53 protein-coding genes (1 of these 53 cut by a window edge) are annotated in these 57,671 nt (G+C 39.0%); 21 read left to right on the forward strand and 32 right to left on the reverse strand.

Features of this window, described 5'->3' with window-relative positions; all coding sequences use genetic code 11:
* Positions 1–215: 215 nt before the first annotated feature.
* Positions 216–1,301: an AraC family transcriptional regulator gene (locus tag FTV32_RS01110; protein WP_218947281.1), complete on the reverse strand. Its 1,086-nt coding sequence runs from the start codon at positions 1,299–1,301 to the stop codon at positions 216–218.
* A gap of 237 nt (positions 1,302–1,538) precedes the next feature.
* On the opposite strand from FTV32_RS01110, the gene FTV32_RS01115 reads away from it, so the two are divergent.
* Positions 1,539–2,933, forward strand: coding sequence for a cytochrome P450 (locus FTV32_RS01115; RefSeq protein WP_180027872.1), 1,395 nt, complete (start codon positions 1,539–1,541; stop codon positions 2,931–2,933).
* Positions 2,934–3,102: 169 nt separating this feature from the next.
* The gene (locus FTV32_RS01120; protein WP_092766163.1) at positions 3,103–3,537 is read left to right on the forward strand and encodes a PH domain-containing protein; all 435 of its coding nucleotides are present in this window, start codon (positions 3,103–3,105) and stop codon (positions 3,535–3,537) included.
* A 53-nt stretch (positions 3,538–3,590) separates the two neighbouring features.
* Here the strand turns inward: FTV32_RS01120 and purD are convergent, their stop codons facing one another.
* The 7 genes from purD to FTV32_RS01155 form a co-directional block, all read right to left on the reverse strand.
* Positions 3,591–4,874 carry a phosphoribosylamine--glycine ligase gene (purD, locus tag FTV32_RS01125; RefSeq protein ID WP_180027628.1) on the reverse strand — a complete coding sequence of 428 codons (1,284 nt, stop codon included), beginning with the start codon at positions 4,872–4,874 and terminating at the stop codon, positions 3,591–3,593.
* A 136-nt stretch (positions 4,875–5,010) separates the two neighbouring features.
* Positions 5,011–6,585, reverse strand: a complete 1,575-nt coding sequence (gene purH / locus FTV32_RS01130; RefSeq protein WP_180027629.1) for a bifunctional phosphoribosylaminoimidazolecarboxamide formyltransferase/IMP cyclohydrolase — start codon at positions 6,583–6,585, stop codon at positions 5,011–5,013.
* Positions 6,586–6,673: 88 nt separating this feature from the next.
* Positions 6,674–6,943, reverse strand: a complete 270-nt coding sequence (gene fis, locus FTV32_RS01135) for a DNA-binding transcriptional regulator Fis (RefSeq protein WP_001086304.1) — start codon at positions 6,941–6,943, stop codon at positions 6,674–6,676.
* 375 nt (positions 6,944–7,318) lie between these two features.
* Positions 7,319–8,173 (reverse strand): DUF3426 domain-containing protein, encoded by an 855-nt coding sequence (locus FTV32_RS01140; protein ID WP_180027630.1) that lies wholly within the window; start codon positions 8,171–8,173, stop codon positions 7,319–7,321.
* A 19-nt stretch (positions 8,174–8,192) separates the two neighbouring features.
* Positions 8,193–9,092: a 50S ribosomal protein L11 methyltransferase gene (prmA, locus tag FTV32_RS01145; RefSeq protein WP_180027873.1), complete on the reverse strand. Its 900-nt coding sequence runs from the start codon at positions 9,090–9,092 to the stop codon at positions 8,193–8,195.
* A 135-nt stretch (positions 9,093–9,227) separates the two neighbouring features.
* The gene (locus tag FTV32_RS01150; RefSeq protein ID WP_180027631.1) at positions 9,228–10,127 is read right to left on the reverse strand and encodes a bile acid:sodium symporter family protein; all 900 of its coding nucleotides are present in this window, start codon (positions 10,125–10,127) and stop codon (positions 9,228–9,230) included.
* A 132-nt stretch (positions 10,128–10,259) separates the two neighbouring features.
* Positions 10,260–10,616, reverse strand: a complete 357-nt coding sequence (locus FTV32_RS01155) for a hypothetical protein (protein ID WP_035267631.1) — start codon at positions 10,614–10,616, stop codon at positions 10,260–10,262.
* A gap of 258 nt (positions 10,617–10,874) precedes the next feature.
* Here FTV32_RS01155 and mnmG point away from each other — a divergent pair, with 258 nt between their 5' ends.
* Positions 10,875–12,755, forward strand: a complete 1,881-nt coding sequence (gene mnmG, locus FTV32_RS01160) for a tRNA uridine-5-carboxymethylaminomethyl(34) synthesis enzyme MnmG (protein ID WP_180027632.1) — start codon at positions 10,875–10,877, stop codon at positions 12,753–12,755.
* Between the two features lie 392 nt (positions 12,756–13,147).
* Here the strand turns inward: mnmG and FTV32_RS01165 are convergent, their stop codons facing one another.
* Positions 13,148–14,146 (reverse strand): YafY family protein, encoded by a 999-nt coding sequence (locus FTV32_RS01165; RefSeq protein ID WP_179998271.1) that lies wholly within the window; start codon positions 14,144–14,146, stop codon positions 13,148–13,150.
* 226 nt (positions 14,147–14,372) lie between these two features.
* Here FTV32_RS01165 and FTV32_RS01170 point away from each other — a divergent pair, with 226 nt between their 5' ends.
* From FTV32_RS01170 to FTV32_RS01190, 5 genes are all read left to right on the forward strand, one after another.
* Positions 14,373–15,923 carry a circularly permuted type 2 ATP-grasp protein gene (locus FTV32_RS01170; RefSeq protein WP_092766169.1) on the forward strand — a complete coding sequence of 517 codons (1,551 nt, stop codon included), beginning with the start codon at positions 14,373–14,375 and terminating at the stop codon, positions 15,921–15,923.
* A gap of 21 nt (positions 15,924–15,944) precedes the next feature.
* Positions 15,945–16,547, forward strand: a complete 603-nt coding sequence (locus FTV32_RS01175; RefSeq protein WP_092766170.1) for an alpha-E domain-containing protein — start codon at positions 15,945–15,947, stop codon at positions 16,545–16,547.
* Positions 16,544–17,323, forward strand: a complete 780-nt coding sequence (locus tag FTV32_RS01180; protein ID WP_180027633.1) for a transglutaminase family protein — start codon at positions 16,544–16,546, stop codon at positions 17,321–17,323. The genes FTV32_RS01175 and FTV32_RS01180 overlap by 4 nt, the downstream gene beginning before the upstream one ends.
* 25 nt (positions 17,324–17,348) lie before the next feature.
* Complete coding sequence (locus FTV32_RS01185) at positions 17,349–18,083, forward strand: peptidase (RefSeq protein WP_180027634.1); 735 nt, start codon at positions 17,349–17,351, stop codon at positions 18,081–18,083.
* 78 nt (positions 18,084–18,161) lie between these two features.
* The gene (locus FTV32_RS01190) at positions 18,162–18,605 is read left to right on the forward strand and encodes a BLUF domain-containing protein (protein ID WP_180027635.1); all 444 of its coding nucleotides are present in this window, start codon (positions 18,162–18,164) and stop codon (positions 18,603–18,605) included.
* Between the two features lie 24 nt (positions 18,606–18,629).
* Here FTV32_RS01190 and alr read toward each other — a convergent pair whose 3' ends face one another.
* From alr to ppsA, 12 genes are all read right to left on the reverse strand, one after another.
* Entirely contained in the window at positions 18,630–19,700 is a 1,071-nt protein-coding gene (gene alr, locus FTV32_RS01195) for an alanine racemase (RefSeq protein ID WP_180027636.1), read from the reverse strand.
* A 111-nt stretch (positions 19,701–19,811) separates the two neighbouring features.
* Positions 19,812–21,257, reverse strand: a complete 1,446-nt coding sequence (gene dnaB / locus FTV32_RS01200) for a replicative DNA helicase (RefSeq protein WP_035267619.1) — start codon at positions 21,255–21,257, stop codon at positions 19,812–19,814.
* A 203-nt stretch (positions 21,258–21,460) separates the two neighbouring features.
* Positions 21,461–21,907 (reverse strand): 50S ribosomal protein L9, encoded by a 447-nt coding sequence (gene rplI, locus FTV32_RS01205; protein ID WP_035267617.1) that lies wholly within the window; start codon positions 21,905–21,907, stop codon positions 21,461–21,463.
* Positions 21,908–21,916: 9 nt separating this feature from the next.
* On the reverse strand, positions 21,917–22,144 hold the full coding sequence (gene rpsR / locus FTV32_RS01210) for a 30S ribosomal protein S18 (RefSeq protein WP_004719336.1): 228 nt from the start codon (positions 22,142–22,144) through the stop codon (positions 21,917–21,919).
* Positions 22,145–22,155: 11 nt separating this feature from the next.
* Positions 22,156–22,542 carry a 30S ribosomal protein S6 gene (rpsF, locus tag FTV32_RS01215; RefSeq protein ID WP_035267614.1) on the reverse strand — a complete coding sequence of 129 codons (387 nt, stop codon included), beginning with the start codon at positions 22,540–22,542 and terminating at the stop codon, positions 22,156–22,158.
* A 304-nt stretch (positions 22,543–22,846) separates the two neighbouring features.
* Positions 22,847–23,725: a heme o synthase gene (cyoE, locus tag FTV32_RS01220; RefSeq protein ID WP_180027637.1), complete on the reverse strand. Its 879-nt coding sequence runs from the start codon at positions 23,723–23,725 to the stop codon at positions 22,847–22,849.
* A 10-nt stretch (positions 23,726–23,735) separates the two neighbouring features.
* Complete coding sequence (cyoD, locus tag FTV32_RS01225; RefSeq protein ID WP_171076771.1) at positions 23,736–24,068, reverse strand: cytochrome o ubiquinol oxidase subunit IV; 333 nt, start codon at positions 24,066–24,068, stop codon at positions 23,736–23,738.
* Positions 24,065–24,682 (reverse strand): cytochrome o ubiquinol oxidase subunit III, encoded by a 618-nt coding sequence (gene cyoC / locus FTV32_RS01230; RefSeq protein WP_180027638.1) that lies wholly within the window; start codon positions 24,680–24,682, stop codon positions 24,065–24,067. Before cyoC ends, cyoD begins: the two co-directional genes overlap by 4 nt.
* A 4-nt stretch (positions 24,683–24,686) precedes the next feature.
* A complete protein-coding gene (gene cyoB, locus FTV32_RS01235) occupies positions 24,687–26,675 on the reverse strand; it encodes a cytochrome o ubiquinol oxidase subunit I (RefSeq protein ID WP_180027639.1) in 1,989 nt (662 codons plus the stop codon).
* Positions 26,676–26,678: 3 nt separating this feature from the next.
* Positions 26,679–27,743 (reverse strand): ubiquinol oxidase subunit II, encoded by a 1,065-nt coding sequence (gene cyoA, locus FTV32_RS01240; protein ID WP_035267063.1) that lies wholly within the window; start codon positions 27,741–27,743, stop codon positions 26,679–26,681.
* Positions 27,744–28,032: 289 nt separating this feature from the next.
* Positions 28,033–28,794, reverse strand: a complete 762-nt coding sequence (locus tag FTV32_RS01245) for an RDD family protein (protein ID WP_092766178.1) — start codon at positions 28,792–28,794, stop codon at positions 28,033–28,035.
* 80 nt (positions 28,795–28,874) lie between these two features.
* Positions 28,875–31,253: a phosphoenolpyruvate synthase gene (gene ppsA / locus FTV32_RS01250; RefSeq protein WP_035267067.1), complete on the reverse strand. Its 2,379-nt coding sequence runs from the start codon at positions 31,251–31,253 to the stop codon at positions 28,875–28,877.
* A gap of 155 nt (positions 31,254–31,408) precedes the next feature.
* On the opposite strand from ppsA, the gene FTV32_RS01255 reads away from it, so the two are divergent.
* A complete protein-coding gene (locus FTV32_RS01255) occupies positions 31,409–32,245 on the forward strand; it encodes a pyruvate, water dikinase regulatory protein (protein WP_035267069.1) in 837 nt (278 codons plus the stop codon).
* A 163-nt stretch (positions 32,246–32,408) separates the two neighbouring features.
* Here the strand turns inward: FTV32_RS01255 and FTV32_RS01260 are convergent, their stop codons facing one another.
* The 5 genes from FTV32_RS01260 to FTV32_RS01280 form a co-directional block, all read right to left on the reverse strand.
* Positions 32,409–32,969, reverse strand: a complete 561-nt coding sequence (locus tag FTV32_RS01260; protein WP_180027640.1) for a flavoprotein — start codon at positions 32,967–32,969, stop codon at positions 32,409–32,411.
* A gap of 20 nt (positions 32,970–32,989) precedes the next feature.
* The gene (locus tag FTV32_RS01265) at positions 32,990–33,919 is read right to left on the reverse strand and encodes a ferritin-like domain-containing protein (RefSeq protein ID WP_180027641.1); all 930 of its coding nucleotides are present in this window, start codon (positions 33,917–33,919) and stop codon (positions 32,990–32,992) included.
* A 289-nt stretch (positions 33,920–34,208) separates the two neighbouring features.
* Positions 34,209–35,213, reverse strand: coding sequence for an LLM class flavin-dependent oxidoreductase (locus FTV32_RS01270; RefSeq protein WP_180027642.1), 1,005 nt, complete (start codon positions 35,211–35,213; stop codon positions 34,209–34,211).
* A 131-nt stretch (positions 35,214–35,344) separates the two neighbouring features.
* On the reverse strand, positions 35,345–35,851 hold the full coding sequence (locus tag FTV32_RS01275; RefSeq protein ID WP_092766182.1) for a hypothetical protein: 507 nt from the start codon (positions 35,849–35,851) through the stop codon (positions 35,345–35,347).
* Positions 35,852–36,052: 201 nt separating this feature from the next.
* Positions 36,053–36,481: a glycine zipper 2TM domain-containing protein gene (locus FTV32_RS01280; protein ID WP_092766183.1), complete on the reverse strand. Its 429-nt coding sequence runs from the start codon at positions 36,479–36,481 to the stop codon at positions 36,053–36,055.
* Positions 36,482–36,882: 401 nt separating this feature from the next.
* Here FTV32_RS01280 and prfA point away from each other — a divergent pair, with 401 nt between their 5' ends.
* Complete coding sequence (prfA, locus tag FTV32_RS01285) at positions 36,883–37,971, forward strand: peptide chain release factor 1 (protein ID WP_035267080.1); 1,089 nt, start codon at positions 36,883–36,885, stop codon at positions 37,969–37,971.
* Complete coding sequence (gene prmC / locus FTV32_RS01290) at positions 37,971–38,789, forward strand: peptide chain release factor N(5)-glutamine methyltransferase (RefSeq protein WP_180027643.1); 819 nt, start codon at positions 37,971–37,973, stop codon at positions 38,787–38,789. The genes prfA and prmC overlap by 1 nt, the downstream gene beginning before the upstream one ends.
* A gap of 37 nt (positions 38,790–38,826) precedes the next feature.
* Here prmC and FTV32_RS01295 read toward each other — a convergent pair whose 3' ends face one another.
* The 3 genes from FTV32_RS01295 to FTV32_RS01305 all read right to left on the reverse strand — a co-directional run bounded on the left by FTV32_RS01295 (position 38,827) and on the right by FTV32_RS01305 (position 41,263).
* The gene (locus FTV32_RS01295; protein WP_180027644.1) at positions 38,827–39,645 is read right to left on the reverse strand and encodes an ABC transporter permease; all 819 of its coding nucleotides are present in this window, start codon (positions 39,643–39,645) and stop codon (positions 38,827–38,829) included.
* Positions 39,645–40,616 (reverse strand): aliphatic sulfonate ABC transporter substrate-binding protein, encoded by a 972-nt coding sequence (locus FTV32_RS01300; protein WP_180027645.1) that lies wholly within the window; start codon positions 40,614–40,616, stop codon positions 39,645–39,647. The genes FTV32_RS01295 and FTV32_RS01300 overlap by 1 nt, the downstream gene beginning before the upstream one ends.
* A 293-nt stretch (positions 40,617–40,909) precedes the next feature.
* Positions 40,910–41,263, reverse strand: a complete 354-nt coding sequence (locus FTV32_RS01305; RefSeq protein ID WP_180027646.1) for a hypothetical protein — start codon at positions 41,261–41,263, stop codon at positions 40,910–40,912.
* A gap of 282 nt (positions 41,264–41,545) precedes the next feature.
* On the opposite strand from FTV32_RS01305, the gene FTV32_RS01310 reads away from it, so the two are divergent.
* On the forward strand, positions 41,546–42,310 hold the full coding sequence (locus FTV32_RS01310) for a 3-hydroxyacyl-CoA dehydrogenase (protein WP_180027647.1): 765 nt from the start codon (positions 41,546–41,548) through the stop codon (positions 42,308–42,310).
* Positions 42,311–42,368: 58 nt separating this feature from the next.
* On the opposite strand, the gene FTV32_RS01315 is transcribed toward FTV32_RS01310, so the two are convergent.
* Positions 42,369–43,295 (reverse strand): N-acetylmuramoyl-L-alanine amidase, encoded by a 927-nt coding sequence (locus FTV32_RS01315; RefSeq protein WP_180027648.1) that lies wholly within the window; start codon positions 43,293–43,295, stop codon positions 42,369–42,371.
* 240 nt (positions 43,296–43,535) lie between these two features.
* Here FTV32_RS01315 and FTV32_RS01320 point away from each other — a divergent pair, with 240 nt between their 5' ends.
* From FTV32_RS01320 to FTV32_RS01340, 5 genes are all read left to right on the forward strand, one after another.
* Positions 43,536–44,315: a HesA/MoeB/ThiF family protein gene (locus FTV32_RS01320; protein WP_180027649.1), complete on the forward strand. Its 780-nt coding sequence runs from the start codon at positions 43,536–43,538 to the stop codon at positions 44,313–44,315.
* 39 nt (positions 44,316–44,354) lie between these two features.
* On the forward strand, positions 44,355–45,653 hold the full coding sequence (locus tag FTV32_RS01325) for an AarF/ABC1/UbiB kinase family protein (RefSeq protein WP_035267090.1): 1,299 nt from the start codon (positions 44,355–44,357) through the stop codon (positions 45,651–45,653).
* A gap of 119 nt (positions 45,654–45,772) precedes the next feature.
* Positions 45,773–46,153 carry a dihydroneopterin aldolase gene (folB, locus tag FTV32_RS01330; protein ID WP_180027650.1) on the forward strand — a complete coding sequence of 127 codons (381 nt, stop codon included), beginning with the start codon at positions 45,773–45,775 and terminating at the stop codon, positions 46,151–46,153.
* Positions 46,110–46,565 (forward strand): 2-amino-4-hydroxy-6-hydroxymethyldihydropteridine diphosphokinase, encoded by a 456-nt coding sequence (locus tag FTV32_RS01335; RefSeq protein WP_373683270.1) that lies wholly within the window; start codon positions 46,110–46,112, stop codon positions 46,563–46,565. The genes folB and FTV32_RS01335 overlap by 44 nt, the downstream gene beginning before the upstream one ends.
* Positions 46,566–46,711: 146 nt before the next feature.
* Complete coding sequence (locus tag FTV32_RS01340; RefSeq protein WP_180027651.1) at positions 46,712–47,260, forward strand: DUF2799 domain-containing protein; 549 nt, start codon at positions 46,712–46,714, stop codon at positions 47,258–47,260.
* Positions 47,261–47,288: 28 nt separating this feature from the next.
* On the opposite strand, the gene coq7 is transcribed toward FTV32_RS01340, so the two are convergent.
* Together coq7 and FTV32_RS01350 are read right to left on the reverse strand one after the other, a co-directional pair.
* The gene (coq7, locus tag FTV32_RS01345; protein WP_035267094.1) at positions 47,289–47,924 is read right to left on the reverse strand and encodes a 2-polyprenyl-3-methyl-6-methoxy-1,4-benzoquinone monooxygenase; all 636 of its coding nucleotides are present in this window, start codon (positions 47,922–47,924) and stop codon (positions 47,289–47,291) included.
* A 4-nt stretch (positions 47,925–47,928) separates the two neighbouring features.
* Positions 47,929–49,248: an MFS transporter gene (locus FTV32_RS01350; RefSeq protein ID WP_179998246.1), complete on the reverse strand. Its 1,320-nt coding sequence runs from the start codon at positions 49,246–49,248 to the stop codon at positions 47,929–47,931.
* Between the two features lie 176 nt (positions 49,249–49,424).
* On the opposite strand from FTV32_RS01350, the gene FTV32_RS01355 reads away from it, so the two are divergent.
* The 4 genes from FTV32_RS01355 to FTV32_RS01370 form a co-directional block, all read left to right on the forward strand.
* Positions 49,425–52,184 (forward strand): BamA/TamA family outer membrane protein, encoded by a 2,760-nt coding sequence (locus FTV32_RS01355; RefSeq protein WP_180027652.1) that lies wholly within the window; start codon positions 49,425–49,427, stop codon positions 52,182–52,184.
* Positions 52,185–52,227: 43 nt separating this feature from the next.
* Entirely contained in the window at positions 52,228–56,751 is a 4,524-nt protein-coding gene (locus FTV32_RS01360; RefSeq protein WP_180027653.1) for a translocation/assembly module TamB domain-containing protein, read from the forward strand.
* A 118-nt stretch (positions 56,752–56,869) separates the two neighbouring features.
* Positions 56,870–57,304 (forward strand): I78 family peptidase inhibitor, encoded by a 435-nt coding sequence (locus FTV32_RS01365; RefSeq protein WP_180027654.1) that lies wholly within the window; start codon positions 56,870–56,872, stop codon positions 57,302–57,304.
* Positions 57,305–57,377: 73 nt separating this feature from the next.
* On the forward strand, positions 57,378–57,671 hold the 5' portion of the coding sequence (locus FTV32_RS01370) for a hypothetical protein (RefSeq protein WP_180027655.1). Its footprint extends 84 nt past the window's final position; 294 of the gene's 378 nt are visible here — the first part of the coding sequence; its start codon is at positions 57,378–57,380; the stop codon falls past the right edge of the window.

Here is a 57,671-nt window from a genome sequence, read left to right on the forward strand (position 1 = left end):
ATAACAAAAAAGTTGGTTGATGATAACAATTTTTTTTTATTCAATATAGTGATGTTAATGAACTAGCTTAGCATAAAGCGTCATATACAATTTATGAGAATGTATAAATAAACTTTAAATATCATACTTATAATTTGAGTGTTTAAAATTAGAAAGACCCGTTATCAGCCGAACACCTTATAATGATTTAATATATCAATATGAAAAATATGGATTTAATTTAATTTAGAAATTTGCTTGGTAAGATCATTATTGTATTTCTGCCGATATTGGCTAGGGGGCATACCAAACCAACGCTTGAATGCTCGTCTGAAATTTGAGGCATCGTGATAATTAAGAAGCATACTAATTGTTTCAATCGTGAGTTGCGTATGCTCAAGAAAATAAGCACTTTGCTGTGCAAGAACTTGATCTTTGACTTCTTTAAAGGTTAAACCTTCTTTTTCTAAATGACGAGCTAAGGTTCGTTTGCTCATGAATAATGAAGAGGCAATCTCAGATTCATTTTTGGGATCTGATAAATGCTCAATCAGTATTTTTTTGACACGAAACTGATAAGTATTTTGGGGTGTAAGAAGTTCCTTAAGTACATTTTCACATTGTTTTTTTGCAATGAGATAGTTCTCCTGACTTGCTGAAGCATTCGGGATTTTACACACAGATAAAGGTATCTGAATGCCATCAAAAGATTGTGAAAATGCGAAATCACATTGAAAAATTTTTGTATAAGCAGCGTGGTAAGCAGGTTTAGGATAGCTAAAAAGCAACTTCGCCTCAGTTAATGGCTTACCTAAAATAAATTCAGCACACTCTTTAAATACCACCATGCAAGACTCGATCATGCTTTGATATACAGGGGTGGAGCAATCGATATTAAATTGAATTTTACAATTCATCTGCTGATCACGCTTTTCGAGAATGACTTCTGCAAATCCAATCCGAGTAGGTAGATAATGTTGAATCGCTTCAAGTGCAGCATAGAGGTTTGGGCAACTGTGCATCAAAAAGCCCATTGCGCCATGAGTCGTTGGTTTAAGGCGATGTCCAAGTTCTAAACCGAAGTCGGGAACATCTGCCATGTTCAATGCATTGTCAAATATACGAATAAAATCAGATGCTGAAATCCGTGAATCTTCCTGTTGAATAAATTCAGCAGTCAGAGATGTGCCATTCAATAAAGTTGGGAATACACGCAGCCCACCTCCCAATTGTTGCGCAATAATTCTGACATATGCGCAGGGAATCAATGCCCGAATTGCATTATCGTCCTGATTGCTATGTTCTATTCCTTTAGACATCATACTCAAGTCCAGATAGCGTGATATTGATCTTTCTTAAATCTAGCCTCATTAGAGCTGCTAATTTGAATTAAAAGAATGTCAAAAAATGACTTATTAATGTCAAAAAATGACCTGATTGTGTATTTTTTAAATTCTATGCTCAAACACAGATCATCAGCTTAATGGAATAAAGGCTGAATATAAATTTAAAGATGAGATCACATAGGACACATTGTCATGAATAATTTAGTCAAAAAAATGAATGCTGTTCGAGTAGATTTGGTGAATTTTAGCGCTCGCTATATTCCCTTAGAAAATCACATCAAAGCTGCCCATGTATACCATAAATTAAAAAGTAGCCTATTTAAGAATCCTGATTTTGATCACATTCAAGAAATTCAACTTCCAGATCCAAATGTTTGCCCCTTACAAGAGCTTGATGTCAGTAGCCCTTTTTTATACAAGCAAGGTGTATGGAAGGATACTTTTAAGCGATTACGGAAAGATGCGCCGATACATTATCAATCAAACAGTTTATTTGGTCCTTTTTGGTCGATGACACAGTACGAAGATGTCATGTACGTTGATAAAAATCATCAGCTCTTCTCTTCAGAACCGATCATTATGTTGGGTGAGCAACCGCAAGGTTTAGAACTTGAAATGTTTATTGCGATGGATCCACCGAAGCATGATATTCAGCGTAAAGCTGTGCAGGGGGTTTTTGTACCTAAAAACTTAAAAGACATGGAAAGCTTGATTCGGAAACGTACCCAAGACGTACTTGATCACTTGCCTTTAAATGAAGCTTTTGACTTTGTAGATCGAGTATCAATTGAGCTGACTTCAAGAATGTTGGCGACATTGCTAGATTTCCCTTACGAAGAACGACGTAAATTGGTGTATTGGTCTGAAATTGCATCTTCATCGCCAGGTACGACAGGCGGTACGATGACCATTGAAAATACTTTTGATGGTTTAAAAGAGATGGTGAGAGATTTGTCACAACTTTGGCATGATAAGGCTGCACGTATAGAAGCAGGTGAGGCTTCAAGCTTTGACTTGATGAGTATGCTTATTCGGAGTGATGAGACAAAGGATCTGATTCAGCGGCCATTAGAGTTTCTGGGGAATTTGGCATTATTAATCGTAGGCGGGAATGATACGACTCGTAACTCGATGTCGGGCGGGGTTTATGCAATGCATTTGTTCCCTCAGGAATTAGACAAGCTGAAGAATAATCCTGATCTGTTGCCTAATATGGTTAGTGAGATTATTCGTTGGCAGACACCATTGGCGTATATGCGCCGTGTAGCGACTCAAGATCTAATTTATAAAGGTCAGTATATCCGCAAAGGTGACAAAGTTGTTATGTGGTATGCGTCTGCTAACCGTGATGAAACTGTGTTTGAAAATGCGGATGAATTTCGTATTGATCGTGAAAATGTGAAAAAACATCTATCATTTGGTTATGGAATTCATCGCTGTATGGGTAGTCGTTTGGCTGAGATGCAATTGACTATTCTTTGGGAGGAGATTCTCAAACGTTATGACAGAATTGAAGTGCTTGAAACACCTGAGATTGTTCAGTCTAATTTTGTTCGTGGATATTCTAAGATGATGGTAAAGCTGCATCCTAAAGTAAATCAGGAATAAGGAAAAGCTCTTTCTAAGGGTTTAAGGACTACTTTAGATTATGATTTAACTATTTATTAATTATTGTGTATTTGTTGAAATGAATTGGAATGTTAGATATTGTTGCAAGCAATATAAATATTTTCAATAAATCCTAATATTAAGCACAATTTATAATTATGAGGTAGTGATGGGTAGTTACATTGAGTCTAATCTAGCTAGAGACGAAAAAATATTAGAAAGGGCACATGTGTCTTGGATGTCTCAAATTGGCTATATTATTATAGGGGTATTATTGTTACCTATGGCTGGAATTGGTCTAATTTTTATTTTAGTAGCTATTATTAACGTATGGACCACAGAGCTAGCTATAACGAATAGAAGGATTATTGCTAAAACTGGGTTAATTCGCCGTAATACAATTGAACTTAAAATCAATCGTGTAGAGAGTCTTGGTGTAGATCAAGGTATCCTAGGTCGCATATTTAATTTTGGTTCAATTATTGTTAGAGGAACTGGTGGTTCTAATGCCCCAATTCCATATATTGCTAAACCATTAGATTTTAGAAAATCAGTCAATCATTATCTTGATGAATTAGATGATAAAACATCAATTGAACTTTAAGAAATTAATTAAAAACCCCGCACAAAGCGGGGTTTTTTAATACTTAAACTGTATTAAGCATTTTCACGAGCAATCGCGCGGTAACCAATATCTTTACGGTATTGAACGCCGTCAAACGTTACTTTTTGGCAAAGCTCTAAAGCTTTTGCTTGTGCTTCACCAATGGTATTACCAAGTGCAGTCACGCAAAGGACACGACCACCAGCAGTTACGATGTCACCATTCTCATTGGCTTTCGTACCTGCATGGAACACTTTCGCATCTGCCATTTCCGTATCTAAACCAGAAATCACATCGCCATTGCTAGAGGTTTCAGGGTAGCCCTTGGATGCAAGTACGATACCGACAGTTTTACGCTCATCCCATTCAGCTTCTGCAGGAAGTTTACCTTCAATACCTGCTTCAACTAAATCAACTAAAGATGATTTTAAACGCATCATGATCGGTTGAGTTTCAGGGTCACCAAAACGACAGTTAAACTCGATTACTTTAGGCTGACCTTGTTCATCAATCATCAAACCTGCGTATAAGAAACCTGTATAAACGTGCCCGTCTTTTTTCATACCTTCAACGGTAGGACGCATCACTTCATTCATGGTTTTTTCAAAAACTTCAGCCGTCACAACAGGAGCAGGAGAGTAAGCACCCATACCGCCCGTGTTAGGACCTTGGTCACCTTCAAAGATACGTTTATGATCTTGTGACGTAGCCATAGGTAAAATGTTGTCGCCATCAATCATACAAATGAAAGATGCTTCTTCACCTGCCAAGAACTCTTCGATGACAACGCGTGAACCTGCATCACCAAATTTGTTGCCTGCAAGCATGTCATCAATTGCATCGAATGCTTCTTGATTGGTCATCGCAACGATCACGCCTTTACCAGCAGCAAGACCATCAGCTTTGATCACGATCGGCGCACCATTTTTCTCAACAAATGCCTTAGCAGCATCGACTTCTGTGAACACGTCATAGAAAGCCGTTGGGATGTTGTGACGTTTCAGGAAGTGCTTCGCAAATGCTTTAGAGCCTTCTAATTGCGCTGCAAATTGGGTAGGACCCCAAATTTTCACACCTGCAGCGCGACAAGCATCGACTACACCATTTACAAGCGGTGCTTCAGGACCGACAACAATCAGGTCCACGGCATTATTTTTTGCAAAGTCGATAATGGCAGGGTTATCTAAAATGTTAAGTGCTACATTTTCACATTTTGGTTCAGTTGCTGTGCCCGCATTACCCGGTGCAACGAAAACTTTAGCTACTTTTTCATCTTGAGCGATTTTCCATGCTAACGCATGTTCACGACCGCCATTACCCAAAACTAAAATATTCATCGGTTCATACTCCATGAATCGAAAATGACATAAAGTCCTCAACTAAATGAATAGAAGAGGACTTTAGGCAAGATTAAAAATCTCTTATCAGTGTTATAGGTGACTTATGAGAAGTCATCATGACACGAACCATTAATTAATGACGGAAATGACGCATGCCAGTGAACACCATTGCAATACCTGCTTCGTCAGCAGCAGCAATCGTTTCTTCATCTCGCATTGAACCACCCGGTTGGATGATACATTTGATACCTGCTTTAGCAGCGTTATCAATACCATCACGGAATGGGAAGAATGCGTCAGATGCCATTACTGCACCTTCAACGACTAAGCCTGCATGTTCAGCTTTGATCGCAGCAATACGAGCAGAGTTTACACGGCTCATTTGACCTGCGCCCACACCAATCGTTTGACGGTTTTTAGCATAAACAATCGCGTTTGATTTAACGTATTTCGCAACTTTCCAAGCAAAGATCATGTCATCAATTTCTTGTTCAGTTGGGGCACGTTTCGTCACAACTTTAAGATCATCTTTAGTAATCATACCTAAGTCTTGATCTTGAACAAGTAAACCACCGTTTACACGTTTGTAGTCCATTTGTGGAGCACGTTCGTCAATTGCTGGTAATTCGCCACATACAAGTACACGTACGTTTTTCTTCGCACCAGTAACTTCTAATACGCCTTCAGCAACGCTTGGTGCAATGATCACTTCAACAAATTGACGATCAACAATAGCTTGTGCAGTTGCAACGTCTAATTCACGGTTGAATGCAATGATGCCACCGAATGCAGATTCTGGGTCAGTTGCATAAGCTAAATCATATGCAGCTTTAATGCCTTCTAAAGAGACTGCAACGCCACATGGGTTTGCGTGTTTTACGATTACACATGCAGGTTTAGCGAATGATTTAACACACTCTAAAGCTGCGTCAGTGTCCGCGATGTTGTTATAAGAGAGTTCTTTACCTTGTAACTGTTTAGCAGTAGAAACAGATGCTTCAGTTGCAGCAGGGTCAACATAGAATGCAGCAGATTGGTGTGGGTTTTCACCGTAACGTAAATCTTGTGCTTTATTTAATTGCGTATTGAATGTACGTGCAAATTGATCAGCTTGACCTTCTTCTTTACCAACGCGAGCGCCTAAGTAAGATGCGATCATACCGTCGTACTGAGCAGTATGTTCAAATGCTTTAACTGCTAAGTCAAAACGAGTTGCATAAGAAAGTGAGCCTTCAGCTTTAAGCTCAGCAACTACAGTCGCATAGTCAGATGCATTTACAACGATACCAACAGCTGCATGGTTTTTCGCAGCAGCACGAACCATCGTTGGACCACCGATGTCGATATTTTCGATTGCATCAGCAAGTGAGCAGTTAGGTTTTGCAACAGTTGCAGCAAATGGATAAAGGTTTACCACAACTAAATCGATCGCATCGATGTTGTGTTCAGCCATCACAGCTTCATCTAGACCACGACGAGCCAAGATACCACCGTGGATTTTCGGATGAAGTGTTTTTACACGTCCGTCCATCATCTCTGGGAAACCAGTGTGCTCTGAAACTTCGACTACAGCAATATTGTTGTCACGTAACAACTTATAAGTACCGCCAGTAGATAAAATTTCTACCCCTAGAGCAACAAGGTCTTGGGCAAATTCAACAATGCCTGTTTTATCAGAAACAGAGATTAATGCGCGTTTAATAGTCATGATTTAGTCACAGTTATCAAGAATTAAAACAAAAAAGCTAAATAGCAGGTAAAAAAAATGCCCGCGGAAGCCGCAAGCATTTTATCATTTATTCACTCATTAAACCGTGAGCTTTCAACTTTTTACGTAAAGTACCACGGTTAAGGCCTAGAATCTCAGCAGCGCGAGTCTGGTTGCCACGTGTATATTCTAACACTACAGATAAAAGAGGTTTCTCCATTTCTGCTAAAACCATGTCATAAACTTGAGATGGTTGCTCGCCTTGCAATTGTGCAAAATAATGGCGAACTGCGCGATCTACGTGAATACGAAGAGCGACATCAGATTGTGCAGTAAAAATAGGAGATTTGCTATTCATGCGAGTTAATCCGAGAATCAATAATCACTTAGGGTAAAAGTGATTTTGTGGTCAAAATAAAAAAAACGAGCTCCGTTTTAGGTCCTAAAACGGTCGACTCTAAAACAAGAACAATTAGCTTGCCACAACTAGAGCAATTGAGTGAAAAATAAGCGTAACAATAGTTTAATATTTGTTACGGTTCCACATAAAACAAAAAACATCCCTGATGCGCTGAATAAAAAAATTAAGCACATGAACAGAACTGTATTTATTTTGAGAAATTGCGAGGAGTTTGCGGTACAAAGCTTTCGTGGCGCGTATCATACCATTGTCTATGAAAAAGTGAGCAAGAAAACTACATTTTTTTTAATTTTTTTATCGTTTTTTTTGATCTTATGGTCGTATAACTTCCAATTTATAATTGTCAAACTCAGATTGAGAAAAATTTATACTAAATTTGAAACCAAATGGACTGTCTTGAGGAATTCGTGTAATTCCATGCAAACTTTCTACTAAATATTCATTGGGTGCTTTAATAGAGGATGAAATCAATTTACCTTGTTGAAAAATGCTTATTTTCAAGAGAGGCAGTTTTAGCCCTTTGCTATATTCGTTCACCAAGTGACCTGAAAAAACAGTGGAGATCACTGATGTTGACTCAATATTGAGGTCTTGTACTTTTATATGGGTATAGCGTTCATCAAGCGTGTCACAATTAAATAAGTTACATGCTGATATAAATGCCTGATTTAGCGCAGGTGAGCGTTGCAATACATTTGGGTTAAACCATAAAAATTGAAAAACCAGTAATAACGCTAAAATTGTATTTACGATCGCCCATGTCGCAATATAAAGCCTAGTTCTTGGTTTCGATTGGCTATTGGCATGGATTGATGATGAAAGATTTAAAGAAGGGTAGTTGGTAATCGGATCATGATTGAACGTATTTAAGTTATTTAAATACGTACGCAAGGTTATGTTTGAATTTGCAACTTTACGATCGAAAATATCCAATAGGTGTTGTTCTTGTTTGGGTTCAATTACATCTTCAGATGGTGCGGTACTGTCTTGGGCTTCTGTGATTAAAGGTTCAATCACTTTCGGTTGAGGATTGAATAGATGTAGAAGCGCATTAAACTCAGCAGAACATTTAGGACAACAAACCATACCCTCGGCAACAGTTAACTGGGTGACTGATACCTTGTAAATTGTGGAGCAATTTGGGCAGCGGGTTTGTTTATCACTCATATCTTAAATTAAGCTCTACTTATTTATGGCGTTTCCCAGAAAGACGGTACCAATTTTCATCACGCTTTTCTTTGTCTAATATATCAAAAAATTCAGCATAAACACGAGAAACATCATCAACTTGCTCTTCAATAATACCGGCTAGTGCGAATTCACCCTCAGGTTGAATGAGTGTTGAAAACTCCTCAGCAAGCGCCATCAGTGGGCCAGCAAGAATATTTGCGACAAATACATCTGCCTTTTGCTCACCAAGTGTTTGATTAAATTCTTCAGGTAAGCCGACATATAAATTTTCGAGCACGCCATTTAATTCAGCATTTTGTTGTGTAGCGAGTACAGCTTGAGGATCAATATCTGTCGCATATACTTTTTTTGCACCAAGCAATAGGGCAGCAACACCTAGAATGCCAGAACCACAGCCGTAATCGATGACGATTTTGTCTTTTACATCGGTTTTACCTAACCATTGTAGGCAGAGGAATGTTGAAGCATGATTACCTGTACCAAAAGCTAGGCCTGGATCTAATTTAATATTGACCGCATCCGCTTCAGGTGCTTCCATCCACTCAGGCACGATCCAATATTTTTCACCAATTTGAATTGGCTCATATGCATCCATCCAAGTGCGTTCCCACTCTTGATCTTCGATAAACTCATAACGTAAAGGCGCTTCAGGCATCTGGTCTTTAATGAAAGTTTCTAGTGCGACGACATCGATTTCTTCATCATCTTCTTGAGCGTAAATACCCGTTACGATGACTTTGTTCCAAAGCGGAGTCTCACCTGGAAGTGGTTCTAATAACGCTTGATCTTCTGCATCATCTAGCGTCACACTGACTGCACCAAGAGATAATAATAATGTTTCAGTAAAATCAACTTGTGCTTGATCGACAGTAATATGGATTTGTAACCACTTCACAGTAAAAAAACCTAAATATGCAATACGAGAGTTAGCATTGTACTGTATTCGCTTTAAGAATGCAGATAAAACCTGAAGCATAAATAAAGGCACGATTACAGTGCCTTTAAGATGAGTTGGTTAACTCAATTAATATCAGTTAATTTGTGAGTGGTTTTGAGTTAACTCAGCCGGATGGTCTAATGGTGCAAAACGATTCAGCAACATGCCGAAAATAGCAGCGAAGATATACATAAAGATTGAATAAACAGCTGCTGGCATCGCAATTTCGCTGCTATTCATTATCGTGATTGCAATCGCCATGGCCAAAGTACTGTTATGGATACCAATTTCAAAAGCACACGCTCTTGCTTGAAAACTCGGTACACCAAAGAAGCGTGGTAGAAAATAACCAACGCTAAGACTTGCGATACAAAATAACGCTGTTGCCAAACCAATTTGAGCAAGATAATTCATAATGTTGGCACGTTCAGAAAGTACTGCACCGACAATAATTAACACTAAGAATACAACGGCAAAAATACGCACTGGTTTTTCTAGTTTGGTTGCAACATTTGGAAATTTGTAGCGCACAAACATACCGAGGGCAACTGGAATAAGAATAATGGCGAACACTTGTAAAATTTTACTAAATTGTAGACCAATTTGAGTTGAATCCTGAATGAAATGTGTGATTGCAAAATTCACGATAAGCGGCAAGGTCACTGCAGCAATAATGGCATTAATCGCAGTCAAGGTAATGTTGAGCGCAACATCACCTTTGTATAAATAGCTAAACAGATTGGCTGTCGCACCCCCTGGTGAGGCAGCAAGCAACACTAAGCCGACAGCCAAGTAAGGCGAAAGATTGAGTATTTTACATATAATAAATGCAACGCCAACCAAAATGACGAGTTGGGAAAATAATGCGATGAGCACTGCTTTAGGGTGTTTACGAACGCGTAGAAAATCTTGAACAGTGAGTTCAAGTCCTAAACCCGCCATCACAATTGCAAGTGCTAAAGGTAAAAAAATCGTAAGGATCCCTGTGTCCATAAATTCATCCTGAATTTTGTTGTGTTATTTGTAAATAGATCGTTATTTTTAATTTGGTTTTATCGTTATCAATAAATAAAAGCAACCAATTTTTCAATTGGTTGCATAAATGGTCAAATTTAAAAAATTGGGTTAAGACGCTTTTGGCATCGGTGGCGCATATCCGAGTGCACATTTGCCTTTATATTCTTGACCTTCAATATTCACGGAAACACTCGCTGCATCAGACTTACAAGCTGAATTAAGCTGCTCTTCATTTCCTTTTAAATCTTTACTTTGGGTTGGGAAAAATTGAGTTTGGCAAGTACCATTCCAAATGATTCCTTTATACGGGAAACTGACAGCATCACCTTCGCTTTTACCCTTACATACGCTTTGGAATTGTTTGGCATTATAGGCATTATCAACTTTGTCATTCGCAATACTCATACTACTTACGCTTAGACCCAAACAACATAACATTGACATCGTAAATAACTGGACTTTCATGTTCGTATACTCTTGTTAAAAAATATGACATGAATATGTTGAAAAAATAGTCAAATCAATGGAAGGGCAATGCTGTAAATAAATTTTCTAAATTGTTAAAAAATCACTTAAATCTGCAAAATTTATAAATTTTAATATCAATATGGTTTATATTATTGGACTTCAAAAAAATTAGAATTAAATTGTTCTCGATTGTCTCAAGGCAAACAAAATTTGCTATAATTTTCTGTCATTATTTTTATCTCCTCATATACCACTATGCATTATCCTAAAGTTTACGATGTCATTGTTATCGGTGGCGGACACGCTGGTACAGAAGCAGCGCTTGCTGCGGCACGTATGGGTCGACAGACTTTACTCTTAACTCATAATATTGAGACTTTAGGGCAGATGAGCTGTAACCCAGCGATTGGTGGTATTGGTAAATCACACCTTGTTCGCGAAATTGATGCCTTAGGTGGTGCGATGGCACTCGCTGCAGACAAGGGTGGTATTCAGTTCCGTATTCTGAACTCACGTAAAGGTGCTGCAGTTCGTGCAACGCGTGCGCAGGCTGACCGTGTACGTTATAAAGCGGCTATTCGCGAAACATTAGAAAACCAAGCCAATCTTGATATTTTCCAACAAGCAGCAGATGATCTCATTGTTGACGGCGATACCGTTAAAGGTGTGGTAACACAAATGGGGATTCGCTTTGATGCGAAAACAGTCGTGTTAACCGCTGGTACATTCTTGGGTGGCGTGATTCATGTTGGTCTTGAGAAATCAAGCGGCGGTCGTGCAGGTGATCCACCTTCAATTTCTTTAGCGCACCGTTTACGTGAGCTTCAATTGCCAGTAGGTCGTTTAAAAACAGGTACGCCACCACGTATTGATGCACGTTCTGTAGATTTCTCTGTCATGACACCACAGCCGGGTGATTTCCCATCACCAACGATGTCATTTATGGGTGATGCATCTATGCACCCAGAGCAAGTCAACTGCTACATCACGCATACCAATGAAAAAACACATGAGATTATCCGTGGCGGCCTAGACCGTTCACCGATGTATACTGGTGTGATTGAAGGTGTAGGTCCACGTTACTGTCCGTCAATCGAAGATAAAATTCATAAATTTGCCGATAAAGATTCTCATCAAGTATTCCTTGAGCCTGAAGGTTTAGATACTCATGAACTTTATCCAAATGGTATTTCTACATCTTTACCGTTTGATGTGCAGTTCGAGTTAGTACGCTCAATCCGTGGTATGGAAAATGCGCACATTCTTCGTCCGGGTTATGCCATTGAGTATGATTATTTCAATCCACAAGCGTTGAAATTTACTTTAGAAACTAAAGCGATTAATAACTTGTACTTCGCTGGTCAAATCAACGGTACGACTGGTTATGAAGAAGCAGGTGCACAAGGATTACTTGCAGGCCTGAACGCTGCACGCCGTGCGTGGGAACAAGAGCAATGGACACCGAAGCGTGATGAAGCGTACATGGGTGTATTGGTTGATGACTTAATCACTTTAGGTACGAAAGAACCGTACCGTATGTTTACCTCACGTGCGGAATACCGTTTGATGCTTCGTGAAGATAACGCAGACCAACGTTTGACGCCAATCGGTCGTGAAATGGGTCTTGTGGATGACGAGCGTTGGGCAGCATATTGTGAAAAAATGGAAGCGGTTGAGCGTGAAACAGGTCGTTTGCAACATCTTTGGGCTGCACCAAACAATCCAATGGGTAAAAAATTCGTTGAAATGACAGGTGCGGATCTTTCTAAAGAATGTTCAGCAATTGATTTATTGAAACGTCCAAACATTACTTTTGCTCAAATTGCGGAACTTACTGGTTCTGATGTTTCTGCTCAAGTGGGTGACCAAATTGAGATTGCGGTGAAATACGAAGGTTATATCAACCGTCAGCATCAAGATGTTGCACAAATGAAGCGTCTTGAAGAAACCAAGATTCCAGCTGATTTTGATTATGATGTAGTATCTGGTTTATCTCGTGAAATTACCTTGAAACTCAAAGAGGTTCGTCCTGAAACTCTTGCTCAAGCAAGTCGTATTCCGGGCGTAACACCTGCTGCTGTTCAATTGGTGATGATTACGATTCGTAAGAATGCACAAACTAAAAAATCTGCTTAAGCCTGTTGCAGTCCAAAAAACCCGCTTGATGCGGGTTTTTTTGATCCTCATATAACGATTTATTCATAAATAAGATGAATAATTTATTATTTATGTTTAACAAGAATAGAGATTAATAAAGAAATTATGATTATTTCTCAATCCAAGTTGATGTCGTTATATTGATTCTACGTTCACAACAAAGAGGAAAGGCCATGACGATGAAGCGTATTCGTTATAATGGTTATGAAATTGCATGCTGCACGATGTAAATCATAATCCAACGACATTGAAAAATGTACGTGGGCTAAAGGGGAGTTTAGTTCACGTATTTAAACTCAACACAATTAGAAATCAGCGCAATACTGAAAATATGATAATAAAAAATCTTCAGAGCCAATTTGGCTCTTTTTTTAATTTTCAATTTCATGAACGGCGTTAAATACATCGAGCGGTTCTATACGAATGATTTTTTTGCCGAAGCTTCTGAGCCACCAAACCAATTGTGAAGTAAAGGGCACATTAGCCACCACTTTAAAGAGATCATCGGATACTTGTGTAATGGATTGATCTTTACTGAGTTGGCTTTCGGAAAAGTAAAGTGCATCAGCTTTATTCATAAAGAGTTCGAGTTGAACGAGCTCAGTGGGTTTATTGAAATCAACTCTAAAGCCGAGCGCACCAGATTCAATGTAAGCATCAATATCAAAGTCAACAGGGTGTAAGGCGCGTTGTTCTAGAACTTTTGCAGATTTAAAGCGATGTAAAGCAAAGGTTTGAACTTCTGATTTGTCATGTCGAGTACAAATCAAATAAATGATTGAACCCTTTTGAACCAATGCGAGCGGGTTTAAGGTATAACCACGTTCTTCACTTTCAGGTCCACGCGCACGATATATGCATTCGATCTGTTTATCTTGTAATAGACCTTCGTAAATAGCTTGCTGCGCATGTTTCTCTACAACAGGAGGGATCAAGGGCTGGCTTGCTGGGACAATACGAACTCGGTTAATCCACTGACGTACATTGTTTTGTGTAGATAAGCTGCGTTTTGCAAGCTCGAACCAAGGGTTCATTTCCTCAATTAAGCTTGGAGGAAGCAAATGCTTCAAATGCTCTTCAACCATCATGAAGGTGACGGCTTGTGAGCTGGTCATATGCGGCAAGCTTTGAATTGGGGCATCTGATCGCCAACGCCAACCTTGTGGTACAGTTTTATTACTCTCAATAGGAAATCTTTGAGAAATTTGATTTAAATCACGTTGAATGGTTCTTAAACTGATTTCAATACCTTCTCTTTGCAGGGTCTCTTGCAACTCTCGTGTACCCATCCATTTGCCAGTGGTTAAACGTGAAAGAATTTGCCACTGTCGATATAAGCTATTCGATGTTTCTTTTTCTTGAGAGGACATAATCAACTAATGAATAAAGAGAAAATATTTTTCAAACACACAATAAAAAATCTTTAAGAGATAAGCAAGCATGGAAAGTGAAGCTGTTGAGTATATTTCGATACATCTTTAGGCCATTTTTCGTTGTGAATGCTTCAAAAATGGGGCATTAATAGATGAATAGGTAAATTTTTGGCATTGAAATTGCTTAATTTTGTTTACAATTGATAACAATTAAGAGGTATGTATGCTAAAAGAGGAAAAAGATACCACTTCAATTCTCGCAAATTTTAAGGCTGATCATACCGTCGAAGCTTTTGAAAAATCTATGCAGATCGAAGTTAAACAAAACAGCACTGCGTACTTGTTCGATCAACTTAAATCTGAATTTTATAATGAACTTTTAGATGACAAAACTATTGGATTAGAGGCATCTAGCAAAATCGAAAATTGGTTATGTGAAAGAAGCTTGGATGAGCTGAAATCATTAAATCATCAAGCGAAGGAACATTTCCTCTATCAGGGCATTACATTTACAGTCTATGGTGGTGCTGAGGGTACAGATCGTATTATTCCTTATGACTTAATTCCACGTGTAATTGCCAAACAACAATGGCACAAAATAGAGCAAGGCTGTGCACAAAGGGTGCAAGCATTGAACTTTTTTTTAGATGATATTTACCATAATCAGGCGATTTTAAAAGATGGTTTAGTGCCTGAGCTGCAAGTGCTCACTCATGAGGCATACCAACCATTGATGTATAAACATTCATTGAAAGGTAAAGTTTATAGTCAAATTAGCGGAATCGATATTATTCGTGATCAGCAAGGTGACTTCTTCGTACTAGAAGACAATTTAAGAACACCATCAGGCGTGTCTTATATGTTGGAAAGTCGAAAAATTAGTGAAAAAATGATGCCCGAACTTTGTAAGTCATCAAATTTACAAGGTGTAGAGCAATATCCTCAACTTTTAAGACAAATACTCGAGGAAAATGCTGAAGTAGATAAACCATTTATCGTGGTGCTTACACCCGGCCGATATAACAGTGCATATTATGAGCATTGTTTCCTCGCACGTGAGATGGATGTTCCTCTAGTTACAGGTCAGGATTTATTCGTTGAAAATGCTAAGGTCTATGCCAAAACCGTTTGGGGTAAAAAACAAGTCGATGTAATTTACCGACGCCTAGATGATGGATTTCTTGATCCATTGTGTTTTATGCCAGACAGTACATTAGGTGTACCTGGCCTAATGTCTGCTTACTTACAACACAATGTCGTGATTGCGAATGCGCCTGGCACGGGGGTAGCAGATGACAAATCAATCTATCCTTATGTCGATAAAATGATTAATTACTATCTAAACCAGAAGCCAATTTTAAATAACGTACCGACTTACCAATGTCGTGAACGTGAAGAACTCGATTATGTACTTTGTAATTTAGAAAAGTTAGTGGTTAAAGAGGCGCAAGGTTCAGGCGGTTATGGCATGTTAATTGGTCCTAAAGCGACCGAACAAGAAATTGAACAATTTAGATTAAAGTTAATTGCACAGCCGCATGCTTACATTGCACAACCAACTTTAGCGCTTTCAGTCGCTCCCACTTTAACTGAATTCGGCATCGCTGAACGCCATATTGATTTAAGACCGTTTATTTTAAGTTCACCGTATCGTACAGAAATCGTGCCGGGAGGTTTAACCCGAGTTGCGATGCAAGAAGGGTCATTAGTTGTAAATTCGTCACAGGGTGGTGGCATTAAAGATACGTGGGTTATAGATCCGCTACATTCATAAATATACAACCAGGAGCTTGTCATGATTATATTAAACAGCAATGCGCAAAATATATACTGGGTTGGCCGTTATTTATCTCGTATTCAACATTTATGTGGTCAGTTTCCATTTCAAGATGATGTTCAAGCATTGCAGTATGCCCATGCTTTTTGCTTACCTGCTTTTAATGCGTGTTCGCTCAATGAGCTGATTCTGAGTAATGATCAGCCAGCTTCTTTTTTTCAACAATTTGAATATGTGAAAAATAATATTCAAGATTTACGTGGTGTATTGTCAGTTCAGGCTTATTCAGAATTAAAACAGATGGTGGATACAGCGACACAAAATGCAGGATTAATTTGTACTGTTGTTGATGAGTGTAGCGATATTCTAGAAGCTGAAAATGAAGACATTTTTCTGTTTTTTAGTCTAGGACAATATTTCGAAAATCTTGATCGTGAAATAAGATTGAATCAGGATGTTAATTCTACAATCAATTCTTTAAGTGTTGTGATTGAACTGTTGAAGTCTAAAGGATGGGACAGCTTAGATGAGGCTTGGCAACATCTTTTAGCGCATCCAAATGCTAATAGCTTTTACCAATTGAATGATCAGGTGCAATGTTTATTTGAGGTGGATGCATGAAATTGATGATTAATCATCAAACCCATTATCAATATACGGAAACGGCAAAAAATAGTATCCAATATATACGAATGTGTCCTCAATGTAATGCTCACCAAAAAGTAGATGCTTGGTCAGTGAGTATTCCTGGTCATACGGTCGAAGCAAAAGATGCCTTTAATAATATTTGGATCACTTCGACTCAACGCTATGCATATCAAAATTTAAGTATTATGGCGCAGGGCATTATTGAAATCGATACAGTTTCAGAACAAGCTATTGAGTCAGAAGTGCCAGTCGGTATTTTTCTACAAATTACCCCAGCGACTCAATGTGATGCTGAAATGAAAGCTTTTGCAGCTCAGCATGTGAGTAAAAAGACTCGTGATGAATTAAAACATTTAAGTTCTGCATTGCTTGAGCATATGCCATATATTTCAGATTCTACTCAAGTGAATACTACGGCAATAGATGCATTCCATCATCAACAAGGGGTATGTCAGGATCATACTCATGTATTTGTAGGTATGTGTAGAGAGTTAAATATTCCTGCGCGCTATGTTTCTGGATATCTTTACGTTCCGGAAATGAGTCATTTGGCGAGCCATGCTTGGGCTGAAGCTTATATAGATGGAGTTTGGTATACATTTGATGTTAGCAATCAGCTCTATACGCCAAGTTCACACATTTATATTGCATTAGGGCGTGATTATTGGGACGTTGCACCTATCAGAGGTGTGCGAGAAGCTGGTGGCGTGGAGAGTATGACGACCATCGTTCAGGTATTACCGTGTTAGAACAAAATTTAGAAGAGATATTTCAATGACCTATTGTTGTGCTATGCGTTTACGTGATGGTTTAATTTGTATCAGTGACACGCGAACAAATGCAGGTGTAGATCATATCTCTGTATTTCGTAAACTCTATCTTTTCGGTGTTGAGGGTGAGCGTTTTATCAGTATACAAACTGCGGGTAATTTGGCGACGACACAAGCCGTTATAGGACATTTGCAGAATCAGCTAGATTTAAAACACGAACCTAATTTGTATAGTGTGAATAGCATGTTCGAGATGGCTGAATTGGTTGGTCATACTTTAAAGCGTGTCATTATGGATGTGACTACTGATCAACTAGAGCAAAGTAATTATCACTGTACGATTTTACTTTCTGGTCAAATTCAAGGGGAGGATATTCAGTTATATAATATTTATCCTCAGGGTAATTTTATCAATGCGACGTCAGATACGCCCTTTTTTCAGATTGGGGAAAGTAAATACGGTAAACCAATTTTAGATCGTGCATTAAATTACAATACTGAATTAGATGAAGCATTAAGATGCGGTTTAATTTCATTTGATTCAACCCTTAGATCTAATGTTTCTGTGGGCTTACCACTAGATGCATGTATTTATAAAAAAGATAGTTTTGCGACTCCATTGTCTAAACGTATTCATGATGATGATCCATATTTTTCATCTATTAGTAAACTTTGGTCAGATACTTTGCGTCAAGGATTAAACGGTTTGCCACGGCCAACAGAAGACTATTGGCAATAATTTTGCTTTATGATTGAGTTTAGATTAAATTGAGTTGCATTGAATATTAAATCATTACTATAAAAATTAGGGGAAGCAATGCAACAGTTCAGTTATGCGAGTGTGTCGACTGCAGATGCAAGTCGCTTATTGATTGATGTTCGTGAAATCTTGAATGAAGCCCGTCATTTCAATTTTGAGCATCAAATTTCTGGAGCACTTTATTATGCAGATGGGCACTATTTTCAATGTCTAGAGGGTGATGAAGCCACACTAGATATATTGTTGCAAAAGCTTCACAAGGATAAACGCCATCATCAAATTCGCCTATTCCAGCGAAAAAATATTGAAAAAAAACAATTTCAAGAATGGTCTATGAAGTTTGTAGGACGACAAAGTCCAGTGAAGCAGGCTTTAATAGATATGGGATTTAGTCAATTTACGCCTACACAGTTTACACAAGATCAAGCTGATTATTTAATTCGATTTTTGACACGCGCTCAGGATACGGATTTTAATGAACTACAACGTAATGCTGTTTAGCATTACGTTGATTTAATTTGCTCATTACATTTTGAGACGCTTCGGACGTTGGCTTAATCGACATAACAACTCATAACCAATCGTACCATTCGCTTCAGCAACATCATCCACTAAACGATGTTTACCCCATAATTCTACTGGATCACCAATTTTCGCGTTGAGATCAGTGACATCTATGGCAATCATATCCATGGCAACTCTGCCAATCACTGGGGTTAATTGACCATCTAGTGAAACCGAATTCTCACGAATAAAAGCTCTTGGATACCCATCACCATATCCGATCGAGACAATTGCTAATTGCATAGGTCGCTGTGCAACAAAGGTTGAGCCATAACCTACAGCTTCACCTGATTGAATGACGTTAAGTGCAATAATCTCAGCACTAAATGTCATGACAGGTTTTAAATCTAGAGCGTGGACGTCACGATCTGCAAATGGCGTTGCGCCGTACAGCATAATACCAGGACGAACATAGTCAAAATGCAATTCAGGGTATTTATAAATTGCCGCTGAATTACAACATGAAGCTAAAATTGGTGCACAATCTTGTTTTACTTCAAGAAATTGAGATATTTGTTGTTCATTTAAAGGGTGATCAACATCTGCATTAGCAAAATGCATTGCAAGTACACAGGTAAAACCTTCATTTTTTAATTGATGAATAATCGATTTGATTACATCAATTTTGAAGCCTAAACGGTTCATTCCGCTATTTAATTTAACCCATACTTTTAGATTTCTGGCGATATAAGCATCTTTAACTTGCAACAACCACTGCAGTTGTTGAGGATGATGAACGATTACTTCAATATGTTGGTCAATCGCAATTTGCATTTCATCTTCAGAAAAAACACCTTCAATTAATGTGATAGATTGTTTAAAACCTGATTGACGTATTTCAAGTGCTTCTTCTAAACATGCAACGCCAAAAGCATCAGACTGGTTCAATGCGGCTAAACAGTCTGAAACGCCATGACCATAAGCATTTGCCTTCACCATACTTACAACTTTAGAGTTTGGTGCAAGTTGTTTCACGCGATTTAAATTGTATTGCAATGCGTGTGTGTCAATACAAACCGTTGCTTGGCGCACTCTAATTTACTCCTAGAGGCATGTGGAAAGGTTATATCTTTTAAACTGAAAAAAGATAATTGTGGTCAGATCAATTCGTGCGTTCTCAACTACGAATTGATCAAAGCAACATTACTCTTCTTCTTGGTTTTGCGCATAATATTCAGGTGATAGGTTACTGAAACGCGTATATTGACCTTCAAAAGCGAGTCGAACAGTACCAATTGGACCATTACGTTGTTTACCGATAATGATTTCGGCAGTTCCTGCTTCTTTAGACTCTTTGTTATATACCTCATCACGATAAATGAACATGATCAAATCGGCATCCTGCTCAATTGCTCCAGATTCACGTAAGTCTGACATTACAGGACGTTTATTTGGACGGTTTTCGAGTGAGCGGTTAAGCTGCGAAAGTGCAATCACAGGGCAATGCATCTCTTTGGCCAGTGCTTTCAAGCTTCGAGAAATTTCACCAATTTCACCCACACGGTTATCACCCATACCTGGTACTTTCATTAACTGCAGGTAATCGACCATAATGCAACCAAGTTTACCACCGTGTTGTTTGGCGATACGTCTTGCACGTGCGCGCATTTCAGTCGGTGGTAGGGCAGATGAATCATCAATATAAAGATGTTTTTCTTGCAGTTGAAGAATCGTTCCCGTGACCTTGTTCCATTCTTCGCCATCTAATTTGCCAGATCGCAAATGTCCTTGATGCACTTTACCAAACGAGGAAATTAAACGCATGGCAATAGAGTCAGCAGGCATCTCCATGGAGAATACGAGTGCAGGAAGGTTGCAATTGAATAGCACACTTTCGACTAAATTCATTGCGAAAGTTGTTTTACCCATAGATGGACGGGCAGCAACGACGATCATATCTCCAGCTTGCATACCTGATGTTTTATTATCAAGTTCTACAAACCCTGTGGTCAGACCTGTAATATTTCCATCAAGTTGTGATAATTCGTTGAGTTTATCGAATACATCTGCGACAACGGTATTTATTGCTTTTGGTCCTTGAGCTTTAGCATTGTTATTGTGTTGTTCAGCCAAAGAAAAGATACTGGTCTCAGCTAAATCTAAAATTTCACTGACTTCTCGACCTTTCGTGTCATACGCATTTTGTAGAATTTCATTACCAACTTTAATCATATTTCTCAAAGTTGCAAATTCACGTATTTTATTGGCATAAGTTTCAAGGTTATAAAAGCTTGATGGAGAATCCGCCATCAATTGCATTAAATATTCTTCACCACCAATTGCATCAAGCAGGTTCTGTTTGATTAACCAATCATTGACCAATACGGCATCATAAGGTGAACTTTCTTTAGAGAGTTTTTCGATCGCTCTAAAAATATATTTATGTCGAGTCGCGTAAAAATCATTCTCGGTTAATATATCGCTGACTTGTTCGAATGACTCAGCTACTGTCATGAGTGCGGCAAGAACAGCCTGTTCAATAGCAAGATTGTGCGGAGGCGTACGAAACTCTTTGAGTGCTGAAGATTCACTCTTTAGCAAATCTAACTCAGTGTTATTCGTATTTTTTTTGGCAGTCGCCTGAGACATATAAAACCTTGATTTACAATAATTACGAAAATGAAAAGGGGAGACTTATCTTAATGCAAAATGCATAAGCAAGACAGTGCAACAAATAATATCGATAACAAATGAAAAACTAAGTCCAAATTTCAGCTTGCTAAATAAAATTTTATAATTATTAGGGATAAAAAAAGAGCATGCAGATGCATGCTCTTTTTCTTTGCATAAAATTACTCAGATACGATAGTAACGAGAACTTCAGCAACAACATCATGGTGCAATTGGATTGCGATGTTGAATTCGCCAGTGTGACGAAGTGCACCGTTCGGTAAACGAACTTCAGCACGGTCAACTTCAAGACCAGCATTTGTCAACGCGTCAGCGATGTCACGAGTACCGATAGAACCAAATAGTTTACCTTCGTCACCAGCTTTCGCAGTGATTACGATATTTACTTCGTTCAATTGGTCAGCACGTGCTTGAGCAGCAGCTAGTACTTCAGCTTCTTGCTTCTCAAGTTCAGCACGACGAGCTTCAAATGCAGCAGTGTTAGCTTCAGTAGCAGCAACTGCTTTACCTTGAGGGATTAAGTAGTTGCGGCCGTAACCAGCTTTAACTGAAACTTTATCACCTAATTTGCCAAGGTTCTTAATGCGTTGTAATAAGATAATATCCACAGCTCAACCTCACTTATGATTGTCAGTGTAAGGAATCAACGCTAAGTAGCGAGCTTGTTTGATAGCAAGAGCTAATTGACGTTGGTAACGAGCTTTAGTACCTGTAATACGGCTAGGAACAATCTTGCCGTTTTCAGTGATGTACTGTTTTAAAGTATCGATATCTTTATAGTCGATATATGTAACGTTCTCAGCTGTAAAGCGGCAGAACTTACGACGACGGTAGAAACGTGCCATTGATGTTCTCCTTATGCTTCAGCAGAGTCTTGAGCTTGTTGTGCTTCTTCACGTTGAGCTTTACGCGCACGTTTTTCTTCAGCACTCTTAGCCAATAAAGACTCTTCAGTGATTGCGTTTTCACGACGAATAATAACGTTACGAAGAATAGCATCGTTGTAACGGAATAATTCTTCTAATTCATTAAGCGTAGTTTGGTTACATTCAACGTTCATTAAAATGTAGTGCGCTTTGTGAATTTTGTTAATTGGGTAAGCCAATTGGCGACGGCCCCAATCTTCAAGACGGTGAATTTGACCTTCAGCATCTTTAATGTGAGAGATATAGCGTTCTACCATACCTACCACTTGATCGCTTTGGTCTGGATGTACCAGAATTACGATTTCGTAGTGACGCATTGTCAGCTCCTTACGGTTTTATGCAGCCCCTAACGCATTTGTTAGAAGCAAGGAGTCACAAATAAATTTTATTGGTTTCAAAAAAACTTAATGTGTCGCAAAAAATGCGAAGCTGTATTGTAAGGATGTCGGCAGGGGATTACAAGAAAAATAAAGCAAAATATAACGACGAAGAAAATAAATTGGAATATTTAATTTTGAAAATTAACTTACTTTTAGAAAGTATTTGAAGGTAGTGTTGAGTATAGATATTTATAGACTGCTTAAAGCGAAGATAAAAAAAAGATAGAGGCTTCTCTATCTTTTAAAAAATGACAAGATTGTTTATTGGTGCAGTAGCAGTAAAACTAAAGCAAATACTAATAATCGTAATTAGGAGAACAGAGAATAAAAAATATTTCTTTGCCCATAATTGATCATTTTCAGCTTTAAATCCAATGATATTTAAATATAGCCAATAAACAGTCAATACATTGAGAATTATACAATAAAGCCAATTTGCATAGCCAAATACAAATAAAGCGTTCATTGAGATTGCAAATAGCACAATGTAAATCAGCGATTCGATCTTGGTGCGAACAATCGAGCGTGCAACAGGAAGAATCGGAATACCCGCATTTTTGTAATCATCAAAACGATAAATTGCAATTCCCCATGAGTGAGGCATTTGCCAAAATGCATAACCCAAGAAAATGAGTAGCGCACCTAAATCGAATTGATTCGCGACCGCTGTATATCCAATGACAGGGGGGGCTGCACCAGAAATACTACCGACCACAGTTTGGTGGATCGTTGTTCGTTTTGTCCATAAGCTGTAAAAACCAACATATATGACAAAACCAATAACTGCGAATAAAAAAGCGTACGCATTTACCCAAAACCATAAAATGCCAAAACCGAGTATGCCTAACAGCAAAGCAAAAGCTAATGCAATTTGAACAGAAATGGTTTTCTTAACTAACGCACGATTTTGTGTGCGCTGCATTTTTTGGTCGATGTCTTGATCAATAACGTTATTGACCACACATCCAGATGCAACTACGAGGGTAGTGCCAATGAGGGTAAGAAGCAGGAGAAGGAAATCTACTGAACCTTGGGTGGCTACAAAGTAGCCACCCAAAGTGGTAACAAAGTTACCAAAGAGAATTCCTGGCTTAGTCAGGAATAAGTACTTTTTAAACATGACAATCAGTTTAGATCATCATGTTTGAATGTAAGTAGTTCATGATCCATACAGAACCAACTAAAAGAACAGCAATAGTTAGAATTGTATAGATAAATGCAATCACGTTCCAACGTTGCTCTGAAGATGAGTTCATGTGCAAGAAGTAAACTAATTGTACAAGTACCTGAGCAACAGCTGTAATACCGATAACAGCAATAATTGCACCACGGCTGAAGCTATCAGTATTCATTGCCATGTAGAATGGAACTACAGTCAATAAAACAGAAAGTACAAACCCGATTGTGTATTGCTTTACGTTACCGTGTGATGCACCAGCAGCATTATGATCATGACTCATTATAATACTCCCATTAAGTACACTACGCTGAATACGCAGATCCATACGATGTCAAGGAAGTGCCAGAACAAGCTTAGGCAAGCAAGACGACGAGTATTGATTGTAGTCAAACCATATTTTTTGATTTGAATCATCAACACGATCATCCATACCAAACCAGAAGTTACGTGAATACCGTGCGTACCAACTAAAGTAAAGAACGCAGATAAGAACGCACTCACGCTTGGTCCATGACCAGCATGAACTAAATGATTAAATTCATAAAGTTCCATGCCGATGAAGATTGCACCGAATACAAATGTAACTGCTAACCAAGTTAGAACTTGACCAACATTTTTCTTGTAAGAAGCAAGTACCGCAAAACCAAATGTCACTGATGAAATCAAAAGTGCGAAAGTTTCAGTTAAAACGAAACCTAAAGAATCTGCAAAAAGATCCTTTGCACTTGGAGTGCCAGGTGGAATATGACTGCTTAATACAGCGAACGCGATGAAGAGTGTACCGAATAAAATCAAGTCACTCATCAAGTAAGTCCAAAAACCAAAGACCGTGATGTCTGTATCATCGTGATGATGTTCATCATGCTCGTGGTTTTCGTGATGAAGTACTTCAGCCATATCCTTAGTCCTTCTTCAAGTGTTTTTCGAGTAACGCATAACGTTCGTTTTCAATACGTTCTACTTCAGCAGCTGGAACATAGTAATCCACTTTCTTCGTGAATGAGCTCCAGATAAAGCCAATGATTGCAGAAACGAAAGAAACAATCGCTAACCACCAAATGTGCCAGATAAGCGCAAAGCCCATAACAGTGATGATCAGTGCAATAAGTACACCCGCAGCACGGTTAGTTGGCATATGAACATCTTCATATTTAGCAGGACGTGCGTAAGCTACACCATTTTCTTTGTCAGTCCAGAAGCGGTCGATACCGTTCGCTTGAGGCAGTACTGCAAAGTTATAGAATGGAGCTGGAGATGAAGTCGCCCATTCAAGCGTACGTGCATCCCATGGATCGCCTGTAACGTCACGAGTTTGTTCACGTTGTAAGAAACCAACAATGATTTGCATGATGAAACAAGCAATACCAATTGCGATTAATACAGCGCCGAATAATGCGATACCAACATATGGATCCCAGTCTGGGTTGTCATACGAGTTTAGACGACGAGTCATACCCATGAAACCTAGGATATACAATGGCATGAACGCGAAGTAGAAACCGAAGAACCAGAACCAGAAGCATGCTTTGCCCCAGAATTCACTTAACTGCCAACCGAACATTTTCGGCCAGTAGAAAGTAATACCAGCAAACATACCAAATACAACACCACCAATAATTACGTTATGGAAGTGAGCGATTAAGAATAGTGAGTTGTGTACAAGGAAGTCCGCAGGTGGAACCGCCATAAGTACACCAGTCAAACCACCGATACCGAAAGTCACTAAGAAGCCAACTGTCCAGTACATTGGTGATGTGAAGGTAATACGACCCTTATACATTGTGAATAACCAAGAGAAGATTTTCACACCTGTAGGAATCGCAATAATCATGGTCATGATACCGAAGAACGCATTAACGTTGGCACCTGAACCCATTGTAAAGAAGTGGTGTAACCATACTACGAATGCAAGAACTGTAATCGCGATCGTTGCATATACCATTGATTTGTAACCAAACAATGTCTTACGAGAGAATACAGAAGTAATCTCAGAGAATAGACCGAATGCAGGTAGGATCAAGATATAAACTTCTGGGTGACCCCATGTCCAAATCAAGTTTACATACAACATTGGGCTACCACCCATGTCATTTGTAAAGAAGTGGAAACCGAAATAACGGTCAAGCGTTAACATTGCAATTGTTGCAGTTAACACTGGGAATGATGCGATGATCAATACTGAAGTACATAAAGATGTCCACGTAAAGATCGGCATATCCATAAGACCCATGCCAGGAGCACGCATTTTAATGATGGTAACGAAGAAGTTAACACCAGTAAGAAGTGTACCAAGACCAGAGATCTGAAGTGCCCAGATATAGTAGTCAACACCAACACCAGGAGAGTATTCGATACCTGAAAGAGGAGGGTAAGCCATCCAACCAGTTGCCGCAAACTCACCAAGCGCAAGAGAAACCATCATCAAACCTGCAGCACCAGCGAATAACCAGAAGCTTAAAGAGTTTAATAATGGGAATGCTACGTCACGCGCACCAATTTGTAGTGGAACAGAAATGTTCATCATACCCACTACAAGACCCATCGCTACGAAGAAAATCATGATTACACCGTGTGCGGTGAAAATCTGGTCGTAGTGTTCAGGGTGTAGATAGCCTTCGCCGCCGCCTTTTGCAAGGAACAATTGAAGACGCATCATAATCGCATCCGCGAAACCACGTAATAACATGATCACAGAAACGATAAGGTACATAATACCAATTTTTTTATGGTCTACAGATGTGAACCATTCGTTCCACAAGTAGCCCCATTTTTTGAAATAAGTGATACCAGCAAATACTGCAATACCACCTAAAATCATCATTAACACTGTTACCTGTACGATTGGATCGTACGGGATAGCATCTACACTTAACTTACCTAAGAAGCTCATGTCTTATTCCCCTACAACTGAAGAAGCAGGTTCAGCATTTACATCAGCAACTACAGCATGACCTTCAGCTTTAGCTGAGTGATCTGCACCGTGGTAGTTTGCCATGTATTTGTTGATAATTGATTCAAACAAGCCTTTTTCAACAGAAGAGTAGTAAGTCACAGGATGAGGATGTGCCTTATATGGACCTTCTTTTTGAGCAATTTCAGCTTGTTGCTTCTCTAGATCGGTTTTAGCGTTACGAACCATCGCAGCGATTTGTTTCTCTGAACGGTTACCATCACGCAAGGTTGCAAATTCAGCTTGGTCTAAAACTGTTTTTTGAACAGCTTCAGGGTTAATTGAAGTACCGTTACCAGCTTTTACTGCAGACACCCATTCAGCGAACTTAGCTTCTGAAACAGAATGAGCCTGGAAGCGCATTTGTGTGAAACCATAGCCTGAATAGTTCGAAGAGAAACCACGGTATACACCTTCATTATCCGCAAGGACGTGAAGTTGAGTTTGCATACCCGCCATTGCATAAATCTGACCAGCTAACTGAGGAATGAAGAAAGAGTTCATTGTGAAGTTAGAGGTGATATTGAAATTAATCGGAGTTTTTTCTGGGAAACGAACTTCGTTAACTGTTGCAATTTCTTGTTCAGGGTAAACAAAAACCCATTTAAACTGTTCAGCAATAACTTGAATAGTTAAATGTGATTTCTCTGATTCTAGCGGACGATAAGGGTCATACTTGTGTGAGCCCCACCATGTTAAATACGCTAAAATACCAATAATAATACACGGGATACCCCACACTACGATTTCAATAATAGTAGAGTGTGCCCATGTAGGTTTATAGTCTGCATCTTTATTTGACGCACGATATTTCCAACTAAACCATAAAGCCATCAATGCTGATGGAATTACTACCAATAGCATGAGGTAGATCGCAGTCATCATAAGATCAGACTGACCTTGTGCTACTGGACCTTTTGAGTTTAGAAGTACCATATCACCGCCACACCCTGTTAAGAGCACGGCAAGCGTTGATAAAGACAATACAGCTAAAATTGTTTGTCTCATTTTACAACCTCGGTGAAGAGTCCCATTCCCTAATAAAATTATGGGATAGCGATTATAGTGTCACATGATTGAAAAACAGAAAATTACATTTACTGAATTTCAGTCATATGACACCGCTACGTTGTAGGGCATTATGCCCTATAACGACCAACTAAGCTATATGTAAAGTGCCTTTAAATATAAGGATTAAACCCAATTTGTTTGGTCGGAATTGGTTGAAGAATTAATTACTTTTGGTATGAAAACAGAGGCAAAACAAAGGGGAGCATTTGCTCCCCTAAGATAAAAATTATCGTTTTATGACTTTAGTTTTTGCTAATTTATCGTGCAAAGTTTGTCTTTTTTGACTTAGACCGAAGGCATGATCAATGATGGTAATGAATGGCATAAAGAGTAAATTCAATACAATAAAAATCACACTACGCAATGTGAATGCGCGCATTAAGTTTACTTGCTGTCCATTTTCAGCATCAACAATTTGAATTTTTGCTACTTTTTTTCCTAAACTCTGACCACTTTTCGCAATTAAAAATGCTTGAGCAGCTAGCATTAATACAATGTAAACCAACATTGCTTGCCAAGCTTCCATTGGAATCAGTGTAAATAACTGTTCCTGTAATTTGATTGCTTGATCTGATGAGCTAGCATTCTGCATTTTTTGCTGAAGTTCAGTCAATTGAGCAACTTGTTCTTCCTGCATAAAGAATGATGGAATCACCATGGCAGGCAACCACAGCGCCAGATCAACGAGTTTAGCTAAAAATCGTGATCCAATTGAGGCAAGTTCTTGCTGTGCAGTATTTTTTTGAACATTGACACTCGAAATTGAAGGATTTGAATAGCTTTGTTGTGCTGGTGGAGTGGGTTGATAGCCTTCAGGTTGGTAATATAATTTTCCTTGAGTGAGTTCACCTAAAGCTTTCCATTCAGTCATACCTTGATGCCAGACCAAGTCTGTGAGTAAAACTTGTTGGCTCGAGAGCATTTGATTTAACTGCTCTACCGTATACGGTCCAGCTTGTTGATTATTTCTCGCCAAGTAAATTTGCATAAACCTAATTTCTCAAAAATTACTAAAAATAATGGGGTAAAAAAAAGACCCATGAATGGGTCTTTTTTTAACATAGTTTATTAAGCTTGTTTAGTCTTTTCTTCAGATAAGAAGAACCATGTATCTAAAACTGAGTCTGGGTTGAGTGAAACAGATTCGATACCTTGTTCCATTAACCAACGAGCAAGATCTGGGTGGTCTGATGGTCCTTGACCACAAATACCCACATATTTACCTGCCTTACGACATGCATGAATCGCCATTGAAAGAAGAGCTTTTACTGCTGGATCACGTTCATCAAATAAATGAGAAACGATACCTGAGTCACGGTCAAGCCCAAGCGTTAACTGAGTTAAGTCATTTGAACCGATTGAGAAGCCATCAAAATGCTCTAAGAATTGTTCAGCAAGTAGAGCATTGGTTGGTAATTCACACATCATGATCACTTTAAGACCATTTTCACCACGTTTTAAGCCATTTGCAGCAAGAAGTTCAATAACACGTTTTGCTTCAGCAACTGTGCGGACGAATGGGATCATGATTTGAATGTTAGTTAGACCCATTTCATCACGAACTTTCTTCAATGCACGGCATTCTAATTCGAAGCAGTCACGGAAGTTGTCAGAAACATAACGGCTTGCACCACGGAAGCCCAACATCGGGTTTTCTTCTTCAGGTTCGTATAACTTACCACCGATTAAGTTCGCATATTCATTTGATTTGAAGTCTGACATACGTACGATGACAGGTTTATCAGCAAATGCAGCAGCAAGTGTAGAAATACCTTCAACGAGTTTTTCAACGTAGAATTCAATCGGTGAAGAGTAACCTGCAGTACGGGTCATCACAGCTGCACGTGTTTCGCGAGGTAAGCTGTCAATATTGAGTAATGCTTTAGGGTGAACACCAATCATACGGTTGATGATGAACTCTAGACGTGCAAGACCAATACCTTCGTTTGGAATTTGAGCGAAGTCAAATGCACGATCAGGGTTACCAACGTTCATCATGATTTTGAACGGAAGTGTTGGCATAGATTCAATCGAGTTACGTTGAACTTCGAAATCTAAAGCGCCTTCGTAAATGAAACCTGTATCGCCTTCAGCACATGAAACAGTTACTTCTTGACCATCAACAAGTACTTCTGTTGCGTTACCACATCCAACAATCGCTGGAACACCGAGTTCACGTGCAATAATCGCGGCATGACAAGTACGACCACCACGGTTTGTAACGATCGCAGCAGCACGTTTCATAACTGGTTCCCAATCAGGATCGGTCATGTCAGAAACAAGAACGTCGCCATCTTGGACTTTGTCCATCTCTTTGATTGAATTAACAATACGTACTTTACCAGAACCGATACGTTGACCGATTGAGCGACCTTCACAAAGAACTGTACCTTTTTGTTTTAATAGGTAGCGTTCCATTGTGCCGACATTCTCACGGCTTTTCACAGTTTCAGGACGTGCTTGAACAATGTAAATTTGACCGTCATCACCGTCTTTCGCCCATTCGATATCCATTGGCGCACCATAGTGTTGCTCAATGATTAACGCCTGCTTAGCAAGTTCTTGTAATTCTTGATCATTTAAAGCAAATTGTTGGCGCTCAGTTTTTTCAACATCCACAACAACAACTGATTTACCTGCAGAGCCTTCTTCACCGTAGATCATTTTTTGGTGTTTAGAGCCGAGGTTACGACGCAATACTGCGTGTTTACCTGCATTTAAAAGTGGCTTAGATAAATAGAATTCATCAGGGTTTACAGCACCCTGTACGACCATTTCGCCTAAACCGTAAGATGCAGTAATGAATACAACGTCACGGAAACCAGATTCAGTGTCCAGTGTAAACATTACACCAGCAGCACCAGTTTCTGAGCGAACCATACGTTGCACACCAGCAGAAAGAGCAACGATGTCATGATCGAAGTTTTGGTGTACACGGTAAGCAATTGCGCGGTCGTTATAAAGTGAAGCAAAAACTTCCTTAATCGCGATTAAGACGTTGTCAATACCGCGGATGTTTAGGAAAGTCTCTTGTTGTCCTGCAAAAGATGCGTCTGGTAAATCTTCTGCAGTCGCAGATGAACGAACGGCAACCGCGATCTCAGGGTTGCCGTTAGAAAGAGTTGCGAATGCATCACGAACTTCTTTTTCAAGTGCTGGAGTAAGCGGAGTATCAACGATCCATTGACGGATTTTAGCACCAGTTTCAGCAAGTGCATTTACGTCGTCAACATTGAGTTGTTTGAGCTCGGCTGAAATTTTGGCATTTAGACCACTTTGCTCAAGGAATTCACGGTAAGCCGCAGCAGTTGTTGCAAAACCACCTGGAACTGATACACCAGCATTTGCTAAATGGCTGATCATTTCGCCTAGAGATGAGTTTTTACCGCCCACGATTTCTACGTCGTGTTTACCTAATTTTTCCAGACCGATTACGCGTGCTTCCAAAGTTGTTACTCCACTTTTGCAGTATTAATCACTATCTTGGCATGATATTTTTCTGTGAAAACTTAGCAAACTTTCATTACTAAGCGACAGTCATGTAAGATCGGTTTACTATAAAGATTATATAGTACTTAGACAAATATTTGAGGATTAATTTAATGGCAGAAAGTAAAGATATTAAACGAAGTGTTTTTTTTATTTCCGATGGTACTGCCATTACGGCTGAAACACTCGGGCATTCTTTATTGGCTCAATTTCCTCATGTCGATTTTGATATTCATATCATTCCGTATATCACTACAGAAGAAGCCGCAATGAACGTCGTTGCAGAGATTAACGCGCGCGCAGAGTCTGATGGCCAACAACCTCTTGTCTTTGATACTCTTGTGGATCCCTATGTTCGGGATATCATCAATACGGCAAATGCGGTTAATTTAGATGTTTTTGAAGGGTTAATTAGTAAGCTATCTGAGGTGCTTGGAACAGCCCCTACAACTTTAGTCGGACAAACGCATGCTGTGACTGATTCTGAGTCTTATAAGGCACGTATTGATGCTGTACATTTCGCGCTGGATAATGATGATGGCGCACGTACAAGACACTATGATAAAGCGGACTTAATTTTGATAGGAGTGTCGCGTTCTGGTAAAACACCGACCTCAATTTATTTGTCATTACAATTTGGTATTCGAGTTGCGAACTATCCGTTAACTGAAGAAGATTTGGATGACAACCGTTTGCCAGCAGTTTTACGTCCACATAAGCATAAATTGTTTGGATTAATGATTGATGCTGATCGTTTGGTGGCAATTCGATCTGAACGCAAAGCCAACAGTCGTTATGCAAGTTTTAGCCAATGTCAGATGGAATTGCGTGCAATCGAAGGTATTTATATTTCTGAAGGGATTAAATATCTAAATGTTTCAGAAATGTCGATTGAAGAAATCTCAACACGAGTATTGCAAATGACAGGCTTGAAACGCCGGATTGGTTAAATCGGTAAATCTAATTTAAAAAAAAGAAGCACTAGCTGTGCTTCTTTTTATTAAGAGATTAATCGTCATAAATACTCATAAAATTCAAAAATTATATAATTCAAGTGTCTATAATTTCATCATAAAATGTAATTTATAATCGCATTTATCTACTAAATGGTGGTTATTTTTCGTACGTTGTAATAATAATATCTACTAAGTGTTCGATTCCTTCCATACTTTGAACGGCATTTTCAGTAATTTTCATGACTGGCCATGTGATCAATTTACAGTTTTCTCGCTGTAAGGCGCTGTAATAATGATCGGATTTAAAAAATATTTTTTGCGACGAAGCTGGATTTGGCATCAATTGTCTTTTTAACCAAGTATCTGAAATCTGAGAATCTAAATATCGTATTGCCAATGTCGTCTTAATTCGCTGATTAAATAATCGTTTATTTTTAGCGATGAGGGGATGAGCAATAATTTTTTGAATCCCTTTTTCAGTGTGTGGCAAAACGAAATGAGGTGTCATTTGAAATACTTTGACGAATAGCGCATTTTGACAAACCACATCTAAATGTGAAACTGACATTTGATTGGCACCAATAATCGCGACCTTTAATCCTGAAAAATCGGTTTGTTTGATGTCCTCAGCTGAGATAATTTTTCCTTTAAAGTTGGAAAAATACTCAGCTTCATTATGAAAGAACGAATCCGTGTGGGCTTTATTCCTTTTTTTCATTTCTGTACCTAATTATTGTTTTAGTGGGTTGCTTTTGGTTCTGCAGTTAATTCATATATCCAAGATGGGATTTTAGGTAAAGATTTTTCTGGAATCTTATCAGTCATTTTTACCATAGTGTCGACAGGGATATGAAACCATTTATTACGTCGGTTCATGGCACTTCGTGCATGGAAGTTAATAATTTGATACCAAGGATTACGACGACCTTCTGCAGTACGTCCACCTATTCGAGCAAATTTGTGCATCGCTGCATAGAGCTTTTCTTCTGGCAGACCTAGTTTAATCACATTATCACGCATTTTATTAATGAGTGGTAAGTAGGCAAGAATACCAAGTAATAAACGTGGATCTACAACTCGCGCTGCCATTTTAGAAAGCTCAATAAAGGTTTTATTGTAGCCTTGATCTTCCATGACACTAAATCCAACACCTAAATGACGAGCTTCATCGCCATTAATCAGTTTAAAAGCTTGATGGCAAACTGGGTCTTCTACAGTATCCAATAGGAATGTACAAAGTGCACCATCAAGAGCGACTTCCAGCATCGGAATGACAGCACCTAGAATATAGAAGGGCATTTCATCAGCATAAGTGTCGAGCCATTCGATAATCAGTCTTAAATTTTTATTGGGTTTAGGAATATCGCCTTCAAGCATACCCCATCTTTTCATCAGTGCCATTTCGGCATTGGCGTGACGCTGTTCCTCAGCGTGGAAAATGGCATACATTTCGCGAAGCGTATCTGTCGGTGCTTTTTTTGACATCGCAGAAAATGCACGAGCACCTACATGTTCGATCCACATTAAATCAGCCATAAAATCTTTAAGCTTGGGCCACTGTTCTGCGGTGACTAATTCTTTGCCAGGAGCATCCCAGTCAATATCCGAGAGTGTCCATTGAGTATGTTTTACTTTATCCAACATTTTTTCTAAGTCGATAGAGGCCATGTTATACATCCGTATTTATTTTTTAATCATGAAATTTTATCGCTTAAAAATGTGATGTATTTTGCAGAAGTGCTTATTTTAGTTTGATATAAAATGCCAAATTTTAAGTATTTGATTATGAATAATTAATATTGTTGGTTAAAAGAATTTTTTCATTGGAATAGTCTTTTAGGGACATTCGATGTCATTTATTGCCAATAGTTGTTTGACAAACTCAAGAAATGAAAGAGTAATTAATAACAGATTTGAAATCAAAACCATTACTCAATCATTTCAGGATCTTATCGATCTAAGCGTTTTGCTTAATTTGCATTAAATACTCAAAGTTTTGAATACGTTTGTCAGTATCGTAGATATCACAGGTAAAAATAAACTCATCTACATCATAAGGCACCAGTAGTTGTTCAAGACCTTGTTTCACTGTTTCTGGTGATCCGATTTGAGCCATTGCGTAAAAATTGTCAACTGACATCTTTTCTGGAGCAGACCAAATTCCATCCATTGATTTAACTGGAGGTTTGAGTTTTAAGCTTTGCCCACGCATTAAGCCTAATACACGTTGATAAGCGCTAGTAGCCAAGTATTCAGCTTCTTCATCAGTATTAGCTACAACAGTTGGAACGCCCATTGATACATAAGGACGATCCAAATATTCAGAAGGTTCGAAGTTTTCTCTGTAAAGTTGAATCGCTTGACCCAGCATACGAGGGGCAAAGTGAGAAGCAAAAGAATAAGGTAAGCCAAGTTTAGCTGCCAATTGTGCGCTAAATAAGCTAGAACCTAACAGCCATACGGGAACATGTGTTCCTTGACCTGGTGTCGCTTTGATTCTTTGATGTGGCGATGGATCTCCCAAATAGCTCAAAATTTCGAGCACGTCTTGTGGAAATTGATCTTCAGTCTCTTGACGACCTCGGCGTAAGGCACGCATGGTCAATTGATCTGTACCTGGTGCGCGTCCTAGTCCGAGCTCAACTCGATCAGGATAAAGCGTTGCTAGTGTTCCAAATTGTTCTGCTACAACAAGTGGTGCGTGATTAGGCAGCATGATTCCGCCAGAACCTACTTTTAAAGAGGAGGTGTTAGCAAGGATATAACCTAATAATACAGCTGTAGCTGAGCTTGCGATACCGTCCATATTATGGTGTTCTGCAAGCCACAGTCGTTTAAAACCCAATTGTTCGATTTTTTGTGCTAACTCCAAAGCATGCTGTAGTGAAAAAGCAATCGTTTTATCATCACGTACAGGAGCGAGTTCCAATACTGAAAACTCGATATCTTTTAAGCTTCGCATAACTTTCTACTCTTTTGAACACTCATAAAGATGTTAATACGAACTTGAGTATTTGTATATTGAAAAAAAACGATATAAGTGTAAATAAAAAAGCGCTCTAAGTTGAGCGCTTGAATTCTAAGAGTTTGGGATTAGCGTTTACCGTTTTTATACCAGCCTAAATGACGACCATTGTCACTTCTGTAATTACGGTCATTATAACGATAGTTTGAATTGCGATAACCGCTTTCACGGCGATCATAACGATCTCTATAGTCATCTTCGCGACGGTCTTCAGCCACTTTTTTACCCAAAACTGAACCACCAGCTGAACCTAATGCAGCCCCAGCATAACCAGCATTTGTTCCGCCCATATTATTACCAACGGTGTAACCACCAGCACCACCTAATGCAGCACCAATTGCAGCAGCATTACGATCTTTTTTGTTCGCTGATGCAGCTGCGCCACCAGCACCACCAATCGCTGATCCGATCATTGCTCCAGTCGAGCCACCCATTTGTTGACCAATCGCAGCACCAACGACTCCACCTAAAGCAGATGTGAGGGCAACTCTAGACGAACTATCAGCATAAGCAGTTGTTGTACTCAAGGCCGCAGTTGCGATCGCAGCAGCAAATAATTTTGAATTAAATTTCATGGTGAACTCCTTGTCGAAGTCTTATATTTGATGGTTTTAATTTAATCCAAATTTCTGTAATCATTTGGGAGAGCAAGTTGCTGGTTTGTATTTTTCTCTCCCTAATTTATCCATAATTATTTTGTTAATAAAAAAATGCGCCCTAAGGCGCATCGAGGTGAATACAGAGTATTCAAAGGGGAAACTATCAATCAGATTATATTAACGACGACTATGTTTTTTCTTTTTCCATTTACGATCTTGACGTGAATCATATGCTTTGTCTTTCGCAATTTTGTTACCAAGAGCAGCACCACCAGCAGCACCTAAAGCAGAGCCGATATAACCGCCATTGGTTCCACCCATACTATTACCTACGGTATAACCCGCACCGCCACCTAATGCACCACCAATAGCAGATTCAGTACGGTTACGTTTATTACTAGCAACAGCAGCACCACCAGCACCACCAAGTGCTGCACCTAAAGTTGCACCTGTTGTACCACCCATGTTTTTACCAATTGCTGTACCTGCTACACTACCTAAAGCACTCGCAGCAGCGACACGCGCTGTACTGTCTGCATGTGCAGATACCGTGAACATTGATGCAGTGGCTAAGGTGGCTGACATTAATAGGGTATTCAATTTCATGTGTGACTCCATGTCCTTGTTCGTGGACGAGTAATAATTCGTTGAGCACAATGTAACAAGAATTGAAGCGCTAAATATGTAGAAGTTAACCTAGAGTTTTACGTTTTGGTTGCACAATGTTGTTTTTATATTACAGCTGATCATTCAATATGCATTATTGGGCTGATTAAGAAGAAACTATGGAGAGTTGATTCAGTAAACATTTTTTAAACTTGGCAGTTATGGAGCTAATTTTTGATTATCCATTAATTGGGTGTGACAAGGATCGAAAAATGGTTTTGCAAAGTCATTCTATATAAATATGTTAATTGAATGTCAGAGTCGTTAAACTACTCGCAATTTTAGAAATATTAATTTAAGGCAGTCCTTAAGTTAATCCAGTATTAGAGATTTTATTTAACATGAAAGAATCGTTACGTTTACGATTAGACCAACTTTGTGATCGTCATGAAGAATTAGAAGCGCTATTGGCTGATGTTGAAGTCATTTCCGACAATAAGCGTTTCCGTAATTTGTCACGTGAACACAATGATTTGACTGAAATCACCACTGTTTGGAAAAAATATACCCAAGCGGAAGAAGATATTGTAACGGCTGAAGCAATGTTGTCAGATCCTGACTTTAAGGAAATGGCACAAGAAGAAATTAAAGAAAATAAAGCATTAATTGAATCTTTAGAGGCAGAATTGAATATTCTGATGATTCCGAAAGATCCAAATGATGCGAACTCTGCATATCTGGAAGTACGTGCAGGGACAGGTGGCGATGAAGCTGCGATTTTCTCTGGTGATTTATTCCGTATGTACAGTAAATATGCTGAATCACAGGGTTGGCGTGTCGAAATCCTTTCTGAAAATGAAGGTGAACATGGCGGTTACAAAGAAATTATTTGCTTAATTAATGGTGAAGGTGTTTACGGACGCTTAAAGTTTGAAAGCGGTGCTCATCGAGTTCAGCGTGTTCCTGCAACTGAATCGCAAGGTCGAGTTCATACGTCAGCTTGTACCGTTGCAATTCTTCCTGAAATTGATGTTGATACTACTGTAGATATTAACCCTTCAGACTTGCGTATTGATACTTATCGTGCATCTGGGGCGGGTGGTCAGCACGTTAATAAAACGGATTCTGCTGTGCGAATCACCCATATTCCGACAGGTACTGTTGTTGAATGTCAGGAAGAGCGTTCACAACATAAGAACAAAGCAAAGGCAATGGCATTATTGGCATCTCGTCTTGAGAATGCTAAACGTGCAGCAGCTGATGCTGCGACATCTGAAATGCGCCGTGATTTGGTGGGTTCAGGTGATCGTTCAGAACGTATTCGTACCTATAATTATCCTCAGGGTCGTATGACTGATCATCGTATTAACTTAACTTTATATAAGTTGGATGCAGTGATGGAGGGAGATTTAACTGAGCTTTTAGATAGCTTACATCGTGAATATCAAGCGGATCAATTGGCAATGCTTGCACAGCAGAATGGTGGTTAATGAACATTCAACAAGCGCTTGCACTGCGTGGTGAGCCTGAAAGTTATGAGCGTCAAGAAAATGCTTGGTTGCTCGAACATATCACTAAAATCGATTCATTCGATTTGGTGATGAAGAAGGATAAAGAGCTCACTGCAGAACAAGAGCAGGCGTATCGAGAGGCGATTGCTCGGATTAAAGCAGGTGAGCCTTTAGCTTATGTCACAGGTTCGCAACCTTTTTGGACATTGGACTTAAAAGTGACGTCCGATACGTTGGTGCCTAGACCAGACACCGAAGTTTTGGTGGAGACAGTTTTAAAGTTAGAGTTACCTGAGGATGCGCGCGTTGTAGATTTAGGAACTGGCACAGGCGCCATTGCATTGTCACTCGCTTCCGAGCGTCCTAGTTGGTCTTTAACAGCAACCGATATTTATGAGCCTACATTGGAAGTCGCTAAATTTAATGCTGAGCAACATGACTTAGATCAGGTTCAATTTGTATTAGGCAGTTGGTTAAAACCGTTTGGGCGTCAATTTTTTGATGTCATTGTGTCTAATCCGCCTTATATTGATCCAGCAGATGAACATATGCACAATTTGGCGACCGAGCCTCAACGTGCATTAATCTCTGATAAAAAAGGTTTAGCGGATCTTGAGCAAATTATTTTACAAGCCAAGAAGCATCTGACTGTTGAAGGTTGGGTGGTACTTGAACATGGATATGATCAAGCAGACGCTGTTCAGCATCTATTTCGTCAAGCAGGTTATAAGAAAGTGAGAACCGTTAAAGATTATGGTGGTAACGATCGCGTGACTTTAGCACAATGGCCTCATTAGAAATAAAAAAGCGACTTTAGGTCGCTTTTTTATTGATTCATCTTTTGATGACATCACGCCATAACAATAATTTTGATTCAAATACTTTCATTATGGTATCCGTGATTTTTCCCAATATTGCCAATAAAATAATAGCAATGATCACAATATCTGGACGCGATGTTTCACGTCCATCGCTTAATAAATATCCAATACCTTGCGTTGCTGCAATGAGTTCAGCGGCAATCATGAACATCCAAGCTAAACTCAAACTATTGCGCAAGCCTGTAAGGATAGATGGAGAAGCTGCGGGTACAACGATTTGGTAGATTTGTTGCCAGCGATTCAGTCTATACACTTGAGCCAACTCAATCAATTTTCGGTCGACACCATGAATACCAGCCACAGTATTGGTATAGGTTGGAAAAAAAGCACCAATCGCAATGAGGGTGATTTTTGAGGATTCATCAATACCAAGCCATAACAAAAGGAGGGGAATCCACGCAAGACTAGGAATTGACTTAATTGCAGAAAAGGTCGGTTCAATAAACTCTTCTACATGGCGATTGAGCCCAACCAAAACTGCAAAAAATAGTGCTAAACCACTACCAATAGCAAACCCTAAAAACACTCGCCATGTACTTGCCCAAATATGTTGACCTAAATCATTCTGAGCAAATTCTTGCAGGGAAACAAATAAGCTACTTGGTGCAGGTAGCAGATAAGGTTCAACTACACCACCTCGAACCAAAATTTCACACAGCAGTACCAGTAATACAGGGAGGAAAATACCTTTCAACCATTTATTTCCTTTTGTCGACAGTTGTGATTGGACATTGATATTCCGATGCTCAATCGCTTTTTCACTGATCGCCATTATTTTGTCACCACTTTTTGAGCGAATGAGGCATTAAATAACTGTTGAACAACTTGATTTACATTTGTTCCTTTACGAACTAAGTCTTCTTCAGTCAAGATTTTGCCGGATTTTTGTAGTGCATTAATATGTTGGGCTGTAGGAATGTTTTGATTAAAGTCAGTACGCTGAAGCTGAAGTTTTGCAACCTCTAAAGGTAGTTTAGCTTCAGTGGCGAGTAACTGCGCCAGTTTATCTGGATTGGCTTTTGCCCATTTACGTGCTTGCTCATACGCTTTAATTACGGCTTCAATTGCTTCTGGGCTAGATCGAGTAAATGGCTCTTTGACGCTTAACACGCTATAACTATTAAAGCCTACATTACGATAAAGCAGTTTTGCACCCGACTGAACTTGAGCTGATGCCATCAAAGGGTCTAAGCCAGCCCAAGCATCCACTTGTTTACGTTCTAACGCCGTTTTGCCATCTGGATGTTGCAAATGAACAAGCTGTACATCTTTTTTATTCAATCCAACGGTATCTAAAGCTTGTAGCGTAAATAAAAATGGGTCAGTTCCTTTTGTTGCGGCAATTTTTTTACCTTTTAGATCTTTTAAGGATTTAATCGGGGAGTCTTTTGGCACGACTAAAGCTGTCCATTCAGGTTGGCTTTGGATATAAACTGTTTTAACAGGGCTACCATTGGCACGACTTAATACAGCGGCAAGACCAGCAGTTGAAGCAAAATCAACACTGCCGCTATTGAGATATTCTAAGGAGCGATTACTGCCTTGACTAAATACCCATTTGATTTTGGTATTGGGTAAAGCCTTTTCTAATAGCTTTTGATTTTTAACCACTAAGCTCGTAGGAGCATAATAGGCATAATCCAGTTTGATTTCCTTAGGAAGTGCGGCATTGGCTCCACTATGAACAACACTAATTGCTAAACCCAACAGTCCTAATTTCAATGGAGATATCGATTTTTTCATTAAAGTACCTGATTTAATTCGCTAAATTTTCGATATAAATAGCCTTTCAGGTGATTTGTGACAAAAAAGAAAATGAGATATTAAAAGAACAAATTTTGATAAAGTTAAAATTATGAGTTAACAAATTGAAATCAAATCAATATTTTATAAATATTGTGGTTTTGTGAAAATATAGTGATTTATCAGAACTTTATATAAATTAATGCAATGAGATGAAGGTCACATAATTTAATATAGCAAGGCTAAGAGTGAAAATGAGACCAAACCATATCAGCTTGATCTCAATACTCACATTATACGAAATACTCAGTTGAAATATCGCTCACTTCAAGAAGGTCTAATGAGTCTGACTCCAAAGCCAAGCATAGCGCTACTACCTTTAAAGTGTCCGAAATTTTTGAAGCATCTTTTAACGCAATACCAGATTTCAGTTCATTAAGACGCTCAGTTGAAATATCTAATGCAAGTGCAGTTTCACTTGCATCTTGAGTGTCTAGGAATTGATTGATTGCATTTTTTAAATCTATTTCAGATGCATTCAGAATGCTCATTTGAAGCTGCTCTGTAATTTGATCTGAATCTTGATTAAGTGCATGGGGGAAAGTTTGAGCAAAATTTTGCTCTAAGACATCGATCATTTTAAACATGATTGAACCTTTAGGAGATATGGCAAAATGCCGAAATGAATAAGATTAAAATAGTCTAAATATTAGCCGAATTCAAAAGAATAACGATGACTGTATGGTTTTTAAATCATGTCATTAAGGCAAAAAAAATTGTCATGGGTGATTTATTTTTATATAAAATAAATATTAAATTATATCTATTTTGAATTATTTATACCAATTGGTCACTGAATAAATTGAATCCGTATTGGAGGAAGATTACCCTAAAGCCAACCTAAAACTAAAAAAAGGATAATGAGATTTATGAATATTCAAGGAAAAGTGATTGTTGTTACAGGTGGCGCTTCTGGGTTAGGTGCGGCGACAGCAGCTTATCTTCAACAGCAGGGTGCTCGAGTCGTAATTGTTGATATGAATGCATCTTTGGACGAGCAGAAGGGTCAAGAAATTGGTGCAGAATTTATTCAACTAGATGTAACTGATGAAAAAGCAGTTGAATCATTCTTTGCACACATACAAGAAAAATATGGACAATTAAATGGTTTAATCAACTGTGCTGGTATTGCACCATCAGCTAAAGTGCTTGGTCGTGATGGCCTGCATGCCTTAGATATGTTCCAAACAGTGCTGAATATCAACGTCAGTGGAACCTTTAATATGTTGCGATATGCTGCGCAATTAATGTCACAGTATACGCTTTCGGGGGAAGAGGAAGAACGTGGTGTCATTGTGAACACGGCTTCAGTTGCTGCTTTTGATGGTCAAATTGGTCAAGCTGCATATTCTGCATCCAAGGGCGCTGTTGTTGGTATGACTTTACCATTGGCGCGTGAGTTAGCACGTGAAAAGATCCGTGTTATGACTATTGCGCCAGGAATCATGGAAACCCCGATGCTCAAAGGTCTTCCGCAAAATGTGCAGGATGCATTGGGACAGATGGTTCCATTCCCACCACGTTTAGCCAAACCTGAAGAATTTGCGAAACTGGTTGGACATATCTTTGAAAATTCGTATTTAAATGGTGAAGTGATTCGATTGGATGGCGCAATTCGTATGGCGCCAAAATAATATATGAAAATCAGTTTAGTCTTCACTCAAATAGACGACTAAACTGATCTCAGATGTTTTATGGTGAAATCGCCGGACGAGCTACATTACGATACTTCTCAAGTAATGCATCAAGGCGGGCTACGGTTTCAATATCCGCCAAACCATCATATTTTTCAGGATAAAAATGCATTTGGAATGCGGATACAATATTTTGAGTGACTTGATCATATTGACCAGTGACAGGAATGTTATAACCGTATAATGCCAATTTGCTTTGTAACGAAGCAATATCATTCTTCCAAGGATGATAGGTACGATAATAATTTACAGTGTCGTTATCGTACCAAGCACCAATGTTGTAGTCTTCATATAAACGTTTCCAAGGAAATAGCGGACCTGGATCGAATTTACGACCTGGAGAAATATCACTGTGCCCCAAAATTCGGTCGGGTCTGATCTCGTATTTTTTAGTAATTTTTAAAATAATATCCGCAAGGACTTCGATTTGTTGTTTTGATGAAAATGGATACCATCGACGTTGCATCAAAGGGAGTTGTTCATCATCTGCAGGGAAACCGAGATTTTCAATTTCAATTCCGATACTCGAGGCATTCAAACTACTGTTGGTCTGCCAAGAACTCGCGCCAGCATGCCAAGCTCTTTTATCATCAGGCACAAGACGGTACACAGTAAATTTACCATTGGTTGGTAATTCGGGTACAAAATAGTGACTACTGGCAGGGAAATTAGGATCTTTAAACAAAGCTAGAGTTTCGTCTTTAGATACTGCTGTGTAGTGCAGAATCAAGAACATTTGCCGATTGTCTTGATTCGGTGAAGTGTTCTCTTCGTCCAGATCATAAAGCGTGCTTTCTATATATTCTGGTTGGGTATCCGAACCTTGATTGACGTATGTAATGTTGGTGATCTTTTCATCTTTACATGCCGTCAGGAATAAACTCGACATTAATAATGTAGCGAGTGCTAAAATTTTTTTATTCATAAGTATAACTGTCATTTATTGGATTTAGATGTTTTTAAAATCAATTGCTAGTGAAGCAATTATTGAGATTATGTTTATTGATATTAAAAAATAAAATAATAAAAATTAAACAAACCTATTCGAATTGTAACAATAAGGTACAGATCTTCTAGGGTAAAAATTATCTTCAGAATTGTATGAATAGACTGCTTATTTATTCGGTATCATAGGCTTATACAAGCATGTAATCAGGGTGTTTAGGTGAGTGATAGCATTGAACTGAGTGATGTTGAGCTACAGTTGTACGCAAGACAAATATTACTAGAGGATTGGGATATTGATGCACAAGAAAGATTAAAACTGTCCAATGTGCTTATTATTGGTTGTGGTGGGATAGGGTGTTTGACTGCAGAGTTGTTGGCAAGAGCAGGTGTAGGTAAGTTGACACTCATCGATGCTGATACTGTAGAAATCAGTAATTTACAGCGACAAATTGCTTTTGATCATCATGATGTGGGTTTTTACAAAGCTGAAGTTTTATCCAAGAAAATTTCTCAAATTAATCCTTATATTAAGATTGAATACATCACTTCAAAAATTGATTTTAATAATGCTGCCGCACTGATTACACAGCAAGATCTTGTGTTAGATGGTTGTGATAATTTTGAAACCCGTTATTTGGTCAATCAAATGTGTAAGGATGCGAATGTTCCACTCATCAGTGCATCTGCGATTGGTTTGCAGGGTCAGTTATTTATGGTGGATGGTGAATCAGCGTGTTATGAATGTCTTTTTCCAAAACAAGATCATGCAGATGAGAGTTTGAGGTGTGCAGATTCAGGAGTTTTAGCAACAACTCCTAACGTGATGGCAAGTATGCAAGCACATCATGCGCTATTATATCTGGGGTTAAATTTAACACCATTAAAACAGAAGATCCTTCTATGGAATGGATTGAACATGCAACAGCGAATTTTGAATTTTGACAAGGATAAAGAATGTCAAATCTGTCACAGCAGTCAATCCGCAAAGACAATTTAATTTGCTACACTCAACATATCGAAATTTAATATCGACATTATGAAAAATAATATTTGGTTAGATGGTTTACGCTCAGTGGCCCGTGTAGGTGAAACTGCGGTCATTGCTGCGCGAGCAGGGATTAAATACGCGACAGAAAAACCGAGTAATGCGAAATTAATGCGCGAAACTTTCGAGTCGCTTGGTTCAACTTATATTAAGTTGGGACAGTTTATTGCCAGTACGCCTTCATTATTTCCACGTGAATATGTTGAAGAGTTTCAAGGATGTTTAGATCAGACACCTAAACTTCCATTTAGCTATATTGAAAGTGTTTTGAATGCTGAATTTGAGGGTCGCGATTTAGGTGAAATTTTCGCATCTATTGATGAAACGCCATTAGCTTCTGCTTCGATCGCACAAGTGCATGCTGCTAAATTGGTGAGCGGCGAAGATGTCGTGATCAAAGTCCAAAAACCTGGTGTTGAAACCATCCTTTATACGGATTTAAATGTCCTACATTGGGCGACCAAGATTCTAGAGAAGGCAGTTCCTAAAGTAAAATTTGCTTCACTTGCGGATATTGTTGAAGAAATCAAAACACGTATGGTTCGTGAAGTTGATTTTATTGAAGAAGCAAAAAATATTGATGATTTTGTTAATTATCTGCACATTACTCAAAATACCAAAGCGACTGCACCAAAGGTATATCATCAATATTCAACACGCCGTGTCCTGACAATGCAGCGTCTGTATGGCGTGCCGTTGACGGATTTTGATGTGGTTCGTCAAGTTTCCAAAGACCCATCACAGGTTTTGATTACTGCCATGAACACATGGTTTGGTAGTTTGATGATGTGTGAAAGTTTCCATGCAGATTTACATGCAGGCAACCTCATGCTTTTGGATGATGGTCGCATTGGATTCATTGATTTTGGTATTGTGGGACAATTAAAGCCTGAAGTATGGACTGCATGTATTGCTTTCATGGATGCATTGCAAAATACCAATTATCCATTGATGGCAGAAAATATGCTGAAAATGGGCATGACCAATACGCAAATTGATACAACAGTTTTGGCAAACGATTTAGAACGATTATTCAGTGGCGTGCTCACCGCTGATCCTCAGCAAATTCTGTCATCTAATCCAGCCGACTTAAATGACATCATGATGGATATGGTGGCTGTAGGTGAGCGTCATGGCATCCGTTTCCCACGGGATTTCGCATTGCTGTTTAAACAAATGCTTTATTTTGATCGTTTTATGAGAATTCTTGCGCCGTACACTGATATTTATGCAGATCAGCGCTTACAAATGGTACAAACAATCGATCCTAATCTTTTGTTGAAACATTAAATCTTAAACAAGTGTTAAAATATAAAAGCAAATCCTCAATAGAAGAGGATTTGCTTTTATCGCCTCCCGTCAAGTGTGCTATCACTGTTTGATAGTTTACGAAAAGGTCATGATTGAAGATGGATTCCATATTAATTGAAGGGTTGAAAGTTGAAACAGTCATCGGATGTTTTGACTGGGAACGGCAAATCATTCAACCATTATTGCTTGATCTTCATATTGCGACTGATTTAGAGCAGGCATCAAATTCAGATCTTCTCGCTGATACTTTAAATTATGCTGAAATTTGTGAAATCGCGACTCAGACGATTCAAAAAGCTCAACCTGAATTAATTGAATTTGCTGCAAAAATTGTCCTCAAAGCTTTGTTTGACCAATATCCAGCAATTGAGTCTATTCAAATTACTGTGCGTAAGCCTGCCATTATTCCACAAGCCAATTCAGTAGGAATTCGTCTTGAAAGACACCGTAATGATTTACGCGCTAGCATTGGCGAGTAATAGCCAACCGCATAATCATCTGGTGAATGCATTAAAACAAATTGCGTCATTAGGTTGTATTACGCGTTCTCCCATCTATGTCATACCTTGTCGAGATGGTGTTGGACAAGATTATTGGAATGCTGCATGTTTATTAGAATCAAAGCAGCAAGTCAATGAAATTACCAATCTTTTAAAAGCGCTGGAAAAAGCTTCTGGTCGAGTCCGTCCGTCACATGATATTTCTTTGGATGTAGATCTCATTGCATGGGGAAATACGCTCCAAAATATGCAATTTAATCCAAAAAAAATGCCATTAGCCTTAGATGTTAAAATTCCAATGTTTGATATTTGGGAAAATCCATTATTTGAGCATGAAGCGCATCATTTTCCTCAAGTGTCACTAGATGGTTCATTTTCTAAAATAGGATGAGTTTCGCCGAATAGTCCATCGGTAGCATTGATCAAATATGTCTTTGATACGGAAATAGGCTGTGATGTAACAATAATCAGCTTCTTTTAAATGGACTAATTTTTATAATACGCCACTTCAAAATAAATAAGCTCCATATCAAGAAGATGTATAAAATTATTGTGTTAAGCGCAATTTTGGCGTTCCTCTCAGGTTGTGCAACGCTTTCCCCTCAAGAGTGTCGAACTGCTCAATGGTCGGAAATAGGTGAAAAAGATGGAAGCAGTGGTTATTCGAATCGCATTGTTAAACATCAAAAAGCCTGTTCAAAAGTGAATATTGAACCTGATCACAAGTTATATGAAAAAGGTTACCAACTTGGGCTTCGTTCATATTGTCAACCCGAAGTTATTTTCGATGGAGCTTTGGATGGAAGAGGTGGGTATAGGGTTTGTCCATCAGAGTTACATGCCCAATTAGCACCCTTTTATAATGTGGCCGATCAGTACTATCGTTCCAAGAAAGACAAAGATGATAAAGATACAGAAATTGAAACATATCGAGACTATTTGCTGGATGACAAAATCACCAAAGAAAAGCGGGAAGAGTATCTTAAGAAAATAAAGTCCTTAAAGCAGGATAAATTGCGGTTAGATTTGAATTTCAATCATGCTGAGCGTGAATTAAATAAGTTTAGACGATTCCATCATCTATAAAAAATGCGGCCCATGAGCCGCGTTTTTTTTAAATATAATAACTTGTTTTGGTCATGAGTTTGGATATACCCGTCATTGCGATTTTGACCGCAGCTGGTAATTCCACACCACCTGCATTTAGTGCAGTATCTCGATGCTGAAGTTCATCATGATTCATCTGTGTCAAAATTTGACGAGAGCGGGCATCATGTGGTGGGAGTTGATCGAGATGGTGTTGCAGATGCAGACTCACTTGACGTTCAGTTTCTGCAACGAAGCCTAAACTGTATTTGTCACCAGCAATACCTGCAATCGCACCCATACCAAAAGAAAGACCATACCATACAGGATTAAGTAGACTTGTATGACTATCTAACTCTTTTAAACGATCTTCACACCATGCTAAATGATCTTGTTCTTCAATCGCGGCATGCTCCATTTCACGACGAACATTAGGCAACTTAGCTGTCAATGCTTGACCGTGATAAAGCGCTTGAGCACAGACTTCACCACTGTGATTAACACGCATGAGTCCAGCAACATGCCTGGCTTCACTCACTGCGAGATGAGTCTCTGCTTGACTTGCTGGATTTTCACGTTGTGAGGTGGTGGTGCCTGGAACCAAACTACGCAGTGCTTGATCAAATGAGTGGATAAATTTATCTAGACCTGTGTAGTGACGCATAACCTTAATCCTCTAAATCAATTTGAGCATTTTTTAACATTGGTTTTAAGCGTGTTAATAACCAAATCGTGTACAGAGCACTCAATATCGCTGTAATACTGAATAGAATCTTAATATCAATACTTAAGATACTTAAAATAATAATGGAGAATATAGCAGAAGACACCATGAATACTGCATTCATAATGTTATTAGCAGCCACTACGCGAGCACGATGTGAACACGGTGAATAGGCTTGCATCATGGCATACAGCGGAACAATATAAAAACCACCACTGATCCCCAATAAAGTAACTGCAATCATCACATGATAATAAATCATACCAGAATTAAACATGTCTGATATGCCAATAAAATCGCCAGTCCTTTCAGGAACAAAGGCTAAACTTCCTGCTAAATAGAAGGCGAAAACGGTTAAGCCTACTGCACCAATAGGCACCATTTTAATATTGACCTCTGAGCCACCAATTTTTCGGCATAGCAATGAACCTACACCAATACCCACAGAAAAAAAGGTAAGGAGGAGGCTGACCACATTTTCATTGGCGTGCAGATTTTGCTGAGTCATTTGAGGAATTTGAGTTAAATAAGTCGCGCCGTAAAACCAATACCAAGAATTACCCAATAAAATGGTAAAGATGAGGGGTAAACTTTTTGCATAACGTATGGTTTGAAAACTGGTTCGAAAGAAATTCCAATCGACATTGATATGATTTTCACGGACTTTTTGTTTGAGAATGAAGCGACTACAAATATAACCAAGTATCGCGATGGTCACGACCGTCAGGCTGATCCAAACTAAGTTGCCTTCAGAGTTTGAAATCACTACACCACCCAAGATCATCCCCATCAATATTGCAATGGAAGTACCTGATTGAAATAAAGCATTACCCGACATCAATTCATTCGGTTTTAATATTTCAGGGAGAATGGCGTATTTAATCGGTCCGAAGAAGGTACTGTGTGTACCCATGAGGAACAATGCAAATAACAATAGCCATAAATTGCCGAGTAAAAATCCAGCAGTACCAATCAGCATAATCAAGATTTCAAGCAATTTGATATTACGAATCAAGAAAGAGCGTTCGTATTTGTCTGCAATTTGTCCTGCAGTCGCTGAAAAAATGAAGTAAGGTAGAATAAAGAGAAGTGCAGCTAGATTATTCAGTGTGCTTACGCTTGCGGTCTGTTGTTGAATCCAACCATAGGTAATGACAAGCAATAAGGATTGTTTAAAGACATTATCGTTTAAGGCTCCAAAAAATTGAGTCAAAAACATAGGTAAAAAACGGCGCGAACTCAGTAGATGCTCTTGTTTTTGCATGACAATTCAGCTTTTTTAAAAATTATTAAGAAATGTGATGATTTAGTAACAATATCGGAAAATCATGTATCATATTTTCATCCTAAAAATTTTGAAAATACTAGAAATTTGATTCAGTTAGCTTGAGTGAAAAATCCGTATTTTCTATTTAAAATATAAAGTATTCAGAGCGCAGTATGCCATCGAAAACACAATTTAAAAAATCATTACTTTCCCAATGTGTACAGCACACATGGATATCAAATGATATCAATAAATGGTTATATGCAAGTGTTTTTTTAGGTGTGCTTTCTTCACCTGTGTTATTTGCAGCTGACACAGTGGTATCAAGTCAGGAGCTTGAGCCTGCGACATCCGTACAAGCCATCGAAAATAATAAACAAAAAATTGAAAACGTTGCGCAGCAACAGGGATTGTCAAAAGAGAAAATTGAAAGTATTGATCAAAAAATAGATCAGTTGAGTGGGCAAGATGATTTTAATAGTTATGAAATGCTTCAGCAGCAAGAGCAATTGAGTCCACAAGAGCAATTCAAGCCGATAGAATTTGATGATTTGGAATTGCTGCCTGAAGAAAGTGTGGACCCTCGACTTGCCAATGAAATTTTATCAGTCGCTGAAGAAGCCAAGCAGCAAGCGCAAAATTTCAGATCGGGTTTGACGACGACTCCAGCAATTCAAGTACAAGATTTACCTGCGAATGACATTTCAGAGGCTGAGTTAACAAAAGAGCCAGTCAACATTGATCAGTTGATGCAAAATATTCAGTCAGATCGTCAGATTGATGTATCTGAAAATGTGGAAGGACGTTCATTATCCGTTCAAACCCAAGAACCTGAAAATAAAGAACCAGAAAGAGTAAATGTGTTTAAACGCATTTTCTACAAAATACGTCCTCCACGTCTTAATCAGCCCGCTGCTGTGCCACGTATTACCGCAGATGTTACGGGTGCACCTAAACCACTAGCTGACAATATCAAAGCAAAGTTATCTTCATTCACTGTTGAGTCATTTTCAGATTTCAATGCTGCCGTCCCGCAACTCCGTAATATGACTGTCCAAGCTGCACAAGCCGTAGGTTATTACGATGCTGAATTTAAGTTTGAAAAAGTCAGTGATAACCGAGTAAGTGTCAATGTCACACCTCATAATCCAGTAGTGGTGCGAGAACAAAATATTGAATTTACTGGGCCTGGGCAGAATCTTGCTCAATTGCAAGTGATTCGAGTGCTTCCTGATTTGGAGGTGGGTGATATTTTCGATCATGGTAAATATGAAGCGACAAAAGCTCGAATCATTGAAGCGGCGAATAACAATGGTTTCTTTGATTATTATTGGCGAATGCACGATGTCATGTTGGCCCGCCCTCAAAATCAAGCAGATATAAATTTGAAGATGGAAACAGGTGAACGTTATAAGCTGGATGATGTGCAGTTTAGAATGAGTGATCCATCAAAAAAATTACCGATTCGTGAAGATATTTTAAGAACATTAGCTCCTTGGCAAGAAGGTGCAGACTTTACCGCATGGCGTGTAAATGTATTAGCCAACAACTTAACCAATTCACGTTATTTTAACTATAGCCTCGTTGACGCTGTTAAACCTGATCCAATTATTAAGCCGCTTGAACTCGCACCTGATTTGCAGGCTTTAGTGGATGAGCAAAAAATTGATCGAAGTTTATTAACAGGTCAAGAAAAGGCTGAACAACAAGCAAGTTCATCAGAAGAAGTCACGCAGAATGTAGCAGATGAAACTCAATTTGCGGGTGGAAATGAACGTCGTACTTTGCAAGAGCGTAATGATGCTGATAATCAAGCGCAAGCCAAGCAGGAAGAAACTGAGCGTTTACAAGCCTTAGCACGTGAAGAGAAAAAAATCCCTGTCATCGTGACATTGAATGCGGATAAATTAAATAGTGTTGAAGCGGGTATTGGTTATGGTACTGATACAGGTGTGCGCTTACGAAGTCAGTACCGCCGTTCTATTGTGAATGATCGTGGTCATTCGTTTGATGCAAACTTAGAGTTGTCACAAGTCAGACAATCAATTGATGGTCGTTATAATATTCCATATAAACACCCATTAAATGATTATGTCAGTCTAGTTGGTGGTTACGAGCGTGAAGATCGTGATGAAATTGGGAATGGATTAAATCTCATCGTGGAATCCGCTGTTGCCGGAGCTGACAGAATTATTAAAGGTGCGCGTCGTGATTGGCAGCATATTTTTGGTGTGCGTTATCGTCTAGATCGTATGACGATTGAAGGTGATATTCCTGAGACACTTGACCCAGATACCAATTGGGATGAAATCCCAGAGTTTGTCGTTGCAACGGGTAATGATGAGCAGCAATCTTTATTACTTGGTTATGAAGCCACTAAAGTCACCAGTGATAATCGATTGAATCCGACTAAAGGATTTAAACAAAACTACAAAATCCAATTGGGGAGTGAGAGCCTGCTATCCGATGCTGATATGGCGATTGTAAATGCGAACTGGAAATTTTTATATTCATTAGGCAGTAACAATGATCATCAATTCATTGGTGGGGCAAACCTCGGTTATATCATCACTGAAGATTTTCAAAAAGTGCCCTATAACTTGAGATTCTTTGAAGGGGGTGACCAAAGTCTACGAGGCTTTGACTATAAGAGCTTGTCCCCTGTGGAATTTGGATATAAAGTCGGAGGTCAAGCGCGTGCGATTGGGACTTTAGAGTACAATTACCAATTTAAAGAAGGTTGGCGCGCAGCGTTATTTAGTGATTTTGGTAATGCTTATGATGAAAAATTTACCAATGATACTGAATATAGCATAGGAGCAGGAATCCGCTGGAACTCTCCAATTGGTCCAATTCGTCTAGATGTGGCATCGGGGATATCTGATCCTGGTAAACCGATTCGTCTACATTTCTTTATCGGGCCGCAACTTTAATATTTAAGATAATAAAAGTACTCAAACATTTTTTGGAATAAGTATGGCTGAAGACATCGAGCAGCAACCTGAGCAACAACCTGATCAAAACGTGACGCCACAGCGAAGTTTATTACGCCGTGTATTGCTGATCATTTTATTTATTCTGATCTTTTTTGTGGCTTCGCTTGCCGTAATGTTTTCAACAGACAAAGGCAGTAAATTCTTACTTGACCGTGCTTTGTCCACTCAACAGATTATTCAGTATGAATATGAAGGTGGAAATTTACTTCAAGGCATTATTCTAAAAAATGTATTGGTGACGCTGAAATCAGTTGATGTGAAAATTGATAGAGCTGATGTCACTTTGGGTTGGCGTGCCATATTAGATAAAGAAATTCATTTGAATCGTGCCGATGTCCGAAATTTGCGTGTCATTAACAAGTCACCGCCAAGTGATGAGCCATTTAAGTTTAGTGAAATTAAACTCCCTTTTGTTTTACGTGTTGATCATGCCGATATCGATCAATTGGTGATCCAAACTTCAAGTTCTAACGTGCAATTTAATGACATTATCCTAAACGAAGCACTATGGTCAGGTACTGAGCTTAAGTTTGAAGACTCGCAGTTTGATATGGGTTATTTGTCTGTAAAAAATGCAACAGGTCAGATGGATTTTAAAGGTAAATATCCGTTAGATGCGCAAGCAGTTGTAAGACTCCCATCTTTAAAGTCGATCAACGTTGAGGATATTTATCTCCATGCAAAAGGCTCTTTAGATACCATTCAAGCGGGCATTGCCACGCGTACCCCTGATTTATTAACAGGTTGGGCAGTGGTACATCCAGTTCGAAAAAATGTACCAATGCAGGGTGCTTTAAACTTTAAAGATTATCACTGGCCTTTAATGCTAGAGCAGGAGCTTTTATCTAAACAAGGTGTTGCTAAGTTTTCTGGAGATATCCAACGTTTGAATTTGGATATTAACACCGATATTTCTGGTAAAAATATTCCTCAAGGACAATATACTGCGCTTGCGCATACAGATCTCGTCAATCAATTGAATATTTCAAACCTGAATGGTCAATTGATGAACGGGGCGCTGAATCTTGTGGGTGTCGTCGGGTGGAAGGATAAAGTCACTTGGGATGTGCAAGGTCGCTTAGATAAAATCAATCCAAAAGATAAAGTGATTCCACAAGTGGTGCAAGATTTTCTGCCAGAACGTTTGGATGCCAAAATCGCTTCAGCAGGTTCGTTAGAGAAGGGATTAGCTCTCACAGCACTTATTGATTTCGACCAATATGAAACATGGAATTTAAATCTTAATCAAGCTGAACAAAAAAATAATAAACCGAATCCAATGTTGCTAGATGTCGCTTGGAAAAATATTGATCGTGCTGTTCCGTACATTGGTTGGTTGAGTAGTGAGTCTGGGGATGTAAAACTTGCTTTAGTTGAAGGTCAACAAAATATTCATGTGGCAACCGTAGTTGGTGCAAATGAAAAAGGAACTTTACCAGCTGGAAAATACAATGCCCAATTAGACCTTAAAGGGAATGATCTTCATGTTCCTTCATTTATCTATCAAGCAGATGGAAAAGGATCTTTACAAGCAAATGCCAAGGTTGAATTACCATCTGATCAAAGACAGTTGAAATGGAATGCGGTGCTTAATGCAAAAGACTTTAATCCGCAAACCATCACTGCTGCTGCTCCTGTAAATTTATTAAATGGACAAATTCAAGCGAGTGGCTTTGCTCGACCTAACCAGCAAATTATTCAGTTAAATCAGATCAATGTTTCAGGTCAACTTGCCAATCAAAATCCACCGGAAACAATTAAGCTGACTGGCTCAAGTACAGCAGCCATTCTTCTACATGATGAAAAGTCGGGTGGTGGTTTTAAAGGCTTCGCAGTAAATTATGATGGTGCATTACATGCAAGCCAACTGTCACAAGGGGATGGTCAGCTTAAAATACGTGTAGCAGGCACACCTCAGCGCATCAATATTTCCGAATTTAAACATCAGGGTGCTGCGGGTCAGATCAATGCCAATGGTTTAGTCAATTTAGCCAATGGAATCGGATGGGACATTAATGCTTCTTTAATACGCTTTAAGCCTCATTATTTTGTTTCAAGTGTTAAAGGTGAAATTTCAGGTAATGTCAAAACGGATGGTGTTTGGTCAGATCGTTTGAAAAAAATTAATATTGATCGACTCAACCTCGCTGGCATGATCAATAAAAAACCGCTGAGAGCAAAAGGTAATCTTGCTGTTATTCTTAATTCGAATCAGACAGGTTTCTTGCCACAACAGTTTGAAGCCAATAATTTGTATTTTGTGTATGCGCAGAATCAGATTCAAGCCGAAGGGAATGCTCAGAATCTTCGCGTTAAAATTGACGCACCTGCATTATTTGAGCTTTATCCTGGTTTACGTGGTCGTGCGCAAGGTTTTGTTAATGTGCAGTCTCAACCGAGATTGTCCGCAACTGCGAATGTAAAGGTGAATAACTTTGGTTTCAATGATCTTGTCAGTATCAAATCACTCAACATCCAAGGGGAATTACCAACTTCAGACACAGTGCCTACTGCATTAACTGCAAGAATGGACAGTTTAAGAAGTGGCAATCGTGAGATTCAAAACGCTGAAGTCTCAATTGCTGGCACGCGAAAAGCACATTTATTGAAAGTCCAAGCCTCGAACAAGCTGTCTAAATTTTATGTTCAACTGGCAGGTGGATTTAATCCTGCGAATGATTGGTTAGGTCAAATTCAAAAAGGTGACTTTGACTCTGCACGCGCGCATTTGAAACAGGCCCAATCTGCCCCTGTGATTTATAATACTGCGAAAACAGAATTATTTGTGGGCGCTCATTGCTGGACCAGTAATCAAAGCCAGCTTTGCTTTGATCAGCCCTTACGTGTGAGTAAGACCAAAGGTAGCGCCTCATTTGTGAGTCGGAATTTAGATCTTGGTGACTTTGCCGCATTTATGCCTGAAGGTTTCGCAATTACGGGTAAATTGGATGGTTATGCTAAAGCGTCTTGGGGGCAAGGCATTCAACCAAAAATCGATGCCAAACTTGTTACGCGTAATGGTGTTGTCGGTCTAGCAGCTGCCGATCCAGATGATATCAGCACCACGATGAACTACGATGAAGTAAGTCTTATTGCACGAAGTATTCGTGAAGGATTATTACTTCGTGCTGATTTGAAAGCTCCGAATATTGGGACTGGATATGCAAATGTTGTGGTGAATCCATTTGTTGATTCGAAACCAATGCGTGGTGAAGTTGCTCTGAGTCAAGTACAACTGAAAATTTTAAAACCATTCATTGCGGATGTGCGTAAAATCGATGGTAATTTATCCCTTGCGGGTAAAATCAGTGGGACATTGACTCAACCGTTATTTAACGGCGAAATGCGACTTAAAAATGGTTCAATCAGCATGATTTCGTTACCTGTTAATCTCACGAATATTCAGCTGTATTCATCTATTCGTCAAAACCAAGCGACGATCGATGGCGCTTTCAATAGTGGTCGAGGTGTGGGTAAGTTAACGGGTGATATCGATTGGAAAAATGATCCTAGAATTCGTTTAAAACTCAAAGGTGATAATTTATTTATTCGCCAAGCACCATTAATCACAGCTGTTGTGAACACTGAAATGGATTTAGATGCACGTCCTGTCAGTAAGCAGTTAACTTTGAATGGTAAAGTTGAAGTTCCACGTGCGCTGATTTCAATGCCAGAATCGAGCGCATCCGTAGTGCCTTTATCCGCCGATGTTCGAGTGGTACGTGAAGGTGATAATCAACTCGCGGTACTTAAGGCTGCAAAGCCATGGGATATCCGCGCTGACTTAGAATTAAATTTAGGAAACCAAGTGATTTTCCAAGGCTTTAATAGTCGTATTCCATTGCTTGGGCGAATTTACTTAACGCAACGCGGTTTAGAAACTGCCATGCGTGCCAATGGTGCGATTGGTGTAAGTAAGCGCGTTACTATTGAAGCTTATGGGCAGTCTTTAGAACTAAGTCGTGCAATTGCGCGTTTCAATGGTGCATTGTCTAACCCAACCCTTGAGGTTGAAGCAAGTAAACTCATTTCAGGCAGTACAGTTGGTGTGCGTGTTACTGGAACCGCAAGTAGTCCAAATATCCAAGTATTTAATGATGCGGGATTATCTGAACAAGAGGCGATGAATGCCTTGATTACAGGTCGAATCAATGAAGGTTCTAGTAGCTTGAGTCAAGCAGAAGGCTTTAAATCAGATGTGAACAATACCATTGCTGCAGCGGGGATTAGTTTAGGGCTTGGTGGTACACGTGCTTTAACCAATCAAATTGGACAGACATTTGGGTTAAGTGGTCTTGCTCTTGATGCGCAAGGAACAGGCGATGATACTCAAGTGAGTGTGACAGGTTATCTGACCCCTGATTTATATATCCGTTATGGTGTTGGTGTCTTTACGCCAGTCAATAAATTGACGCTACGATATCAGATGAACCAAAGACTCTATCTGGAAGCAAGTCAGTCTTTAGAAAAAGCCATTGATATTTTCTACAATTGGCGATTCTAAAAGGTAAAAGGGCTTCAATCGAAGCCCTTTTTAATTCAATGTATAAACCGAAATTAAATTTAAGCCCTATTGTTAAAATGCTAGACTTAAAATTTATCGGACAAGAAAGAATTAAAAAATGAAAACAATTGCAATATTCATCGCGATGATAGCGGCAACACTCATGGCGGGCTGTCAAACCACTCAAACTGAGCAACTTACTCCAAAAATTGGAATGGCTAATCCTGCAAGCAAATTTTGTGTTCAACAAGGTGGAAAATTAGAAATACGCGATGAGGCAAATGGTCAAGTGGGTTATTGCCAGTTGCCAGATGGCGTTGTAGTAGAAGAATGGGAGTTATTTAGACATCATCAAAATATTTGCAAGCCTGAAGAAGCGAAAAAAATAGTCGGTATGCATAATCTTGATGATCAACAGATTTTGAATAAAACCAAAGCCAAAATTATTCGCCGGGTCGGACCAAATGATCTGGTTACTATGGATTATCGAAATGATCGTATTACAGTAACCGTGGATGATCAGAATAAAATTATTCGTTCAAGCTGCGGTTAATGAACGAGAAATGTCATTACACGATTTCCTATTCGGTTTAACTCGATTATCATAGCCGCAACAGGAGAGATGTATGAACAAATTCGTGATTCTGGGTGCTGTACTTGGTTCAGCCGTTTTGCTCAGTGCTTGTGAAGAAAAAAAGCCACTAACCCCTGAAGAAGTCTGGCATGGTTACTGTACCAGTATTGGTAATGCTGCACGCTCTATTTTGCTAGATCGTCAAAATGGTATCGAGAAAACTGCGGCGGTCGAACATGCTTCTAAACTGACCGATCCGACGACGAAGAAATTCGTAGATGCTCAAATTGAGAAGGTCTATGCTTATCCTGCGAATCAATTAGAATTGGATCGTGATGCATTAATG

This window comes from Acinetobacter sp. YH16032, from assembly GCF_013417345.1.
Classification (GTDB): Bacteria; Pseudomonadota; Gammaproteobacteria; order Pseudomonadales; family Moraxellaceae; genus Acinetobacter.

Coding starts and splice junctions, on each gene's coding strand:
- FTV32_RS01110 (WP_218947281.1), bottom strand. CDS start 1,301: ATGATGTCTAAAGGAATAGAACATAGCAATCAGGACGATAATGCAATT.
- FTV32_RS01115 (WP_180027872.1), top strand. CDS start 1,539: ATGAATGCTGTTCGAGTAGATTTGGTGAATTTTAGCGCTCGCTATATT.
- FTV32_RS01120 (WP_092766163.1), top strand. CDS start 3,103: ATGGGTAGTTACATTGAGTCTAATCTAGCTAGAGACGAAAAAATATTA.
- purD (WP_180027628.1), bottom strand. CDS start 4,874: ATGAATATTTTAGTTTTGGGTAATGGCGGTCGTGAACATGCGTTAGCA.
- purH (WP_180027629.1), bottom strand. CDS start 6,585: ATGACTATTAAACGCGCATTAATCTCTGTTTCTGATAAAACAGGCATT.
- fis (WP_001086304.1), bottom strand. CDS start 6,943: ATGAATAGCAAATCTCCTATTTTTACTGCACAATCTGATGTCGCTCTT.
- FTV32_RS01140 (WP_180027630.1), bottom strand. CDS start 8,173: ATGAGTGATAAACAAACCCGCTGCCCAAATTGCTCCACAATTTACAAG.
- FTV32_RS01150 (WP_180027631.1), bottom strand. CDS start 10,127: ATGGACACAGGGATCCTTACGATTTTTTTACCTTTAGCACTTGCAATT.
- FTV32_RS01155 (WP_035267631.1), bottom strand. CDS start 10,616: ATGAAAGTCCAGTTATTTACGATGTCAATGTTATGTTGTTTGGGTCTA.
- mnmG (WP_180027632.1), top strand. CDS start 10,875: ATGCATTATCCTAAAGTTTACGATGTCATTGTTATCGGTGGCGGACAC.
- FTV32_RS01165 (WP_179998271.1), bottom strand. CDS start 14,146: ATGTCCTCTCAAGAAAAAGAAACATCGAATAGCTTATATCGACAGTGG.
- FTV32_RS01170 (WP_092766169.1), top strand. CDS start 14,373: ATGCTAAAAGAGGAAAAAGATACCACTTCAATTCTCGCAAATTTTAAG.
- FTV32_RS01175 (WP_092766170.1), top strand. CDS start 15,945: ATGATTATATTAAACAGCAATGCGCAAAATATATACTGGGTTGGCCGT.
- FTV32_RS01180 (WP_180027633.1), top strand. CDS start 16,544: ATGAAATTGATGATTAATCATCAAACCCATTATCAATATACGGAAACG.
- FTV32_RS01185 (WP_180027634.1), top strand. CDS start 17,349: ATGACCTATTGTTGTGCTATGCGTTTACGTGATGGTTTAATTTGTATC.
- FTV32_RS01190 (WP_180027635.1), top strand. CDS start 18,162: ATGCAACAGTTCAGTTATGCGAGTGTGTCGACTGCAGATGCAAGTCGC.
- dnaB (WP_035267619.1), bottom strand. CDS start 21,257: ATGTCTCAGGCGACTGCCAAAAAAAATACGAATAACACTGAGTTAGAT.
- rpsR (WP_004719336.1), bottom strand. CDS start 22,144: ATGGCACGTTTCTACCGTCGTCGTAAGTTCTGCCGCTTTACAGCTGAG.
- rpsF (WP_035267614.1), bottom strand. CDS start 22,542: ATGCGTCACTACGAAATCGTAATTCTGGTACATCCAGACCAAAGCGAT.
- cyoE (WP_180027637.1), bottom strand. CDS start 23,725: ATGTTTAAAAAGTACTTATTCCTGACTAAGCCAGGAATTCTCTTTGGT.
- cyoC (WP_180027638.1), bottom strand. CDS start 24,682: ATGGCTGAAGTACTTCATCACGAAAACCACGAGCATGATGAACATCAT.
- cyoB (WP_180027639.1), bottom strand. CDS start 26,675: ATGAGCTTCTTAGGTAAGTTAAGTGTAGATGCTATCCCGTACGATCCA.
- cyoA (WP_035267063.1), bottom strand. CDS start 27,743: ATGAGACAAACAATTTTAGCTGTATTGTCTTTATCAACGCTTGCCGTG.
- FTV32_RS01245 (WP_092766178.1), bottom strand. CDS start 28,794: ATGCAAATTTACTTGGCGAGAAATAATCAACAAGCTGGACCGTATACG.
- FTV32_RS01255 (WP_035267069.1), top strand. CDS start 31,409: ATGGCAGAAAGTAAAGATATTAAACGAAGTGTTTTTTTTATTTCCGAT.
- FTV32_RS01260 (WP_180027640.1), bottom strand. CDS start 32,969: ATGAAAAAAAGGAATAAAGCCCACACGGATTCGTTCTTTCATAATGAA.
- FTV32_RS01265 (WP_180027641.1), bottom strand. CDS start 33,919: ATGGCCTCTATCGACTTAGAAAAAATGTTGGATAAAGTAAAACATACT.
- FTV32_RS01270 (WP_180027642.1), bottom strand. CDS start 35,213: ATGCGAAGCTTAAAAGATATCGAGTTTTCAGTATTGGAACTCGCTCCT.
- FTV32_RS01275 (WP_092766182.1), bottom strand. CDS start 35,851: ATGAAATTTAATTCAAAATTATTTGCTGCTGCGATCGCAACTGCGGCC.
- FTV32_RS01280 (WP_092766183.1), bottom strand. CDS start 36,481: ATGAAATTGAATACCCTATTAATGTCAGCCACCTTAGCCACTGCATCA.
- prfA (WP_035267080.1), top strand. CDS start 36,883: ATGAAAGAATCGTTACGTTTACGATTAGACCAACTTTGTGATCGTCAT.
- prmC (WP_180027643.1), top strand. CDS start 37,971: ATGAACATTCAACAAGCGCTTGCACTGCGTGGTGAGCCTGAAAGTTAT.
- FTV32_RS01295 (WP_180027644.1), bottom strand. CDS start 39,645: ATGGCGATCAGTGAAAAAGCGATTGAGCATCGGAATATCAATGTCCAA.
- FTV32_RS01300 (WP_180027645.1), bottom strand. CDS start 40,616: ATGAAAAAATCGATATCTCCATTGAAATTAGGACTGTTGGGTTTAGCA.
- FTV32_RS01305 (WP_180027646.1), bottom strand. CDS start 41,263: ATGTTTAAAATGATCGATGTCTTAGAGCAAAATTTTGCTCAAACTTTC.
- FTV32_RS01310 (WP_180027647.1), top strand. CDS start 41,546: ATGAATATTCAAGGAAAAGTGATTGTTGTTACAGGTGGCGCTTCTGGG.
- FTV32_RS01315 (WP_180027648.1), bottom strand. CDS start 43,295: ATGAATAAAAAAATTTTAGCACTCGCTACATTATTAATGTCGAGTTTA.
- FTV32_RS01325 (WP_035267090.1), top strand. CDS start 44,355: ATGAAAAATAATATTTGGTTAGATGGTTTACGCTCAGTGGCCCGTGTA.
- folB (WP_180027650.1), top strand. CDS start 45,773: ATGGATTCCATATTAATTGAAGGGTTGAAAGTTGAAACAGTCATCGGA.
- FTV32_RS01340 (WP_180027651.1), top strand. CDS start 46,712: ATGTATAAAATTATTGTGTTAAGCGCAATTTTGGCGTTCCTCTCAGGT.
- coq7 (WP_035267094.1), bottom strand. CDS start 47,924: ATGCGTCACTACACAGGTCTAGATAAATTTATCCACTCATTTGATCAA.
- FTV32_RS01350 (WP_179998246.1), bottom strand. CDS start 49,248: ATGCAAAAACAAGAGCATCTACTGAGTTCGCGCCGTTTTTTACCTATG.
- FTV32_RS01355 (WP_180027652.1), top strand. CDS start 49,425: ATGCCATCGAAAACACAATTTAAAAAATCATTACTTTCCCAATGTGTA.
- FTV32_RS01360 (WP_180027653.1), top strand. CDS start 52,228: ATGGCTGAAGACATCGAGCAGCAACCTGAGCAACAACCTGATCAAAAC.
- FTV32_RS01365 (WP_180027654.1), top strand. CDS start 56,870: ATGAAAACAATTGCAATATTCATCGCGATGATAGCGGCAACACTCATG.